This window comes from Sphingobium sp. SCG-1 (assembly GCF_002953135.1).
GTDB lineage: Bacteria > Pseudomonadota > Alphaproteobacteria > Sphingomonadales > Sphingomonadaceae > Sphingobium.
The window spans coordinates 3,798,867-3,856,537 of sequence record NZ_CP026372.1; the positions used below are offsets into that span (position 1 = coordinate 3,798,867).

At 60.4% G+C, this 57,671-nt stretch carries 49 protein-coding genes and 1 pseudogene (1 of these 50 only partly in view); 27 read left to right on the top strand and 23 right to left on the bottom strand.

Annotated elements, in window-relative coordinates; genetic code table 11:
* Positions 1-543, bottom strand: partial view of a TonB-dependent receptor plug domain-containing protein gene (locus C1T17_RS17595; RefSeq protein WP_223262671.1) — the 5' portion only. It extends 2,454 nt beyond the left edge of the window; 543 of the gene's 2,997 nt are visible here — the first part of the coding sequence; its start codon is at positions 541-543; the stop codon falls past the left edge of the window.
* Positions 544-682: 139 nt separating this feature from the next.
* On the bottom strand, positions 683-3,712 hold the full coding sequence (locus C1T17_RS17600) for a glycosyl hydrolase family 28-related protein (protein WP_104954555.1): 3,030 nt from the start codon (positions 3,710-3,712) through the stop codon (positions 683-685).
* A 219-nt stretch (positions 3,713-3,931) separates the two neighbouring features.
* On the opposite strand from C1T17_RS17600, the gene C1T17_RS17605 reads away from it, so the two are divergent.
* Entirely contained in the window at positions 3,932-4,432 is a 501-nt protein-coding gene (locus C1T17_RS17605) for a gluconokinase (RefSeq protein WP_189338604.1), read from the top strand.
* Positions 4,433-4,439: 7 nt separating this feature from the next.
* Here the strand turns inward: C1T17_RS17605 and C1T17_RS17610 are convergent, their stop codons facing one another.
* A complete protein-coding gene (locus tag C1T17_RS17610) occupies positions 4,440-5,117 on the bottom strand; it encodes a FadR/GntR family transcriptional regulator (protein ID WP_104954557.1) in 678 nt (225 codons plus the stop codon).
* Between the two features lie 17 nt (positions 5,118-5,134).
* Positions 5,135-6,481 (bottom strand): GntP family permease, encoded by a 1,347-nt coding sequence (locus tag C1T17_RS17615; protein WP_104955340.1) that lies wholly within the window; start codon positions 6,479-6,481, stop codon positions 5,135-5,137.
* A gap of 341 nt (positions 6,482-6,822) precedes the next feature.
* Here C1T17_RS17615 and C1T17_RS17620 point away from each other — a divergent pair, with 341 nt between their 5' ends.
* The 5 genes from C1T17_RS17620 (at position 6,823) to C1T17_RS17640 (ending at position 10,767) form a co-directional block, all read left to right on the top strand.
* Complete coding sequence (locus C1T17_RS17620) at positions 6,823-7,095, top strand: helix-turn-helix domain-containing protein (RefSeq protein WP_411269248.1); 273 nt, start codon at positions 6,823-6,825, stop codon at positions 7,093-7,095.
* 51 nt (positions 7,096-7,146) lie between these two features.
* The gene (locus C1T17_RS17625; protein WP_104954558.1) at positions 7,147-8,247 is read left to right on the top strand and encodes a Gfo/Idh/MocA family protein; all 1,101 of its coding nucleotides are present in this window, start codon (positions 7,147-7,149) and stop codon (positions 8,245-8,247) included.
* A complete protein-coding gene (locus tag C1T17_RS17630; RefSeq protein WP_104954559.1) occupies positions 8,244-9,239 on the top strand; it encodes an SMP-30/gluconolactonase/LRE family protein in 996 nt (331 codons plus the stop codon). The genes C1T17_RS17625 and C1T17_RS17630 overlap by 4 nt, the downstream gene beginning before the upstream one ends.
* A 48-nt stretch (positions 9,240-9,287) precedes the next feature.
* Positions 9,288-10,040 carry a DUF72 domain-containing protein gene (locus tag C1T17_RS17635; RefSeq protein WP_223262673.1) on the top strand — a complete coding sequence of 251 codons (753 nt, stop codon included), beginning with the start codon at positions 9,288-9,290 and terminating at the stop codon, positions 10,038-10,040.
* 409 nt (positions 10,041-10,449) lie between these two features.
* Positions 10,450-10,767 carry a hypothetical protein gene (locus tag C1T17_RS17640; protein WP_104954560.1) on the top strand — a complete coding sequence of 106 codons (318 nt, stop codon included), beginning with the start codon at positions 10,450-10,452 and terminating at the stop codon, positions 10,765-10,767.
* A 135-nt stretch (positions 10,768-10,902) separates the two neighbouring features.
* On the opposite strand, the gene C1T17_RS17645 is transcribed toward C1T17_RS17640, so the two are convergent.
* Complete coding sequence (locus C1T17_RS17645) at positions 10,903-11,514, bottom strand: TetR/AcrR family transcriptional regulator (protein WP_104954561.1); 612 nt, start codon at positions 11,512-11,514, stop codon at positions 10,903-10,905.
* A gap of 156 nt (positions 11,515-11,670) precedes the next feature.
* On the opposite strand from C1T17_RS17645, the gene C1T17_RS17650 reads away from it, so the two are divergent.
* Positions 11,671-13,977 (top strand): TonB-dependent receptor, encoded by a 2,307-nt coding sequence (locus C1T17_RS17650; RefSeq protein ID WP_104954562.1) that lies wholly within the window; start codon positions 11,671-11,673, stop codon positions 13,975-13,977.
* Positions 13,978-14,068: 91 nt separating this feature from the next.
* The gene (locus C1T17_RS17655) at positions 14,069-15,325 is read left to right on the top strand and encodes a spinster family MFS transporter (RefSeq protein WP_104954563.1); all 1,257 of its coding nucleotides are present in this window, start codon (positions 14,069-14,071) and stop codon (positions 15,323-15,325) included.
* Between the two features lie 69 nt (positions 15,326-15,394).
* Here C1T17_RS17655 and C1T17_RS17660 read toward each other — a convergent pair whose 3' ends face one another.
* Positions 15,395-17,191, bottom strand: coding sequence for an IlvD/Edd family dehydratase (locus C1T17_RS17660; RefSeq protein WP_104954564.1), 1,797 nt, complete (start codon positions 17,189-17,191; stop codon positions 15,395-15,397).
* 10 nt (positions 17,192-17,201) lie between these two features.
* The gene (locus C1T17_RS17665) at positions 17,202-18,350 is read right to left on the bottom strand and encodes an aldose epimerase family protein (protein ID WP_104954565.1); all 1,149 of its coding nucleotides are present in this window, start codon (positions 18,348-18,350) and stop codon (positions 17,202-17,204) included.
* A 139-nt stretch (positions 18,351-18,489) separates the two neighbouring features.
* Here C1T17_RS17665 and C1T17_RS17670 point away from each other — a divergent pair, with 139 nt between their 5' ends.
* A complete protein-coding gene (locus tag C1T17_RS17670) occupies positions 18,490-19,809 on the top strand; it encodes a sugar MFS transporter (protein WP_104954566.1) in 1,320 nt (439 codons plus the stop codon).
* Between the two features lie 3 nt (positions 19,810-19,812).
* On the opposite strand, the gene C1T17_RS17675 is transcribed toward C1T17_RS17670, so the two are convergent.
* The gene (locus C1T17_RS17675; RefSeq protein WP_104955343.1) at positions 19,813-20,583 is read right to left on the bottom strand and encodes a FadR/GntR family transcriptional regulator; all 771 of its coding nucleotides are present in this window, start codon (positions 20,581-20,583) and stop codon (positions 19,813-19,815) included.
* A 104-nt stretch (positions 20,584-20,687) separates the two neighbouring features.
* Between C1T17_RS17675 and C1T17_RS17680 the strand changes: the two genes are divergently transcribed.
* From C1T17_RS17680 to C1T17_RS17710, 7 genes and pseudogenes are all read left to right on the top strand, one after another.
* On the top strand, positions 20,688-22,256 hold the full coding sequence (locus C1T17_RS17680; protein WP_104954567.1) for an aldehyde dehydrogenase (NADP(+)): 1,569 nt from the start codon (positions 20,688-20,690) through the stop codon (positions 22,254-22,256).
* A gap of 45 nt (positions 22,257-22,301) precedes the next feature.
* On the top strand, positions 22,302-23,294 hold the full coding sequence (gene araD1 / locus C1T17_RS17685; RefSeq protein ID WP_104954568.1) for an AraD1 family protein: 993 nt from the start codon (positions 22,302-22,304) through the stop codon (positions 23,292-23,294).
* A 2-nt stretch (positions 23,295-23,296) separates the two neighbouring features.
* Positions 23,297-24,223 carry a Gfo/Idh/MocA family protein gene (locus C1T17_RS17690; RefSeq protein WP_104954569.1) on the top strand — a complete coding sequence of 309 codons (927 nt, stop codon included), beginning with the start codon at positions 23,297-23,299 and terminating at the stop codon, positions 24,221-24,223.
* 30 nt (positions 24,224-24,253) lie between these two features.
* Positions 24,254-25,813, top strand: a complete 1,560-nt coding sequence (locus C1T17_RS17695; RefSeq protein WP_104954570.1) for an alpha-N-arabinofuranosidase — start codon at positions 24,254-24,256, stop codon at positions 25,811-25,813.
* A gap of 65 nt (positions 25,814-25,878) precedes the next feature.
* Positions 25,879-26,898 carry an arabinan endo-1,5-alpha-L-arabinosidase gene (locus tag C1T17_RS17700; protein WP_223262958.1) on the top strand — a complete coding sequence of 340 codons (1,020 nt, stop codon included), beginning with the start codon at positions 25,879-25,881 and terminating at the stop codon, positions 26,896-26,898.
* Between the two features lie 4 nt (positions 26,899-26,902).
* Positions 26,903-27,934, top strand: a pseudogene (locus tag C1T17_RS17705) (family 43 glycosylhydrolase); the annotation flags it as partial.
* 353 nt (positions 27,935-28,287) lie between these two features.
* Positions 28,288-31,242, top strand: coding sequence for a TonB-dependent receptor (locus C1T17_RS17710; protein WP_104954573.1), 2,955 nt, complete (start codon positions 28,288-28,290; stop codon positions 31,240-31,242).
* Positions 31,243-31,524: 282 nt separating this feature from the next.
* On the opposite strand, the gene C1T17_RS17720 is transcribed toward C1T17_RS17710, so the two are convergent.
* The 3 genes from C1T17_RS17720 to ligK are packed head-to-tail and all read right to left on the bottom strand — an operon-like array spanning position 31,525 to position 34,137.
* Positions 31,525-32,418: an amidohydrolase family protein gene (locus C1T17_RS17720; RefSeq protein ID WP_104954574.1), complete on the bottom strand. Its 894-nt coding sequence runs from the start codon at positions 32,416-32,418 to the stop codon at positions 31,525-31,527.
* Positions 32,415-33,470 (bottom strand): 4-oxalomesaconate tautomerase, encoded by a 1,056-nt coding sequence (locus C1T17_RS17725; RefSeq protein ID WP_104954575.1) that lies wholly within the window; start codon positions 33,468-33,470, stop codon positions 32,415-32,417. The genes C1T17_RS17720 and C1T17_RS17725 overlap by 4 nt, the downstream gene beginning before the upstream one ends.
* Complete coding sequence (gene ligK / locus C1T17_RS17730; RefSeq protein ID WP_104955344.1) at positions 33,463-34,137, bottom strand: 4-carboxy-4-hydroxy-2-oxoadipate aldolase/oxaloacetate decarboxylase; 675 nt, start codon at positions 34,135-34,137, stop codon at positions 33,463-33,465. The genes C1T17_RS17725 and ligK overlap by 8 nt, the downstream gene beginning before the upstream one ends.
* Before the next feature lie 99 nt (positions 34,138-34,236).
* On the opposite strand from ligK, the gene C1T17_RS17735 reads away from it, so the two are divergent.
* The 6 genes from C1T17_RS17735 (at position 34,237) to C1T17_RS17760 (ending at position 39,605) form a co-directional block, all read left to right on the top strand.
* Positions 34,237-35,409, top strand: coding sequence for a LysR family transcriptional regulator (locus tag C1T17_RS17735; RefSeq protein WP_104954576.1), 1,173 nt, complete (start codon positions 34,237-34,239; stop codon positions 35,407-35,409).
* Positions 35,410-35,489: 80 nt separating this feature from the next.
* Entirely contained in the window at positions 35,490-36,368 is an 879-nt protein-coding gene (locus C1T17_RS17740) for an NAD(P)-dependent oxidoreductase (RefSeq protein WP_104954577.1), read from the top strand.
* Positions 36,365-37,390, top strand: coding sequence for an amidohydrolase family protein (locus C1T17_RS17745; RefSeq protein WP_104954578.1), 1,026 nt, complete (start codon positions 36,365-36,367; stop codon positions 37,388-37,390). Before C1T17_RS17740 ends, C1T17_RS17745 begins: the two co-directional genes overlap by 4 nt.
* A complete protein-coding gene (gene ligA, locus C1T17_RS17750; protein WP_104954579.1) occupies positions 37,387-37,809 on the top strand; it encodes a protocatechuate 4,5-dioxygenase subunit alpha in 423 nt (140 codons plus the stop codon). Before C1T17_RS17745 ends, ligA begins: the two co-directional genes overlap by 4 nt.
* Positions 37,809-38,651: a class III extradiol dioxygenase subunit beta gene (locus C1T17_RS17755; RefSeq protein ID WP_104954580.1), complete on the top strand. Its 843-nt coding sequence runs from the start codon at positions 37,809-37,811 to the stop codon at positions 38,649-38,651. The genes ligA and C1T17_RS17755 overlap by 1 nt, the downstream gene beginning before the upstream one ends.
* 15 nt (positions 38,652-38,666) lie before the next feature.
* On the top strand, positions 38,667-39,605 hold the full coding sequence (locus C1T17_RS17760; RefSeq protein ID WP_104954581.1) for a Gfo/Idh/MocA family oxidoreductase: 939 nt from the start codon (positions 38,667-38,669) through the stop codon (positions 39,603-39,605).
* A 151-nt stretch (positions 39,606-39,756) separates the two neighbouring features.
* Here the strand turns inward: C1T17_RS17760 and C1T17_RS17765 are convergent, their stop codons facing one another.
* The 10 genes from C1T17_RS17765 to C1T17_RS17810 form a co-directional block, all read right to left on the bottom strand.
* The gene (locus tag C1T17_RS17765; protein ID WP_104954582.1) at positions 39,757-40,986 is read right to left on the bottom strand and encodes an NAD(P)/FAD-dependent oxidoreductase; all 1,230 of its coding nucleotides are present in this window, start codon (positions 40,984-40,986) and stop codon (positions 39,757-39,759) included.
* A gap of 132 nt (positions 40,987-41,118) precedes the next feature.
* Positions 41,119-42,573, bottom strand: coding sequence for an NAD-dependent succinate-semialdehyde dehydrogenase (locus tag C1T17_RS17770; RefSeq protein WP_223262674.1), 1,455 nt, complete (start codon positions 42,571-42,573; stop codon positions 41,119-41,121).
* Entirely contained in the window at positions 42,570-43,325 is a 756-nt protein-coding gene (locus C1T17_RS17775; RefSeq protein ID WP_104954584.1) for an SDR family NAD(P)-dependent oxidoreductase, read from the bottom strand. The genes C1T17_RS17770 and C1T17_RS17775 overlap by 4 nt, the downstream gene beginning before the upstream one ends.
* 52 nt (positions 43,326-43,377) lie before the next feature.
* Positions 43,378-43,680, bottom strand: coding sequence for a 2Fe-2S iron-sulfur cluster-binding protein (locus C1T17_RS17780; RefSeq protein WP_223262675.1), 303 nt, complete (start codon positions 43,678-43,680; stop codon positions 43,378-43,380).
* A 30-nt stretch (positions 43,681-43,710) separates the two neighbouring features.
* Positions 43,711-44,958 (bottom strand): cytochrome P450, encoded by a 1,248-nt coding sequence (locus tag C1T17_RS17785; RefSeq protein WP_104954586.1) that lies wholly within the window; start codon positions 44,956-44,958, stop codon positions 43,711-43,713.
* Positions 44,959-44,968: 10 nt separating this feature from the next.
* Positions 44,969-46,009, bottom strand: a complete 1,041-nt coding sequence (locus C1T17_RS17790) for a 2Fe-2S iron-sulfur cluster-binding protein (RefSeq protein WP_104954587.1) — start codon at positions 46,007-46,009, stop codon at positions 44,969-44,971.
* Positions 46,006-46,959, bottom strand: a complete 954-nt coding sequence (locus C1T17_RS17795) for a PdxA family protein (RefSeq protein ID WP_223262676.1) — start codon at positions 46,957-46,959, stop codon at positions 46,006-46,008. Before C1T17_RS17795 ends, C1T17_RS17790 begins: the two co-directional genes overlap by 4 nt.
* Positions 46,960-46,979: 20 nt before the next feature.
* Positions 46,980-47,468 carry an aromatic-ring-hydroxylating dioxygenase subunit beta gene (locus C1T17_RS17800; RefSeq protein ID WP_223262677.1) on the bottom strand — a complete coding sequence of 163 codons (489 nt, stop codon included), beginning with the start codon at positions 47,466-47,468 and terminating at the stop codon, positions 46,980-46,982.
* Positions 47,465-48,745: an aromatic ring-hydroxylating dioxygenase subunit alpha gene (locus tag C1T17_RS17805; RefSeq protein ID WP_104954589.1), complete on the bottom strand. Its 1,281-nt coding sequence runs from the start codon at positions 48,743-48,745 to the stop codon at positions 47,465-47,467. Before C1T17_RS17805 ends, C1T17_RS17800 begins: the two co-directional genes overlap by 4 nt.
* A 34-nt stretch (positions 48,746-48,779) precedes the next feature.
* The gene (locus C1T17_RS17810; protein WP_104954590.1) at positions 48,780-49,862 is read right to left on the bottom strand and encodes an acyl-CoA dehydrogenase family protein; all 1,083 of its coding nucleotides are present in this window, start codon (positions 49,860-49,862) and stop codon (positions 48,780-48,782) included.
* A gap of 286 nt (positions 49,863-50,148) precedes the next feature.
* Between C1T17_RS17810 and C1T17_RS17815 the strand changes: the two genes are divergently transcribed.
* Positions 50,149-51,597: an aldehyde dehydrogenase family protein gene (locus C1T17_RS17815; RefSeq protein ID WP_104954591.1), complete on the top strand. Its 1,449-nt coding sequence runs from the start codon at positions 50,149-50,151 to the stop codon at positions 51,595-51,597.
* A 141-nt stretch (positions 51,598-51,738) separates the two neighbouring features.
* Here the strand turns inward: C1T17_RS17815 and C1T17_RS17820 are convergent, their stop codons facing one another.
* Both C1T17_RS17820 and C1T17_RS17825 read right to left on the bottom strand, forming a co-directional pair.
* Positions 51,739-53,166 (bottom strand): aldehyde dehydrogenase family protein, encoded by a 1,428-nt coding sequence (locus C1T17_RS17820; protein ID WP_104954592.1) that lies wholly within the window; start codon positions 53,164-53,166, stop codon positions 51,739-51,741.
* 45 nt (positions 53,167-53,211) lie between these two features.
* Positions 53,212-54,327: an NAD(P)-dependent alcohol dehydrogenase gene (locus tag C1T17_RS17825; protein WP_104954593.1), complete on the bottom strand. Its 1,116-nt coding sequence runs from the start codon at positions 54,325-54,327 to the stop codon at positions 53,212-53,214.
* Between the two features lie 214 nt (positions 54,328-54,541).
* On the opposite strand from C1T17_RS17825, the gene C1T17_RS17830 reads away from it, so the two are divergent.
* The 4 genes from C1T17_RS17830 to C1T17_RS17845 all read left to right on the top strand — a co-directional run bounded on the left by C1T17_RS17830 (position 54,542) and on the right by C1T17_RS17845 (position 57,636).
* The gene (locus C1T17_RS17830; RefSeq protein WP_104954594.1) at positions 54,542-55,819 is read left to right on the top strand and encodes a cytochrome P450; all 1,278 of its coding nucleotides are present in this window, start codon (positions 54,542-54,544) and stop codon (positions 55,817-55,819) included.
* Positions 55,820-55,861: 42 nt separating this feature from the next.
* On the top strand, positions 55,862-56,104 hold the full coding sequence (locus C1T17_RS17835; protein ID WP_104954595.1) for a hypothetical protein: 243 nt from the start codon (positions 55,862-55,864) through the stop codon (positions 56,102-56,104).
* Between the two features lie 419 nt (positions 56,105-56,523).
* Positions 56,524-57,411, top strand: coding sequence for a cytochrome P450 (locus C1T17_RS17840; RefSeq protein WP_189338400.1), 888 nt, complete (start codon positions 56,524-56,526; stop codon positions 57,409-57,411).
* Between the two features lie 21 nt (positions 57,412-57,432).
* Complete coding sequence (locus C1T17_RS17845) at positions 57,433-57,636, top strand: ferredoxin (protein ID WP_104954597.1); 204 nt, start codon at positions 57,433-57,435, stop codon at positions 57,634-57,636.
* The last annotated feature ends 35 nt before the right edge of the window (positions 57,637-57,671 follow it).

Consider the following 57,671-nt stretch of genomic DNA (forward strand, 5'->3'; position numbering starts at 1 on the left):
CGATGCGCCCCCGGTCACCACGTCGACGCGCTTCACCAGAAGCTGCGGGAACATGCTGATGTCCGGTACGCCGGTCACGTTTGCGCCGACAACGCGCTGGCCATCCAACAGTGTCAGGGTACGGATGGCGGTGAGGCCGCGTAGGGAGAAGGAACTAAGGCCCTGCGTGCCGCTCGACGTGCTGAAAGTACCCGTCGATGCCCCGGTCGACCCCTGGAGCGAGGGCAGTTGCGCGATCGTATTGAAGATGTTGGGCTGCGCATTGTTGGCGATCTGCGCTTCGCCGATGACGGTCGTTGGCGTGGGCGCGTTGAAACCGCTGGTCGTGATGCGGGAGCCAGTGACGATCAGATCTTCGTTCTGCGGCGCGGCCGTGTCGGTCGACCCTGTTTCCTGGGTGGCCGGTTGAGCTGGGCCCGGCGCGGTGTCAACACTGTTCCCCGCAACTGTCTGTGCACTGGCGGCATTGCTCAGGCTCATCGCGATCAACGCCAACGCGCTTGCCGTTCCAAGCCGCAACCGGATGTTCATCTTGCCATTCATGTCCGTCCCCTCATTTTTCTGTCAGCGCCATCTTCGACGTCCGTTGCGATCTTCACACGCAAGCTTTTCTGGAGAGTATCGTGCCATCGGCTCCACTGCACTTACGACCTAGGTCGTAAGTGCCTTCGCGCCCGCCGTTTCAGGGTTTTACGGCATAGAGCGCATGGTGCGTCAGGATGAATAAAGTTCGTCGGTCCTGTCCGCCGAACAGGATTTGCAAGGGCCGATCGGGCACATCGATCCGGCCGCTTTCTTTGCCGTCGGCTCTATAAATGAAGACCTGTCCGTTCGCGACATAGACACGGCCCTGATCGTCCACCGCGACGCTTTCCCCGCCACGGTTCGTGAAGGGCTTCAAGTCCGTGAGCGTGCCTCCTGCGCCGACCCTGCCGGTGTAGGTGATATTTTCCGATCCATTGGTTACGAACAGCCGTTCGCCTTGCTTGCCCGCGACGAGACCGTTTGCATTCAGGCTGTCAGACCAGCGCCAACCCACATGATCGGTCGGCCCTTGCTGCCAGGTGCGGAAGGCTGGGAGTGCGACACTGCCGTCGGGCGACACATATTCGTTCGATTTGGGTGTACCGACGTCGCGCGCGAACATTTCCGCCAGTGTCGTGAACTGGTAGGTCTTGTGATTGAGCTGGTCGCGAAATTCGCCATTGTTCCACCAGTTGACGGGCAATAAAGTAGTCGTTGCGGCGGATTTCCGAACCGGCGTCGGCTCGATACGCGTAAGTTGATCCGGGGGGCCGTTAGGATCGATGGAATATACCGCTGCCTTAGGTCCGAGCGAGGACAGCACGAGCAGATGACCTGACTTATCGACGGCCAGATTAACGGGGTCGAGGGCGTGATCGCGCACAATCTCCAGCCCCTTCTCCGGCGTCCAACGATGAATACGCTGGAAGCGACGGTCAATGAAATAGAGCGCGCCCTTCGCATCTACCGCTGCGCCGGAGATCGACCAGAAGCCGTCCGCCAACTTTTCAACATTCGAACCGGATGATGCAGGCAATACGCTGGGGCTGCCGGCCGGACCGATATCGAGTTTGGCGAACTCACGCTCGCGCACGACGCGCTTGCCCGTCATGTCCTCAATCGCATTATCGAAAGGGTATTTGCTTGCGCGCAGGAAGGTGCCGCAGCCCTCGTCATCGCAGGTTGCAAAGCCGCTTTCGGCATTCACATGCACGTTGCGGAAGCGGATGTCACTGGAGTTGAACAGCTTCGCCGCGCTACGGGCGGGATGGTAGCTGCGCGTCACGCGATAGGCATGATAGTTGGCGAACAGCAGGTTGCGCGAATTGCGGATTTCGAGTGACACAGCGTTAGGCCCGTCACCCACTTCCTGTTCGGTTTGTGGTGCGAGAAATTCCCAGTTCTGTACATTGTCCAGCACGAATTCATTGCGAGCATGGTGTTCGACCGACATCTCGTACACATGCCCAGGAGTGCTGGTATTAGTGACGTAGAAGCCGGCCTGCGCGAAGGTGTTTGGACTCCACACATTGGCGAATGTGCCGCCGCCATTATCTGTGACCCAGATGCTGGGATATTGTGCATCCCATCGGCCGTCGGCAACGGGATCGCCGCTACGCGCCTGAGCCACCCCAAGCGACTTACCATCGGCAGTGGGCGTGCCGCCGCCGCCCATGATCTTCACGTCCTCGACCAAGCTGTTTGCGCCGGATCGCCAGAGCAGCGCAGATGCGCGAGGGTTCACGCGGCCAGTGAACAAGCCGAGGCCCGACAGGATGTTGTCCCCGCCGCGTGGCGTTTCGAGGATCGGCAGCACAGGGCCAAGCCCAGCATGGCGCGGATTATCGTCGGGTATGTAAAGTTGCGTGATCGCCGGGTGCAGACCGATCAGTACGGTGTCAGGTCGTAGTTTTATCTTGTTGGTGACCTTGTAGAAGCCAGCCGGGAAATACAAGATGCGGTGGCTATCGACCGCGCGCTGAATCGCTGCGGTATCATCCGCCGTGCCGTCGCCAGCGACGCCCAACCCTTTCACGTTCACCCAATCGGTCATGGAGGGCAAGTCGCGGATGGCAGGCGTGAGCGGAGCCGGAAGGGACGGCAGCGCCTTGATGTCAGCTTCGGTCTTGTACTCGCCCATTGCTCCAAGTTCTGGAATCGCTAGGCCGTAGCTGAACGACGTCACCTGATAGGCTGGCCCCTTGCCTGCGATGCTCTTGCCGCTATCCCTGAACCGCGCGAAAGTGGGCGTATTCGCCGCCACCGCATTGTCGAAACCGACTTGTGTGAAGACGTTGTTCTCATTGGAGATAAGGACACCGGCTTTGCTGACATTCTCGAACCGGACGTTCTTGCCCCACAGGGAGTCGCTGTAGCCGCGATCGATCTCGATCCCGACGGGCGTGTTGCGAATGGCAACGTTGACCAGCGTCAAATCGACTTCATGCTCGCGAATGGCCGCGTCGCGTTGTCCCTCGAAAGTCGAATCCAGCAGCGTGAACTGCCATGCGGGCGATGTCTTTTCGGTTACAATGCCATAACGACCGCCATGGAAATGAACATTCTCCATGACGTTGCCCGCTTGATACACTCCGGCGAAGGCTGTTCCCAGCCGGAAATCCATGTGGCTAAGAAAGGCGTGCTGCGCCATGCGGAAGCGCACCCCGGCGGCAGCGGGATTGCCCTTGCCCACTTCTATGTCGACATTGCTCATCGACGAATAGAACGTACCCGAATTGGCGTCACGCACGACCTTGTCGCGCGGCACAACGGTGGGCACCGGAGCGGGAACTTGACCGACGCTGTACTGGTCGCCGCCAGCGAATACGATCATCGTCGAAACGCCCTTTTGGAAACCGGGCGTGTTGGGAGCCAGCAGGATAACCGGGCGCGTGGACCCTACGCCGAAGACGCGAACGCCTGCGGGTACGACCAGCGTGCGCGTGATCCTGTAATTACCCGAGGGCAGAAAAACGATGCCGTGGCCGGTCTGATCACGCGCCTTGTCCACCGCCTGTTGGATGGCGTCGGTGTCATCGCTCCGGCCATCGCCCTTTGCCGTGACGACGACCGCATGTGGTTCGTCGGGCATGACGGGAAAGACCGAGTTGCTCGCGGCGAGCAACTGCCCCGGCGCGATCAGGGCACTCGCCGCCAACAAACCCGCCAATACCTTGCCTTTGCTCATAATTGTCTCGCAATTATTCTCAGTCCGTTGCGGTGCAAGAATAGGCGGGAGGATGCCGGCTTGGCACCTGCGACCTAGGTCGTAGTTTTCAGGTGGCCGGGTGCGACGGTATATCGATCCGAAATCATCGCGCTGCGCCGAGCATCGCCGTCTGCGAGGACGCCCTTCTTGTCACCATCCCAAAATCCTGCCCCCGGCGCGCCGCTAGCCGTCATCATCATGGGAGTGAGCGGCTGCGGCAAATCAACACTGGGCGCGTTGCTGGCGGAAGCAATGGGGTGTCGGTTTCTGGAAGGGGACGCTTTTCATTCGCCCGACGCTGTCGAAAAGATGCGCAATGCGCAGCCGTTGACGGATGAAGATCGCTGGCCTTGGCTGGACCGTTTGGCGCAGGCCGCAGTCGCAACTGCGGCGTGCGAGGGAATGGTAGTCGCGGCCTGCTCCGCGCTACGCAAATCCTATCGGGACCGACTGCGCGCCACCATCGGTGAGTCCACCTATTTCCTCTTTCTGGAAAACGGTCGTGCGGATCTGCTGGCGCGGCTCGATAGCCGTCTCGACCACTACATGCCCGCCAGTCTGCTCGATAGCCAGCTTGCCACGCTGGAGCGACCTGAAGCGGCGGAACCGGCCAAGATATTACGGGGGGATATCCATCCGGCCATGCTGCGCGATGCTGCGCTCGCGTGGCTCCGCGACAGAACCGGCCGTCAACTTTAGATCTGCTTCAAGGCATCAGGCGTTTGCGGCCTTCCCACAAATGCCACCGCATAGCGAGCGCAGCGCCATCGCCATCTCCTGCGCGTATTGCATCTACAATGACTTCGTGTTCGCGCAGCATGGTCTCGATGACCTCGGGCGGACGCGAACGGGAAATGTCCACGCCTGCCCGCATCACGCGTTCGACATCGGGCCACAGCACGTCGAAGGCTGCGATGAAGGCAGGGTTGCCCGTCGCCTGGGCTATTCGGCGATGGAGTTCCATATCCTCCACATGGGCCAGCGCGTCGGACATGATTGCCCGCTTGAGCAACATGAAGCCCTCCTCGATATGGGCCATTTCCTGTGACGATCTTCGCGTCGCAGCCAAGCGCGCCGCTTCCGCCTCAAGCACGAAGCGCACTTCGTAGCTGCCGAGGGTTGCGGGCATTTCGGCCAGCGGCATGAAAGCGGTTAGGCGATCTGATGGCCTGCTCTTGACGAAAGAACCAGCGCCGCGCCGCGCCTCAGTAATGCCATCGGAACCCAGTCGAATGAGCGCCTCCCGCACGATCGCGCGTGACACGCTGAACATCTCCGCCAACCGCGCCTCGGATGGCAGGCGATCGCCGACCTCCAACTCTTCCGATTTGATGAGTTCCACGATGCCGGAATAGGCATGGTCGGAAAGCCGCATCTGGCTCATTGCGAAACCTTCCCGTTTTAAAAGACGCTGCTCGCCGCCAATACCAAAAGCAAACCGACGACGGCGACGACCGTTTCCATAATCGACCAAGTTTTGAACGTACCGGGCATGTCCGTGCCCAAATAGCTTTTTACCAGCCAGAAACCGGGATCGTTCACGTGCGAGAAGAAGAGCGATCCCGCGCCAATGGCCAACACCATCCATTCTGGCGAGACGCCCGATGTCGCGACCAGCCCCTGCATCACGCCTGCCGTGGTTATCGTCGCGACGGTGGCCGATCCCGTCGCCAGCCGGATGCAGACGGACACGCCCCACGCCAGCAACAGCGGAGATACAGCGCCGCCAGCCGCGAGGCGCACGAGCATATCGGAGAGGCCTGCCGTCACCAGAACCTGCTTGAGTGCGCCACCCGCGCCTATCGCAAGAATTATCGAGCCAGCCGGACCCATCGCCTCCTTCCAGATGGCGTTCTGGATCGTGCTGTCGGCGATGCGTCGACCGAACAGGAGCGGTAGGGCGACGAGCGTCGCCACCAGCAGCGCAACAACTGGATCGCTGATCCAGCCAATCCAGCCCAATTGCAACGCGACCGGCTTGGGAAGCAAAGTAACCGCCTGCCCCGCTGTGATGAGGACGACCGGAAGTAGCACGGCTACCAACGCGCGCCACACCGCGGGCGTTGCAACATCGACTTTGATCGGGTCCAGCAGCGGTGGGCTGAGCTTAACGCCGGGAGCGGTAAATCGCGCCAGCAAAGGCCCAGCGATAATCGCCGTGGGAATGCCCACCATCAGTCCGTAAAGCAGAGTGAGGCCAAGATTAGCGTTCAATGCATTGATCGCCAACAACGGGCCGGGATGCGGCGGCACGAGAGCGTGGACCACTGAAAGTCCCGCCAACGCAGGTAGCATTAGCCGCAACTTGGCGGCGTCCTCGTCGCCGCCCTTGGGCAGCGCCGCCGCCGCCGAAGCCACGATTGGCAGCAGCAGCACCAGCCCGGTTTCGAAGAAAAGCGGCAGCCCGATGACCAGTGCCGTTAACAGGCTGGCCCATGGCGCACCTCGGGCGCCAGACCAGCGAAGCGCTGCTCGGGCAAGCCCCCCTGCTCCATCCGACAATTGCAGCATTGCGCCAAGACCAAGCCCCAGGGCAACGACCAGTCCGGTGCCGCCCAGAATGGCCCCTGCGCCCTTCTCAACTGCCTGAGCGGTTTCCTTCATGGGCAATCCGCTGAGAAGTCCAACCGTAAAGGCGCCGCAAAGCAGGCCGACAAAGGGATGGAGTCTGCTCCGAATGATAAGGAATATGGATAGCGCAATGCCGCATACGGCGGAAAGGACGAGCCGGTAATCCTCCGGTGTCATCGGATGGCGGATTTGCGGAAAAGCGTGAAAGCGGAGAGCTTTAGCGTCATTCGCGCCAACGCCCATGGACCGAACATCGCTCGACAAGGTGCGGCTGCCATTCCCTCCCCTTCCTGCTCAGATTATTTTTGCTTTTCAGCCTATCGCCGAAATCTGTTGGACAGCTTATAGGAAGTAGACACTGAAAAGGTACAGGATTAATTTTGAAAGCGTAAAATTTCTCTTGAACCTGTCAGACCAATCCCCCTATGGTTGCGCTAACACGAGTCTTAGCTTGGGGCTGGTCCGCCCCTATAATATCCGCAAAAGCGGAGCACAGACGGGAGAGGAAGATGCGCATCGTGTCGAACCTGCATGACATTCTCGATCACCGCGATACCGGAAGTAGCCAACAGACCACTTCCGCCAAACTGACGCCCACACAAATGAAGGTGCTGCAGGGTGTTCATTCGGGCTTGCTGAACAAGCAAATAGCCTATGAACTTGGCATCGCCGAAGCCACGGTGAAGGTTCACATGACAGCCCTTATGCGCAAGCTGAACGTGCGCAATCGGACGCAAGCCGCTATCGCTGCGGATCGCCTCGTTCGCGGGATGCAAGGTATTGCCGCGTAATCTCCTGAACGGCAGTGCGCGTTGCCGGCTTTAAAATAGGAGGACTTTGCTATGCTTATCGGTTCTCGACGGGAAATCCTCGGCGGTATAGGCGCGTTGGCCATAGGAAGCGGCGTGCCGGGGCGTGCCGTAGCCGCTCCCCGTAAGATCGGGTACGCCATAGTGGGCCTAGGTTCTTATGCGACGCGCCAGATCATGCCGAATTTCGCGGGGTGCGAGCATGCGCGTCTCGTTGCGCTGGTCAGCGGCACGCCCGCCAAGCTCGAACAATATGGTGCGGAGTATGGCATCCCGGCCACACACCGATACAGCTATGCCAATTATGATCGTATTCGTGACAATTCGGATATCGACGTAGTTTATGTCGTTCTACCCAATAGCCTGCACGCGGAATACAGTATCCGGGCTGCTCGCGCAGGCAAGCACGTCATGTGCGAAAAGCCGATGGCTATATCGGTCGCCGAGTGCGAAGCAATGATCGCTGCGTGCCGCGAAGCAGGCACCAAGCTGATGATCGGCTATCGCTCCCGCTTCGAACCTTATAATCGCTTGGCTATCGATCTTGCCCGCCGCGCTCATGTCGGCCCCACCCGCTTCATCACGGCCGAACATGGCTTTCCGATCAAGCCGGGGCAGTGGCGGCTGGACCGGCCGCTGTCCGGCGGCGGATCGATGATGGATATCGGCATCTACAGCCTTAACGCCGCACGATATCTGGCTGGCGAGGAACCTGTGGAAGTAACGGCCGTAGAGACCACCGATCGTTCCGATCCCCGGTTCAAGACTGTCGAGGATCGCCTCAGCTTCGTCTTGCGTTTCCCGTCCGGTATTCAGGCGACTTGCCTGTCGAGCTACAGTTCGGCGCACAACAGCTATCGCGTGATTGGAACGCAAGGCTGGATCGATATGGAACCGGCGACACCCTATGAAGGTCAATCCATGCGAATCCGTAAAGACGGCGTAGTCGCACCGCGAACCCTACCTGCTTCCCCTAAGAACCAGTTTGCCGGGCAACTCGACCATCTTGCTGAATGCATCATCGGAAATACTACACCGATCGTGTCCGGTGCCGAAGGGTTGGCCGATCTGCGCGTGATAGAGGCGATTTATCGATCCGCATCCGAACATCGCGCTGTTACTATCAACGCATGATAACCCGCCGTGAAATGGTCGCCGGCATGGCAACATTGCCGCTGCTCCGGACCGGACCGGTCGATGCAGCAACGGCCACCCCTGCGATCAGCCGCCTGGACCCGGCGCTCGACAAATTGATTGCGCCTGATGCCAGCGTAACCGTGCTTGCGCGCGGCTTTCGCTGGGCCGAGGGTCCGGTTTGGTCGGCCAAGGGGAATTTCCTCCTTTTTTCCGATCCGCCTGCCAACATCATTCACCGATGGAGCAGAGCGCAGGGTATTAGCCAATTTCTCAAGCCGTCAGGGCTGCAAACGCCGGTGCCGCCGGAAATTCGCGAAGCCGGAGCGAACGGATTGGCCTTCGACGATCAGGATCGGCTCGTGGTGGCAGACAGCGGATCACGCGCAATAGTCCGCATCGATCTTAGTTCCGGCAAGCGGACAACTCTTGCCGACCGGTTCGAGGGAAAGCGCTTCAACAGCCCGAACGATCTCGTCATGGCGCGCTCTGGCGCGATCTATTTCACTGATCCGCCCTATGGCCTTGCCGATGGTGACACTTCGCCGCTGCGAGAGCTGGATTTTTGCGGCCTCTACCGGCTGGCTCCGGATGGCAGCGTCGCCCTGCTCGACAGGCATCATCGGCCTAATGGGGTGGCCCTTTCTGCGAATGAGAGCATATTATATTTGGCGCTATCGGACGAGAAGCAGCCGGAGGTACTGGCCTATGCGCTGGACCCAAAGGGTATGCCCACGTCGCGCTCGCTGTTCCGCGACATGCGGCCGCAAAAGGCGGCGGGAGGTTCAGGATTGCCGGACGGCATCAAGGCCGGACCGACCGGGCACATTTTCGCCACTGGACCCGGCGGAGTTCATATCTGCACTGCACAAGGCGAGCTTCTGGGGATCGTCAGCACGGGGAAAACCATTGCCAATTGCTGCCTCGGTGAGGATGGGAAAGCCCTGTTCATGACCTCCTCGGATATGCTGGCGGTCCTGCCGCTTTCCTGAAGGTCCGGAACCGTTTTCGGGAATAGCGGCTTATAGGCAGGTGCGCCTATGATCTCGATGCCATCTGCGATCCACATCGGTTGTTCGGGCTGGAACTACCGCCACTGGCGCGGTGCGTTCTATCCAGATCGCTTGCCGGTCAAGAAGTGGTTTTCGTTCTATGCGGAGCAATTTGACACCGTCGAGATCAACAATAGCTTCTATCGTCTGCCCAAAGCTGAAACCTTCGATTCCTGGCGTCAACAAGCGCCGCCGGATTTCCAGTTTTCCGTAAAGGCCAACAGGTTCATCACTCAGGCGAAGAAGCTTAAGGATTGCGACGAGCCGCTGGCGCGCATGATCGTGCCGACGCGACATCTGGGCCAGACGCTTGGCCCAATCCTGTATCAGTTGCCGCCCATGCTGGGCCTAAACCTTGACCGGCTCGAAGCCTTTCTAAAGCTGCTGCCGGGCGACCTGCTCCATGTCTTCGAATTCCGAAACAGGAGTTGGTACACCAACGCCACGCTCGCGCTCCTCGATCGCTTCGGTGCAGGTTTCGTAGTGCATGACTTTCCCGAGACAGTCTCACCGCGCTGGGTCGCCGGGAAGCTCGTCTATGTTCGTTTCCACGGCGGCGTAGGGAAATATCATGGCCGCTATTCCGATAAGGCATTGCTGGACTGGAGCGACTGGATGATCTGCCAGGTACGCGCCGGACGATCGGTCTGGGCGTACTTCAACAATGACGTAGAGGCGGCTGCAATCAACGATGCGCTGACCTTGAAGGCGATGGTGCGACAGTCCGTCCCGGCCGCTTAAGGGCAATGGCGTCCAAATCTGCCCAATGCGCGTGGGATTAGGCCATCGGTGAAGCGTGGCCGCGCAGCTTTGCGCAATATGGTCTCAGCCAGTCATTGCCCATCGGCAAGCACTGGACAGTCGATGCTACCTACGACGCCAGCACCACGGTGCCGGGAGAGGTCCCGACAGGTGGCGTGGTGAACCCGCTGCATCCGGTTGCATCGGGAGGTTCGCTTGGGCAAGGACAGTTAAACGGGGATTATCAGGCAGTAACCCTGGGCGGCACCTATCGCGCGGACAAATGGTCGTGGAACGGCCGGGCGGAATTGCGGCGGGGCAGCGCGTCGATTATTGGGGTGCCACCAGCAATGTGTTGCGGACGCTCGGGGAAGGCAAGACGATTGCCGCCGGGTTGCGCTAATCCGAATTGACGGATCAGAGCGGCGCGAAGGCGACCTTCGGTTCTGCCACCGCAGCAATCGCCTACCGCCCGCTCGACAGCCGCTGGTCGATGCTGGAACGCCTCGAAATACGCCATGATCGCGCGGACTCCGGCATTGCGGGCGACAACGTGCTGGGCGTTCCCACCTTTGCCGATGGAGGACAGCAGTCGACTCGCGCCGTGAACAACCTGGCGGTGAATTACCGGACCGGCAATGAAGGCGCGCGGCATGGGCTGGAAGCCAGCCTCTATTACGGTGCCAAATATGTGAGCGGCCGATTTGCGGATGAGCTCGGTATCTGACGATGCAACTGAAGTTCGACCAACTCTCCCTCGGACAGGCCGCCCGTGCTTTTGGAGGGAGGGCACGGTGAGGAACGCATCTGGGGGCGAGAAAACGGTGCAGTTTCATTTCCGTATCCGCGCCCTCTGGAACACTTATCTCCTGCCGAGGCCTTGCTCGATCAGCGCATTGGCGATGGCGGCGACTTCCGCCGGGTCGCGATCTTCGTCCCACACGCCGTAGCGCAGGCCCAGAAAGACGTTCATGCCCATGATGGCCCAGGCATGGACTTCATCGACTTCAACGCCGAGTTCTTCGCGCGCGAAAGCCTGACGCAGGCGCGTGGCCATGCGCGCCGCGGTGCTTTCATAGTGCAGGCGATAGGCGGCCTGATCGACGAATTCGGCCTCGTCAATGATGCGGTAGATTTCCTTGTGGGCGCGCGCGAATTCAAGGAAGCTCAGTAATCCCAGCCTTTCCGCGTCGATGCCGTTGCGTGCCGTCGCGACGCGGGGGGCAACATGATCGCGCACCTGATCGGACATGTCGGCTACCAGCGCGCGAAAGATCGCGTCCTTGGTATCGAAATAGGTATAGAAGCTGCCTAGCGCACAGCCCGCGCGCCGTGTGATCCCACTGATCGACCCTTCGTGGAAACCTTTTTCGGCGAATTCCTGCGTTGCGGCCTCCAACAAAGCGCGCCGCGTACGTTCGCCTCTGGCGGTGCGAGGGATCTTGTCATCCCGATCCGGTGCCGATCCTGTCATGGCATTTCCCCTCCGCCGCGCGTCTCTTAGCGCATTTCTTCGCTCTTGTCGTTCGGCTCATATTTCAAGTTGAAAGTTGGTTCAACTTTCATTATCGATTCTACAGAGCAATTCGGCAGCCCGGCTCACGGGTGCCTTTCAGGAGAGGAAATCACCATGACGGCCCGCCTCAGCTATCGCGCCATCGTTCTCGCTTCCGCTGCATGGAGCAGCTTTGCCGTCCTACCCGCTTATGCGCAGGATCAGGCGCCCGTCGCGGATGAAGGAGGTGACATTGTCGTCACCGCACGCCGCCGTGAGGAAAGCCTGCTCGACGTGCCGATCGCCGTCAGCGCGTTCTCTGGCGAGGCGCTGGAGCGTAGCGGCGCGATCGACATTACGGACATCTCCAATGTCACCCCCAACACGACGCTGGAAAATTCGCGCGGCACCAATTCCACGCTGACCGCCTTCATTCGCGGCGTGGGTCAGCAAGATCCTGTGCCCGGTTTCGAAGCTGGGATCGGCATCTATCTCGACGACGTTTATCTCAATCGTCCGCAGGCCGCCGTGCTGGACATCTACGAAGTGGAGCGGATCGAGGTGCTACGCGGGCCGCAGGGAACGCTTTACGGCCGCAACACGATCGGCGGCGCAGTGAAATACGTGACGAAAGCATTGCCCAATGAGTTTCAGCTTAAGCTGCGCGGCACCTATGGCAGCTATGACCAGGCCGATGGCGTTCTGACTGTCAGCACACCCATCAACGACATGATCCGGGTCGGCGGATCGGTGGCGCGACTGTCGCGCGGCGGCTTTGGCGACAACATCAATCTTGGCATCGAGAATTACAACAAGGATGTCTGGGCCGGGCGCGGCACCGTGGAGTTCGGCGGCAACGGCCAGCCGGTCCTGATCCGCATCTCCGGCGACTACAGCCGCGACAAGTCCAACGCCCGCAACGGCCACCGCCTGATCCCCGGCCTGATTTCCGGTGCGCCGGTGCTGGACGATGTTTACGACACGCGCGCTGGTCTCAACAACCCGAAGCAGGACATCGAGGCATACGGCCTTGCGATGAACATCTCGGCGCAACTGACGGACCGGTTCACGCTGCGTTCGATCAGCGCATGGCGGAAGGATACAAGCTTCACACCCATCGACTTCGACGCGCTGCCCGCCGTGGATGTCGACGTGCCCGCTGTCTATCGCAACGAGCAGATCAGCCAGGAATTCCAGCTTCTCTATGAGAGCGACAAGCTAAATGGCTTGCTCGGCTTTTATTATCTGGACGCGACCGCCTCAACTTCGTTCGACGTGCTGCTTGGCCTGACCGGCGCAACGATCGGCGTACCGGGTCTCAACGGCTATACCGCTGGCGACGTGCGCACCGACACATGGTCGGTATTCGGCGATTTTACCTTCGACTTCACCGACCAGTTCAGTTTGTCGGTGGGTGGTCGGTACACCAATGATAAGCGGAAGGCTTTCATCCTGAAGCAAAACCGGGCGACGGGCACCTCTCCGGAGTTTGGCGGCATCACACCCATCGTGCTCGCGACAGCCACCAATTTCGAAGGCGAGCGCACCTTCAAGGAATTCACGCCCCGCGCTTCGTTGAGCTTCAAGCCAGTCGATGACCAGTTGATCTATGCCTCCTATTCCAAAGGCTTCAAGGGCGGCGGTTTCGATCCGCGCGGCTCTGGCACGTCCGCGCCCGACAGCAATGGCGATGGCACGCGCAGCTATCAGGAAATATTCGACTTCCTGTCATTCGATCCCGAGAAGGTCGATAGCTACGAGCTTGGATATAAGGGCGCATTGTTCGACCGCCGCCTGAGCCTCAGCATCGCGGGCTTCTACGCGAACTACAAGGATGTGCAGATTCCCGGCTCGGTCGGTTGTACCGTGGGCGGCGTGCAAAGCTTCTGCGGCATCACCACCAATGCCGCGAAGGCCGATATCAAGGGTGTCGAGGTGGAAGCCAATGCCCTGCTGGCGCGCGACTTCGCAGGGGCCGGATCGTCGCTGCGCGTGCTTGGCGCGCTGGGCTATGTCGATGCGAAGTACAAGCGGTTCATCGGCCCCACCGGCACCGACGTTTCCGATGTGCGCACGTTCCAGAACACGCCCAAATGGACGGTCTCTGGCACGCTGAACGCGGGTATTCCGCTTGGCGATGGAGGGATCGATTTCTCCACTACTCTTTCCTACCGCAGCCTGACGCACCAGTTCGAGATTCCCATTCCGGCACTCGACCAGCCCGGCTATGCACTGTGGGACGCCAGCATCGTCTGGCATTCGGCCAATGACCGGTATTCCCTCGGCCTGCATGGCAAGAACCTGACCGACAAGCAGTACATCACGTCGGGGTACAATTATCAGTCCGCGACCGGGGTCTCGACGCTGGGCCGTGAGGGCGTGCTGACGGCGTTCTACGGTAATCCCCGGCAGGTGTTCGTGACGGCGGGCCTGAAGTTCTGATCCGTCATGCTCGCCAGACCGGAAACGTTGATCTACGGCTTCCGTTCGCTTTCGTGTTGCGCGAAGCCTCACCCAACCGGACGGATATGATATGACGACGGCATCTGCTCCCTACCCCGCCCGACGCGGCGTCGTGCTGGCGATGCTGTTGCTGGTGTACACGTTCAACTTCCTCGACCGGCAGATCCTTGGCATCCTTGCCGGGCCGATCAAGGCGGAGTTGGGGCTGAGCGATACGCAGCTCGGCGCGCTGGGTGGCATTGCTTTCGCGTTGCTCTACTCGACGCTGGCGATCCCGCTGGCGTTGCTGGCGGATCGCACCAGCCGGACGTGGGTCATCACCGTGTCGCTGGCGATATGGAGCGGCTTCACTGCGCTATGCGGCGTGGCGAGCAGCTTCTGGCAGATGTTCGCCTTCCGGGTGGGCGTCGGCATAGGCGAAGCGGGGGGCGTCGCGCCGTCCTACGCAGTGATTTCGGCCACGTTTCCGCAGGAACAGCGCGCTCGCGCCTTATCGATCTATTCTCTGGGTATTCCGTTGGGATCAGCGGGCGGCGTGTTACTGGGCGGGTATATTGCGCAGGCCGTGGAATGGCGGACGGCTTTCATCGTCGTGGGCGTGCTCGGCTTGCTGATCGCGCCGATCTTCCGGTTCGTAGTGCGCGAACCTGTGCGGCCAGCAGCGGAAGCGAATGCCGCGCCGGTGTCTGCGGTCTTCGGCATTTTAGCCGCGAAACGCAGCTTCTGGTTCCTGGCGCTCGGCGCGGCGTGCAGTTCGATGTGCGGCTATGGCGTCGCGTTCTGGCTTCCAAGCCTGCTGATGCGCAGCTTCGGCCTCAATATCCTTGGCGCGGGACAGTTCCTGGGCGCATTGCTGCTGCTCGGTGGAGTAGCGGGCGTTCTGCTGGGCGGTTGGTTAGGCGACAAGATGGGCGGACGCGACAAGGCTGCCTATGCATGGGTTCCGGCGGTTAGCTATGTCGTGGGTATGCCGTTGTTCGTCATCGGCGTCTTGTCTGGCAGCGCGACTTTCGCCTTCCTGCTCTTCCTGATCCCGCAGGCGCTCGTCTATGTCTGGCTGGGTCCGGTGCTGACTGCGGTACAGCATCTCGTCCCGGCGCATATGCGGGCGAGCGCGGCCGCCTGTTTCCTGCTCATCAACAATCTGGTGGGATTGGGATTGGGGTCGTGGAGCGTTGGCGCGCTTTCCGACGCATTGACGCCGTCTTTCGGCGTGGAAGCATTGCGCTATGCGATTGTGGCGGCGCTGGGCTTCTACCTGCTCGCGGGCTTTTTCATGGCCTTGGCGGGCAAGCATTTGCGCCGGGATTGGGTGGAGGCGGCTTAACCACCGAGCGGCGTCGGCTTGCCTAGGCGTACGTAAAAGGCCGCCCCCCCCCGATCATGCTTATGCCTTTTAGTGGTTGTCGCGTGGCAGGCCCATTGTCTGGGCGATGCGTTGATACTTCTCCGCACCTTCCAATATGGCTCCGGTGTCCATCTGACCCACCACGGCGCGCTGCATTTCCTGCCATGGCGTTTGCGAGGCGGGATAGCGGTAGCCGCCTTCAGCCATGAGTGCTTGCCGCCGCTCCGCCAGTTCCTCGTCTGAGATCAGGACATTCACCGTGCCGCGATTGAGATCGATCCTGACTCGATCCCCAGTGCGTAGGAGGGCAAGGCCACCCATTGCCGCCGCCTCCGGGCTGGCATTGAGGATCGATGGGCTGCCGCTGGTGCCGGACTGGCGACCATCGCCCACACACGGCAGCGCGCCAATGCCTTCGGTGATGAGATAGGCGGGCGGTCGCATGTTCACGACTTCCGCCGCGCCCGGATAGCCGATCGGCCCCGCACCCCGCATGAACATCAGCGTTGCGGGCGTTATGCCCAGCGACGGATCGTCGATGCGCTTGTGATAATCTTCCGGTCCGTCGAAGACTACGGCTGGACCTTCGAAGGCTTCCGGATCATCGGGATTTGAAAGATAGCGGGCGCGGAAGGCCGCGTCGATGACGCTTGTCTTCATGATCGCGGCGTCGAACAGGTTGCCGGACAGAACCAGGAAGCCTGCATCCTTCACCAAAGGTTGATCGAAGGAGCGGATGACTTTTTCGTCCTCAATCGTCGCGTCGCGGCAGTTCTCGCCAATGGTCTGGCCATTGACGGTCATCGCGTCCTCGCGGATCAGTCCCTGCCCCATGAGTTGCGCGACCACGGCAGGCACGCCGCCGGCACGGTAATAGTCCTCGCCCAGATATTCGCCTGCCGGTTGCAGATTGACCAACAGCGGCACCTTGTGGCCCTCAGTCTCCCAATCTTTGAGCGGGAGATCGACGCCCACATGACGCGACAGAGCCGCAAGATGGATCGGCGCGTTGGTCGATCCACCTATAGCGGAATTGACGACGATGGCGTTGTGAAAAGCATCGAGCGTCAGAATGTCCGATGGCTTCAGATCCTCCGCCACCATCCCGACGATGCGCTTGCCGGTGCGATAGGCGACTTCCTGCCGATCGCGATAAGGAGCGGGAATGGCGGCCGATCCGGGTAGCATCATGCCCAGCGCCTCGGCGAGGCTGTTCATCGTCGTCGCAGTGCCCATGGTGTTGCAATAGCCAGTCGAGGGAGCCGACGACGCCACCAGTTTTATGAATCCGAGATCGTCGATTTCACCAGTCGCCAGCATCTGCCGCGCCTTCCAGACGATAGTGCCCGAACCGGTGCGCTCCCCCTTGTGCCAGCCGTTGAGCATTGGGCCGACCGACAGCGCGATTGCCGGGATGTTGACTGTCGCGGCCGCCATCAGACAGGCAGGCGTTGTCTTGTCGCAACCCGTGGTGAGGACCACGCCGTCGAGCGGGTAACCATAGAGGGCTTCCACGAGACCCAGATAGGCAAGGTTGCGATCCAGCCCCGCAGTGGGGCGCTTCCCGGTCTCCTGGATAGGGTGGACCGGGAATTCCAGAGCGATGCCGCCCGCTTCCCTTATGCCTTCACGCACGCGTTCCGCCAGCACCAGATGATGCCGGTTGCACGGGGACAAGTCGCTGCCGGTCTGTGCGATGCCGATGATCGGTTTACCCGACCGAAGCTCTTCCAAACTGAGGCCGAAGTTGAGGTATCGCTCCAGATAGAGCGCAGTCATGTCGATATTCTCGGGATTGTCGAACCAGGCCCGCGAACGGAGCTTGGGAGGGGTAGCATCTGTCATAGGAAATCCGTCAGCGTGTCGTGGAAAGGCGGTAGATCATCACATGCCGATAAGGCTTGCCGGGATCGACCCGAGCGGAAACGAAGTCGGGTTGATTGGGTGCGTCCGGAAATTTTTGCGGCTCCAGAGCGATCCCATCACCCATACGATAGAGGTGCCCCTGCTTGCCGACGAAAGTGCCGTCCAGGAAGTTGCCCGTGTAGAATTGGATGCCAGGTTCGGTGGTGAGCACTTCCAGAACGCGGCCCGATTGGGGATCCTCCAGCCGCGCCGCCAGTTCAGGTGCCTTGGTCAACCCCTTGTCGAGTGCGAAATTGTGATCGTAGCCCTGGCCGAAGCAGATTTGCTCCTCGCGTCCGTCACGGATGCCATCGGCAACGCGGCGGGCTTTACGGAAGTCGAACACGCTGCCTTCCACCGAACGGCGCTCGCCGGTGGGGATAAGGTTAGTGTTGACCGGAGTGTAGGCGGAGGCCGGAACCGTCAGCATGTGGTTCGTCGCGCCATCAGGCGATCCTTCGCCGCCCAAATTGAAAATGGCATGATTGGTCATGTTCACGATGGTCGGCTTCGTCGTCTTTGCGTCGAACGCAATGGTGAGCGCGCCTGCCTCGTCGAGCGAATAGGTGACAGTCGTATCCAATTGGCCGGGGTAGCCAGCGTCACCATCGGGACTGCGATAGCTGAGGACCAGGCTGGCGGTCGGGCCGCTCTTCAGCGAGACGACCTTCCAGACCACCTTGTCGAACCCCTTGCCGCCGCCGTGAAGGGAATTGGTCTTGTCGTTGAGCGGCAGTTGGTAGCCTTTGCCGTCCAGCGTGAACCGTCCGCCCGCGATGCGGTTGGCATAGCGGCCGACCGTGACACCGAAATAATTGGGGTGATCGACATAGGAGGAGAGATCATCGTAGCCCAGCAGGACGTCTGCGGGCTTCCCATCCTTGTCGGGTGCGATCAGCGATTGAAGCGTCGCGCCGTAGGTAAGGATACGCGCCGAGATGCCGCGTCCATTCGACAGCGTAATCGTTTCAATGGCGGTGCCGTCCTTCAATGATCCGGCGGGCGAGCGGCTCGCCTCTGCCGCAGCGGCAGGATTGCCTGTCATCAGCGCGAGCGCCAGCCCCCCCAGCGTTGCACTAGCTTTGCCAATCTTCTCCATTCCTCGCCTCCACAGATTGCGCCATTGACGATGACGCATTGACGCTTTCCGCTTCCATATATAGTCGGACTAATTAGCGGAGCGCAAGCCATGCCGAGTCAGGTGTTGATGGCAGCGTTCAATAATGGAGAAGGATGACATGGCAGCGCCAATACCATCGTCAACGATCGGAACGATAGCATCAGGGAATGAAGGTGTCCGCTATGGACCGGCGCTGAGCCTGCTCGCCAGCCTGTTTTTCATGTGGGGCTTCATTACGGTCATCAACAACACGCTGCTGCCGCATCTGCGCAGTGTCTTCGATCTTACCTACACTCAGACGACGCTGATCGAATCGACCTGGTTCATCGCCTATTTCGTGGCGTCGATTCCTGCAGCGAAGTTGATAGAGCGGATCGGATATCAACGATCGCTGGTAGTTGGCCTGCTCATCATGGCAGTCGGAGCACTAGGCATGATACCCGCCGCCCGTATTCCGTCTTACGGCGTGACGCTGGCCATGCTGTTCGTGATTGCAAGCGGGATCACCCTGCTGCAAGTCGCGGCCAATCCCTACGTCGTGGTCGTCGGCAAACCGGAAACCGCGTCGTCCCGTCTCAATCTGGTGCAGGCGATGAACTCGGCCGGCACGATGCTCGCGCCGCTGTTTGGAGCCTACCTGATTTTAGGTCGTTCTAAGGGTGGCACGGCCGAAGCAGGCGTTGTTCTCACCCAAGCCGAAAGGCTAGCCGACGCGCAGTCGGTGGTGCTCCCTTATGCGCTCGTCGCAGTTGTGCTGGTCGTGCTCGCGATTATCATTGCCCGCTTCCCACTACCCGCCATGGGAAATGCCACGACGCGCCTGGCCCGTGAGGAGCGCAAGCGTCTTTCGCTCTGGAAGCATCGCAATCTCGTGTTCGGCATCCCGGCGATCTTCATCTATCTGATCGCGGAGATCGGCGTCGCCAATCTCTTCGTCAACTTCGTCAGCCAGCCTGAGATCGCCAATCTGACGCATGAGGAAGCCGGGCGATACCTGACCTTCCTGTGGGGCGGGATGATGGTCGGCCGGTTTGCCGGCTCGGCGATCATGCAGAAAATCCGCGCTGAAACCGTGCTCGCCGCCTTCTCCGTCGGCGCATTTGTGGTGATGCTGGTGACGGTCTTCACGACTGGGCCAATCGCGATGTGGTCGCTGATTTTGGTCGGCCTGTTCCACTCGATCATGTTCCCCACCATCTTCGCGCTCGGCATTCGTGGCTTGGGACCGCTGACGGAGGAAGGGTCGGGATTGCTCATCATGGCGATCGCGGGCGGCGCGCTGGTTATCGTCCAAGGGTGGATCGCGGACAATTACGGATTGCAGAGTTCGTTCCTGCTGACGGCGGCATGTGAAATTTATGTGCTGTTTTATGCTCTGTGGGGATCACGACCGACCCACGCTCTGCCCGATCAGCAAGTCGTTTCCGAAGCGACGTAAGGTTCAGGGTTGCATGGCGCTGCGCGTGTCTTCCAGGGCCAGGTCCACAAGGACGCGCATTGCTTCGCTGGCCGCTGAACCGTCGCTCGCGGCAATGGCATCATAAACGCGCACATGGTCGGGGATTGGATTGCGCGGCAGGGCGCGTGAGCGCTGCTTGAATTGCGTCGTCCAATTGACGGCCGCGCCGATGCTTGCCGTCAGCACAAGCAAGGCGTCGTTACGTGTTGCCTGTAGTATCGCATTATGAAAATCGCGATCCGCCGCACGCCCAGCCTCTGTGGCGAGCGTGTGGCGGCGCATTGCAGCCAGCGCGTCCTTCATGAGCTTCAGATCATTGCGATCGCGGCGTTCGGCGGCAAGCCGCGCCGCTGCCGGTTCGACAATGGCCCGAAGTTCAAACAGATTGCGCACGAACTCTAAATCCGGTTCGCCCGCAAATGCCCATGCGAGCACATCCGGGTCCAGCAGGTTCCAGCGGTTTCGCGGCAGGATGCGCGTGCCAGCTTTGGGACGGCTCTCGACCAGCCCCTTCGCAGTCAGCACCTGAACGGCCTCGCGGTAGGCACTACGCGAAACATCCAGCTCCTCGGCAAAAGCGACTTCGCCCGACAAGATATCGCCCGGCGCATATTGCCCCGACAAAATAGCCAGCCCCAGCTTGTGGACGAGAGCGCCGTGCAGCCGCCTCCCCGGTCCGCGCGGTTTGCGTCCGGCTGGGGTTTCGCCCTCCGCTCCAACCTGGATCAGTTTGACCGCCTTTGCATTCGTCATGAATCCCTCCTCGAACGACCAGTACCAGCGGATGCTCGAAGGTGGAACGACAAACATTGCCTTCTTGCGTTTGGTATAATATGTCGGAGTAATAAGGAGCCGAAATGACCGATCAAGCCTCTCTCGCCCCATCTCCCGCACGGAGCGATTTCTATTCGATTTCGGCAGCAACCGGCGAACCGGTCGGCGAAGCTTTTGCCATTCATGGCCCCGGCGACGTGGATGCCGTGTGTGCTGCTGCTGAAGCCGCGTTTGATACCTATCGTTCAACCGATCGGGAAACGCGTGGGCAGTTTCTTGAACGAATCGGCGACGAAATCATCGCGATTGGGGATGAGTTAATTGATACGGCCATGCGCGAGAGCGGCTTGCCCCGTGCGCGGCTGGAAGGTGAGCGCGGACGAACCGTGAGTCAGCTCCGGCTTTTCGCGACCGTGGTGCGTAGTGGCGGATGGCAGGGCCTGCGCATTGATCCCGCGTTGCCGGATCGGTCGCCGCTCCCTCGCCCCGATCTGCGTATGCGGATGGTGCCGCTGGGTCCGGTAGCGGTCTTTGGCGCGTCCAATTTCCCACTCGCTTTCTCAACGGCGGGCGGAGACACGGCGTCAGCCTTGGCCGCGGGGTGCCCCGTGGTGGTGAAGGGACATCCAGCCCATCCGGCGACGGGTGCGCTGGTTGCAGACGCGATTCGGCGGGCAATTGCGGCAAGCGGGTTGCCGGACGGCGTGTTCTCGCATCTGGTTGGACCGGGCAACGATCTTGGCTCCGCATTGGTCAAGGATGCCCGCATTGCTGCGGTCGGGTTCACCGGGTCACGCGCAGGCGGACTGGCCTTGCTCGCCCTCGCGCAGGCGCGTCCAGTACCGATCCCGGTTTACGCGGAGATGTCGAGCATCAACCCCGTATTGCTGATGCCCCACGCGCTCGCGGCCCGCGGTGCAACGCTCGGAACAGAATTCGTGGGATCGTTGACGATGGGTGCGGGGCAGTTCTGCACCAATCCCGGATTGCTTCTCGCGATCGAGGGCGATGGCCTTGACGACTTTATCAGCGCGGCTGGCGGAGCACTCACCGCTAACGTCGGGGGGACGATGCTGACGCCCGGTATCCAGGCTGCTTATAAAAAGGGCATTGAGACCCTGGCCAGTCATTCGGACGTGGAGACGATCGCGCGCGGGCAAGCCGGTGACGGCGTAACCTGTGGTCAGGCAGCGCTGTTCGTGACCACTGCCAGTGCTTTCCTGGCGGACGAAGCGCTGGGGCATGAAGTATTCGGCGCATCCTCTTTGCTCGTCCGTTGCCGGGACGAAGCGGAATTGCGCGACGTCCTCGCCAAGGCTGAGGGCCAACTAACTGCCACGCTGCATATGGATGCTGAGGACGAGACGCTGGCGGCGACGCTCATTCCGATCCTTGAGCGCAAGGCGGGGCGTATCCTGGTGAATGGCTGGCCGACCGGTGTCGAAGTCACGCATGCCATGGTGCATGGCGGGCCTTATCCCGCGACTTCGGACGGCCGTACGACATCAGTGGGGAGTATGGCGATCGATCGGTTCCTGCGCCCGGTGTCCTATCAAAACTTGGCTCAGAGCCTGTTGCCGCAAGAATTGCAGGACGCCGCCGCCAAGGATGGCGTTCCCCGCCTGATCGACGGCAAGCTTAGCATCAACTGACACGGACGACCGCATCGCGGCGTTTGGAATTTTGGGAGAGGTTCGATGACATTACGGTTGCTGCAGCATCGCGGCCCCGATGGCGCACGCGCGGTGATCGCCGCGACGGACGAGGGAGCAGCGTTTGTTCCAGGCGTGAAAAGCATCCGTATGCTCGCCACGCGCGCAATTGCCGACGGCATAGGTTTGGTGGAGGCAGTGAAGACATGCGGCAAGGGTGCTGACGTCGATCTGGCCGCTGAATTTGCGGCGGGGCGTCTGGTGACTCCCATCGATCATGAAGATCCCGCACATCTTGTGCTGGCGGGGACGGGCCTTACGCATCTTGGATCGGCAGAAGGCCGTGACAAGATGCACCGTGATGCGGCTACTGCGGCTACCCAGACCGACTCTATGCGCATGTTCCTTGAAGGCGTCGAAGGCGGAAAGCCAGCGTCAAGGCAGACAGGTCAGCAGCCGGAATGGTTCTACAAAGGTGACGGCTCGCAACTGGTCGGGCCGGGGGATGCCCTCTCCATGCCGCACTTTGCGAAGGACGGCGGCGAGGAGCCAGAGCTTGCGGGCATCTATCTGATCGGGCCTGATGGGACACCGTTCCGGCTTGGGCTGTGCCTTGCCAATGAGTTCAGCGATCATGTGACGGAGCGCCATAATTACCTCTGGCTTGCGCACTCCAAGCTGCGTCAGGCAGCGCTGGGTCCGGAACTGCTCGTCGGTACGCCGCCCGATCATGTCGAAGGCATGAGCCGGATTCTGCGCGATGGTGCGACGCTCTGGGAAAAGCCATTTCTGTCGGGCGAAGCCAATATGTCGCACACATTGGCGAACCTTGAAGCACATCATTTCAAATATGGGCTGTTCCGCCGTCCGGGTGACATTCACGTCCACTTCTTTGGTACCGCGACGCTCTCGTTCAGCGACAATGTCGAAACGCGCGTCGGGGATACTTTCGAGATTGAGGCCGCGCCGTTTACGCTGCCCTTGCGCAATCCGCTGGCGCGCGGTGCGGAGGAAGCCGTTGTCGTGCGGACGCTCTGACGATGGACCCCATTCGCATTGCTGTCGTCGGCATGGGCAAGATCGCGCGGGATCAGCACTTGCCGGCGATCTATGGCGACGCCGCCTTTAGTCTAGCCGCTACGGTTAGCCCGCACGATCGGGGCGTCGACGGCGTGGCGCATTTCGACAGTCTGGAGACATTGCTTCAGGAGGGTCCGGCCGTCGATGCCGTGGCACTCTGCACGCCGCCGCAGGTTCGCTATGACCTCGCGACGCTGGCGTTGAAGCGCGGTGCGCATGTTTTTCTGGAGAAGCCGCCGGGCGCGACATTGGCCGAGGTGGACGCCTTGGCCGCGCGCGCCACGAAGGTCGGCGCTTCGCTGTTCGCGGCGTGGCATTCGCGCTTTGCAGCCGGGGTAGCGCCTGCACGCGCGTGGCTCGCCGATCGCCGTATCGACAGCGTGAGCATCGTGTGGCGTGAAGATGTGCGCGTCTGGCATCCGGGGCAGGCATGGATATGGGAGCCGGGCGGGCTTGGCGTCTTCGATCCGGGCATCAACGCCTTGTCGATCGCAACGCATATCTTGCCTCGCCCATTCTTCCTGCGGTCGGGTGTATTGGAGCGGCCGGAAAACCGGGCCGCTCCGATCGCTGCGAACCTCATCTTTTGCGATACCGCTGGCGCGCCGATCTCGATGGATCTCGATTGGCGGCAAACCGGCCCGCAAAGCTGGGACATAACCGTCGAAACCGATGCCGGAACCTGCAAGCTATCCCGCGGCGGCGCGGTACTCAGCCTGCCGAGTGGGACCGATCATCGCGAGGATCAGGAATATTCGGGGCTTTATGCGCGTTTTGCGACTCTGATCCGGACCGGCCGATCGGATGTCGACACCAGTCCATTGAAGCTGGTGGCGGACGCTTTCCTGCGATCACGGCGGGAGATCGTCGAGCCATTCAATGAATGAACCAAAGATCGCATTAAAAGGGACGAGAGGATGAAATCCAGATTTCTGAATGCCGCAGCCGCCGTGCTGCTTCTCTGCACGACTGCTCCAGTGCTTAGCCAAACGGCTCCACAGGCCAATGTTACAGCCACGATTCGCGCTGACACGCCCGGCCCCGTCTATGACCGACGCATCTTCACGCAGTTCGCCGAGCATCTTGGCAACGGCATTTACGGCGGCCTGTGGGTCGGCAAGAATTCCCGTATCCCGAACACGCGCGGCTTCCGCAATGACGTGGTCGGTGCCCTGCGCAATCTGGCCGTGCCCGTGGTACGCTGGCCCGGCGGATGCTTTGCCGACGAATATCATTGGCGCGAAGGCATAGGTCCGCAGTCCAAGCGCCCGGTGAAGATCAACACGCATTGGGGCGGCGTGACCGAACCCAACGAGGTCGGCACGCACGAGTTCATGGACCTTGTCGGGCAAATCGGCGCGGAACCCTATATTGCAGGCAATGTCGGCAACGGCACCGCGCGGGAGATGGCGGAATGGATCGAGTATATGACTGCGCCCGCAGGCACCCTTGCCGAAGAACGCGCCAAGAACGGTCATAAGGCGCCATGGGCCGTGCCCTATTTTGGTGTCGGCAATGAACTGTGGGGCTGCGGTGGCAATATGCGGCCCGAGTTCGCAGCCGACGAAACGCGCCGCTATGCCACGTTCATCAAGGCTCCCGCAGGTACGAAGATCCTGAAGATCGCGTCCGGCGCGAATGTCGACGATTACAAGTGGACGGAGACCATGATCCGCGAAGCGGGCGAGCAAGTTGATGCGCTCTCGCTTCATTATTACACAATTCCCGGACGTTGGCCGCCCCGTGCTTCCGCATCGCAGTTCGATGAAGCGGGCTGGGCCGAGACGCTGTCCGAAGCGATGCGCATGGACGAGTTGATTACCAAGCACAGCGCGATCATGGACAAATATGATCCCAAGAAGCGCATTTTCCTGGCGGTCGACGAATGGGGCACCTGGTTCGCGGGCGATCCCGGCACTAACCCCGGCTTCCTGCGCCAGCAGAACACGCTACGCGATGCGCTGGTGGCGGCCGTTCATCTCAACATCTTCGCCAAACATACCGACCGACTGAAGATGACGGCCATCGCGCAGATGGTGAACGTGTTGCAGGCGATGATCCTGACTGACGGGCCGAAGATGGTGCTAACGCCTACCTACCATGTCTTTGCCATGTACAAGCCGTACATGGACGGAACCGTCCTGCCGATCGAGATCAAATCGCCATGGTACGGCAAGGATCAGTGGACGATGCCGGCGGTGAGTGCATCGGCTGTGCGCGACAAGGCGGGGCAGGTCCATGTCGCTCTCGCCAACCTTGATCCCAACAAGGAAATGACAGTCTCGACAACGCTGGCCGGTGTCACCGCTTCCGCCGTTTCTGGCAAGGTGCTGACTGCGCCTGCCGTCAACTCGCTCAACAGCTTCGATAAACCGGACACGGTGACGCCAGCGGATTTCAATGGCGCGCGATTGGACGGCGGCACGCTTACGGTGACGCTGCCGCCGAAATCGGTGGTGATGCTGGATCTGCGATAGGGGGCCCGCCGCTTCGCCATTTGGGCGGAGCGGCCCATTAGAATAGCGATGGGAGAGAGACATTGATGGGCGCGAGAATGCTGCGGCTGAGCGTGGGCGCAGCTTTGGCGGTTGCGAGTTCGGGCGGCGCGCAGAGCCGTGACGCCCCCACCCTTAACAGCCGCATTACCGGAGACATATCGCCTACGCATGATCCGGTGATCGCGCGGGAAGGCGACACTTATTATGTGTTCAGCACGGGTGGCCGCTACATCCTGTCTCGCACGTCCAAGGATCTCGTTCACTGGACGGCGGGCAAGCCGCTGATCGGCGAGCTTCCCGATTGGGTAGCGAAAGCAGTGCCCGGCGCTAAGGACATGTGGGCACCCGACATCTCCTATGTGAACGGTCGCTATCGCCTGTATTATGCGGTCTCCACCTTCGGCTCGAACCGATCGGCCATCGGCCTGTTCACCAGCCCGACACTTGACCCGAACGCGCCGAATTATGGATGGCGCGACGAGGGGCCGGTGCTGATGTCGACGAACGACAGCGACTTCAATGCAATCGACCCGAATTTCATCGTCGGCCGCGATGGCAAGCACTGGCTGTCGCTTGGCAGCTTCTGGAGCGGGTTGAAGCTGTTCCGGCTCGATCCGGAGACCGGCAAGCCCGCCGATCCCGCCGCCAAACCTTATTCGGTTGCCCGTCGCCCCGCCCCCGCTGGTGGCCCCGACGCCGTGGAAGCGCCTTTCATCATCGATCGTGGCGGCTATTATTGGCTGATCGCGTCCTACGACTATTGCTGCAAGGGTGCGCAGAGCACCTACTATACCGTCATCGGACGATCGAAGCAGATCACCGGACCCTATCTGGGCAAGGACGGCAGCAAGATGATGGAGGGCGGCGGCACCATCTTCATTCGTGCGGACCTTCCCGAGCAGGACCGCTTTCGCGGTCCCGGCCACGCGGGCGTCCTGCGCGACAAGGATGGGACCGATTACGTGGTCTACCACGCTTATGACAAGACGAATGCAGGCGCACCCACGTTGCGCATTGCGCCGATCCGCTGGGGCGCGGACGGCTGGCCGATTGCGGAGTATTAAAGCAATGACGATAATCACCCGACGTTCTTTCGTAGCGGGCGCAGCGGCGCTTGCGGCGGCACCAGCGGTGGCACGCAAAGCAGCGCGTCCATCTGGCATCGTGAACCCCGTTGTCCGCCAGCGTGCCGATGCGCAGGTGTTCCGTCACGACGACGGCTGGTATTACATGACCGGATCGGTGCCGGAATATGATCGGCTGGTACTGCGTCGGTCGCGCACGCTTAGCGGCCTGGCCGTCGCGCAGGAGCGCGTGCTGTGGCGTCATCTCGACACGGGGCCAATGTCGGGCTTCATCTGGGCGCCCGAGATGCACCTGATCGACGGGCGCTGGATCATGTACTTCGCCGCAGGCCCGAGTGGTGGTGGCGAAGACGTGTTCCGCATCCGCACCTATGCGCTGGCCTGCGATGGCGACGATCCGATGACGGGGAAATGGACGGTGCTCGGCCAGCTTCAGACGGCGTGGGACAGCTTCAATCTGGACAGCACGTCCTTCGTGCATCGCGGGACGCGCTATCTTGCATGGGCGCAGCGCGAGACGGGCTTCGATACGAACTCGAACCTTTATCTGGCACCGCTGGCTACACCAACGACGCTGGCTGCAAAGCCTACACGGCTTTCAGTGCCGACGCTTGACTGGGAAATACGAGGGTTCAAGGTCAATGAAGCCCCTGCCCTGCTCGCCCGGAACGGCCGCCTGTTCATGACCTACTCGGCGAGCGCCACGGACGCGCGTTACTGCATGGGTATGCTGACGGCGCGGGACGACGCGGACATCATGGACCCGGCCGCCTGGTCGAAGTCCCAGGCTCCGGTGTTCGTCTCTTCGCCTGTGCACAAGGTCTGGGGGCCGGGGCACAACAGCTTTACTATCGACGAGAAGGGCCGCGACATGCTCGTCTATCATGCGCGCGATTACGAGACGATCGTCGGCGATCCGCTGTTCGATCCGAACCGCCACACGCGCATCCAGCCGATACAGTACCGCGCCGATGGCACCCCCGACTTCGGTGAGCCGGTCGCGAACGGGCGGCTCTAGTGGATGCAAGCCGATGGACCTCAGCGGGAGCAGAACGGCGGCCATATCGACTGCTGAGGCTTAAGGGTCGCACTCAGGCATCAGGGGCTGGGCGGCTCCCTGACGGTGAAGTTGAGGCACATTTCTGCTGTGCGGGCCAAGGGCTTAGACTTCCTCGGGACCAAATCCGATAACATCGGTTAACTCCGACATTGATGACGTCCTCAAACGGCCAGTTTCCAACAGACGCCCGCCAATAGCTCCTGTCATGAACGTAATATGGCCTTGACGGCCATGTCTGATAGTGCCAGATCGCATTCTATTAGTAGGACTAATGGCTGCATCGAACGGTCACGTTGGGGAGGTTGAGAATGGCATTCAAGCCGATCATGTTGGGTTCCGCATCTGTGCTTTCGCTCGTAATGGGTGGAACCGCATGGGCACAGGCGACGCAGGATACAGGCGCGGTTCAGCAGGCGGCGCCTGCGCAAGGCACGCCCGCAGGCGGTGCTGCCGACGATGCATCCGCTGACGCCAATAACAACGATATCGTCGTAACAGGCGTGCGCGCATCGATCGTCGGCGCGCTCAACGTCCGCAAGCAATCCGTCCAGATCGTCGACTCTATCGTATCCGAAGATGTCGGCAAATTGCCGGACAATAACGTCGTCGAAGCACTTCAGCGCGTCACCGGGATTCAGGTCACGAACCGCGCTGGCGGTGAAGCGGCCGGCATTTCGATCCGCGGCCTCACCGATCCGCTGACGACCCTGAACGGCCGCAATATCTTCACGGCAGCCGGACAATCCTTCTCGTTGCAGGACATCTCCGCGAACCTCGTCAAGCAAGTCGACGTGTACAAGACGCGCGCCGCCGACCAGATCGAGACGGGTCTCGCCGGCCAGATCGATGTGGCGACCAGCCGTCCGTTCGACTTTGACGGCTTCGCTATCTCGGGTCTTGCCCGTGGCATCTACAATGAGCAGGCGGACAGCTACAATCCGAACGTCGCGCTGCTGGTGAGCAATCGTTGGGAAACCGGCATCGGCGACATCGGCATATTGGTGAACGGCAGCTATTCGCGCACCAAGTATCGCGACCAAACCGTGACGGCGGGTGCATTTGTGCCCTTCGCAACAGAGACAAATTTGCCGCGCGGCAGCGGCGCAGCCAATGTTTGCGCCCGGACGCCCGGTAGCCCTCTTGGCAATCCGAATGGCTGGACCGCTCTTGAGCGCATCTTCCCAACCGATTGCCGGGCGCCCAACTTGGCCACGGCAGATCCTACCGACCTCGCAAGCCTTTGGACGCCCGGATTGGATAAGGGACTTCCGACCGCGGCAGGCTCCACCCTCAACATAAACGGCGTCGACACGCCCTATTATCTCTCGCGTGACGCGGCGTTCAGCGCCGACCTGTATGGCAAGCGCGAGCGTCCTTCGTTCAACGTCGCGATGCAGTGGGCGCCCAACAGCAGCTCGGTCTATACTGCCGAAGTCTTCTACGCAGGGTTCCGGGGCGAGACGTTCAACAGCCTGCAATTCAGCTTCGTCGATTTTTGGGACAATCCCCAGCCGGTGACGCTCTACGAGGGCACCAATATCGTCAAGTCGCGCACTGCAAACAAGGTTTATGGCTTCAACAGCGGCGACTATACCAAGAACAAGACGGACAGCTTCGTCTATGCCCTCAACGGCAAGTGGGACTTGGGCGAACGCGGCAAGATCGTCGGCGACCTTGCGTACCAGACCAGCAAGTACAAGACATCGTTCATCGCCATGCGCAGCGATCGGGTCGCGAATTCGATCGACGTGGACTTCAATGCAGGCGGCGGCATCCCCTCCTATCATTTCGACGACGACTCGCTGCTGACCGACCCCAGCGCCTGGAACATCGCGCAATTCTATGACAATGCGCAACGCGATAAGGGCAGTTCGCTCACGGGAACGCTGGACGCCTACTATACGTGGGACGAAGGTTTCCTGCGGCAGATCAAGGGCGGCATCCGCATCGATGATCGCAAGGCTTCGACTGCCGTGCGCACGCAGGATGCCAATGGCCTGCCGGGTGGGACGCGGCCGCTTTCTTCGCTTGGCGAGGACGCCCTGTTCACCAACTCCGGCTTCTATGACGGTCGCGCCGACGTGCCGACGAGCTGGGTTTTGCCGAGCGGCTATTGGCTGAACGACAATGCCGACACGGCACGCGGCCTGTACGGTCTGGCGACGTCCGATCAGCTTTCGCTCCAGAAGGTGTTCGACATCCAGGAGAACACCATCGCCGCCTATGTTCAGGCTGATGGAGAACTCTCGATCTTCGGCCGCCCGTTGAAGCTGCAAGCCGGTGTGCGCTACGTCACGGTCGACACAAATTACAACTTCTTCGACCGCTACAATAATGGCGCAGAGACCCGCGTGTCGAGCAATTCGAGCAAGTGGTTGCCGAGCTTCACGGCACGGTACGAGTTGACTGACAAGCTGCGCCTGCGGTTCAACTATGGCGAAACGCTTCGCCGCCCGAACTTCACTGATATCAATCCGAACTACACGCTGACGGGCGATCTCACTAACCTGGGCTATGGCAGCGGATCGGCGGGTACGGCGACGCTCAAACCCACGCATTCGAAGAACTTCGACCTTGCACTCGAATGGTATTTCGATCGCGACAGCGCTATCTACGGAACGCTGTTCCGGCGTGAGATCGACGGACTCGTGGTGCCGCTCACTGTGCGCGAAGTCATCCCAAACAACGGCCTGGTGGCTGGCGCAACGGATGTCTTTGCGATCACGCGCCCGGTCAACGCTTCAAATGGCGTGCTCAAGGGCGTCGAGCTGGGCGCGACCTATTTTCCGCATTACCTGCCGGGTCCGCTCGACGGCCTGGGCCTGGTCGGCAGCGTCACGATCCTCGATTCCAAGCAGAACATCCCGGTTTCCGACGCGGCGGGGAACATCGTTGGTCAGTCAAGTTCGTCCTTCTTCGGTGTGTCTGACCTCTCGTACAATGTCACTCTCGCTTATGATAACGGCCCGATCGGCGCGCGACTCTCCTACATCTGGCGCAAGGAGTTTCTGGCCAATAATGAAGCCCGCCTCTTTGCGAACCCGATCGGCATATGGCGCAATCCGGAGAAGAGCCTCGATCTCCAGCTTACCTGGAACGTCAACGATCAGATCGGCCTCACTTTCGACGCAGTGAACCTCACCAAGTCGAAGCAGCAGACCTATTACAAGTTCGAGGACGTCGGCGGGCCGGACCAGTATAACCTCGGCACGACATTGCTCGCCCGCACTTTCGCGGTCGGCGCACGCTTCAGGTTCAAGTAATTCCTCCCGGCGCAGGTTAATCCTGCGCCACATGGCGGCTCTTCCTGGCTCCTGCCGGGACGGGCCGCAAGAGCAAGCGGCCGGACTCTCAGTTCGACACCGTCGCCCCCTGGGACATCGTTAATGGCAGTTGCCGTGTAGCTGGGATCACAGGGACCTGATGCTGCGGAACACCCGAATCCAACCGTAAGCGTTCCGTTGCGCTCGCTATGCGCAGCGACGAGCCAATCGCCAAATATGGTAGCGAGCGCCTGCGGGAAGGTGATCGTGATCCGGCGCCCTTCAGACTGCCTCCTTCGCCCAATACAACCGCATCGGATTTGTGACGAGCAGCTTGCGTTGAAGGCTCAGCGTAGGGGCGATGCTCGGGATCATATCGACCAGCGCGCCATCATCAGGAGTAGCATCCTGCATGTTCGGATGCGGCCAGTCAGTGCCCCACAGCGCGCGATCCGGATAATCTGCGATCAGCGGAGCTACGGCAGTGGCAAAATCGTCCCATGGCGGACCTTTGGCATCCAGCCGATCGGGGCAACTTGCCTTGAACCAGATATCATCGCGACTGTCGAGCAAGCTCCGAAAGGCGCGCATTTCGTCGCCGTCCGGTCCCTGGGCGACGTTCGGGCGGCCCATATGATCGACGACGATCAACGTCGGGATGGCATCTAGGAAAGGACGCAGTTCCATCAAGATGTCCGCCTCGAAATAGACGACGACATGCCAGCCAAGCTGCTGGATGCGGCGCGCGATTTCCAGGAACTTGTCCTTGGGCGCGTCATCGACCAGCCGCTTAAGGAAATTAAAGCGAACACCGCGGATCCCGCCTTCGTGCAGCCGTTCCAGTTCGGCGTCGGTAACGGACGGCTCGACCACGGCAACTCCCCTGGCCTTGCCGTTGGACTTCGCGATCGCGTGCAGCGTGGCGGCATTATCAGTGCCGTGACAACTCGCCTGTACGATCACGTTGCGCGTAAACCCCAGCCGGTCGCGTAGTGCGAAGAGCATGTCGGGGCCAGCATCCCCAGGGAGATATTTGGCCTTCGCGCTGAACGGGAACTGCGCCATAGGACCGAACACATGGCAGTGCGCATCCACAGCGCCTAGGGGGGGAACGAAGCGCGGTTTCGATGGATCGGCAACCCAGCTAATGATGCGGTCTTGCGTTTCAAAGTTCATACAAAAACCTTTCCATCCATCAATTTGCGGGCCGTGCGCAGCATCGCCGCACTGGTTACTGCGCCATCGCCGTCGACCTCCATGACGCACGTTGTCTCGCCCGACGGATGTTCGACCGAAAGCGTCTTGCGGCTACCCGCCGGAATCACTGCCGCCTCGGCCGCCGGCGAGCCCTCGATCAGACAAGCGGTCGCTACACTCACTGCCCCGAGAACCCCGATCGAGGCATGGGCACGATGCGGAATGAAGCTGCGCACAGTGACCGCGCCGCCATCACGGGGCGGGGCGACCAGCATCATCTTGGGCACAGACTTGTCAGTCACATCGCCAAGATTCATCATTGGTCCAGCGATCAGCCGGATCGCCTCGATCCTCGCCTTCAGATTGATAGCGGCGTCAAGCGCCTCACGACTCTCATAGCCGGTCGCGCCAACGTCAGCCGCCCTCATCACCACGCACGGCATGCCATTGTCGATGAGCGTAACGGCGACGCCGTTGATGATATCGCTGGCATGGCCGCTGGGGAGCAGAGCGCCGCACGACGATCCGGCTGTATCGCGAAACTCCAGCGGCACCGGTGCGGCGGTGCCTGGCACGCCATCGATCCGCGCCTCACCCGTATACGCGACGACGCAGCCGGGAGTACGCACCGTCGCTACAGCAATCTGGCCAGTGTTCTCCATGAAGATCGTGACGCGCGTTTCGCCGTCCTGCGCAGTCACAAGACCCCGCTCGATCGCGAAAGGACCTATGCCAGCAAGGATGTTCCCGCAATTCTGTTGATCGGACACCAGCGCCTTGTCGACGAAAACTTGCAGGAACAGATAGTCGACGTCGACATTCTCGCGCTCAGATTTCGACACCACAGCCACCTTGCTGGTCAATGGATCGGCGCCGCCCATGCCATCGATCTGGCGTGGATCAGGCGAACCCATGACCCGGAGCAGAAACTCGCTGCGGGCGCCGGTCTCGGCCGGCAGATCCTCCTTGAGGAAATAGCCGCCCTTTGACGTCCCGCCGCGCATCCACATTACGCGAACGCCGTCAGACATATCTTAAACCCATCTCCGCCAGCGTGCCACGCATGTCGTATATGTCGAGTCCGAGCTGCCCGGCTGCGAGGCGCTGGCGCTTTGCTTCCTCGTTCGCCTCGCGCGCTTGCGCCTTCTCCAGCACGACCTCGGCACTGGCGCGCGGCACCACGCACACCCCATCATCATCGGCCACGATCACGTCGCCTGCATTCACCAGCGCGCTGGCACAAACCACCGGAATATTGACCGACCCCAGTGTCGCCTTGATCGTGCCCTGCGCATGTACCGCCTTCGACCAGACCGGAAAATTCATTTCCTTCAGATCGCGAACATCGCGCACGCCTGCATCGATTATCAGGCCGCGGCAGCCCCGCGCCTGCGCCGACGTCGCCAGCAAATCACCAAAATAGCCATCGGTGCAGGGACTGGTGGGTGCAAGCACGATGATATCCCCCTCCTTCAACTGCTCGATCGCGACATGGACCATCCAGTTGTCGCCCGGCGGCGCGGAAATAGTCACGGCTGATCCGGCAATGCGGGCACCTGGATAAATCGGCCGCATATGCGGCGCCAACAGCCCGGTTCGCCCCTGCGCCTCATGCACGGTGGCAACACCGCATGTTGCAAGGCCGTCGATCACCGGCAGCGGCACCCGCTCGATATTCTGAACAACAACGCCCGCCATACGCACCTCTCCATTCTGGATGATAAGGGGTGGATCGAGCGCGCCCTCCATGCAAATTTGATCTATGCACCAGACATTAGATTTTGCTAAATATGAGGGATGGAACCGCACGCGCTCAATCTGCGCCACCTGCGCGCCGTCATCGCGATCACGGAAGGTGGAAGTATCGCTGCGGCGGTACGCGCCGTGAACCTCACCCAACCCGCAATCACGCAGGGCATCGCCAAGCTGGAAACGCAGACCGGCCTTCGCTTGTTCGATCGTCGGGCAAGCGGTATGGTACCAACTGCTGCCGCCGCGATCCTAACCCCACGCGCAGTTGCGGCACTAAGGCTTATCGGAAATCGCCACGCCACGTCCGCGCAAATCCGCGCATTCCTCGCGCTCGCGCAGGCTGGCAGCTACGCCGGCGCCGCGATTTTGACCGGGCTCAGCGAAGCATCGCTCCATCGCGCGGTCGGGGATCTTTCGCTCGGCACCGGACAGCGACTGGTCGAGCGGCGCGGCAAGAGCGTGTTGCTGACAGCTAGGGGCATCGCCATCGCCCGCAATCTCCGGCTGGCAACTGGCGAACTGCGATCAGCGCTGGAGGAACTGGAGGGATTGCGCGGGCGAGAGACCGGACGGCTGGTGATCGGCGCCATGCCGCTGTCGCGGGCGCGGTTGCTCCCTCACGCCGTCGTCGCCTTCCACGCCGCCAATCCTCATGTGGAGATCGCTATCGTCGAAGGATCGCACGCCGAACTGGTGAATCCGTTGCGCGACGGCGAGATCGACATGATGGTTGGCGCCCAGCGCTCTACGAAGACAAACGACGATCTCGTACAGCGGCCCCTGTTCACCGATCGGCCTGTGATATTGGGCCGGGCCGGCCATCCCCTCGCCAGCCGCGCCCTCGCCAGTATCGCAGACAAGATCGATCCATCGCGGCTGGCCGATTACCCTTGGGTCATTTCAGCCCCTGGCACACCGCTGCACAGCCAATGGCAAGCCATGTTCGAGCGAGCAGGCGTCGCCCCGCCGCGCGTCGGCGTCGCCTGCGGATCCGTGATGATGGCGCGGCAAATGCTGATCGAAAGCAACTTTCTTACCCTCCTCTCCCCCGATCAGGTCAGCGTAGAGATTGAGGCTGGCTGGCTGGTGCGGATCGCTGACACGCCCGGAGATATCAGTCGGACAATCGGTGTGATCACGCGCGCTGACTGGCGGCCTACGCCGCTGCAGGCGCGCTTTCTTGCGCAGCTTGATAGCAGCGCGAAGGAACTCCGCTAGTATAAGAATTTGTAAAAACTAATAGAGAGGGCAGAAATCCGATTACCGCCATCGCGCCCGCACGCACTACGTTGGCCAGCATGGAGAGCAGGATCGGCCTCATAGGTTTTGGCGAAGCGGGACGCACCTTTGCGGTGGCGGGTAGCTGGGCGTCAGCGGCCCATGTCTTCGACATTAAAACCGATAGCGCCTGCGACGGTCCGGTAATGCTGGCCCGCTATGCAGATGCGGGCGTAAGCGGCTGCGCCGACCTTGCCAGTACGGTGGGGCAGGCTGGCCTTATCCTCTCGCTGGTAACCGCCGATCAGGCGCTGGCCGTCGCAGAGGCCGTCGCCCACTGCATCGCGCCTAAAGCCCTTTATTGCGACATGAACAGCGTCGCCCCTCAAACCAAGCAGGCGGCGGCAACGCTGATCGAAGGCGCTGGCGCACATTACATCGACGTCGCCCTGATGGCGCCGGTCGATCCCGCGGGCCTGGCCATACCGCTGCTGCTCAGCGGCGGCGAAGCAGGGAACGCAGCGGAGCGGCTCGGCCAGCTCGGCTTTGCCAATCGTCGGACGGTAGGAACATCGGTCGGACGCGCCTCGTCGATCAAGATGATCCGCTCCGTGATGGTGAAGGGCATCGAGGCGCTGAGCGCCGAATGCGTATTTGCCGCCGACGCGGCGGGCGTGCTTGACGAGGTCTTGTCTTCGCTCGACGCAAGCGAGAAGGCCAAACCCTGGCCGGTCCGTGCCGACTACAATCTCGATCGCATGATGATCCACGGCCTGCGTCGGGCCGCCGAGATGGAAGAGGTGGTGAAAACGCTTGAGGGCCTCGGCACCGGCAGCGCGATGACGCGCGGCACGGTCGAGCGCCAACGCGCGATCGGCGAGCTTCGCATCGGCGATCCTGCCCCTGGGCTACACGACAAGCTTCTGCAATTGAATGACGGGAAGGCGCAAGCCGCATGACATTGGTGATCGACTGCCACGGCCATTATACGGTGCTCCCCAAAGGGCATGACCGCTGGCGCGAGGCGCAGAAGGCCGCGTTCAAGGCAGGCGAACCCGCCCCGCCCTATCCCGAGATCGGCGACGACGAAATCCGCGAGACGATCGAGAGCAACCAACTGCGCCTGATCCAGGAACGCGGTGCCGACATGACGGTCTTTTCACCCCGCGCGTCGGCGATGGCGCCCCACGTGGGCAACGCCGCCGTGGCCCAGGCGTGGGCGACCCGCTGCAATGACTTGATTGCGCGGGTGGTAGGGCTATTCCCGGAGACTTTCGCCGGCGTGTGCATGCTGCCGCAGTCGCCAGACGCGGACATGGGCAGTTCCATCGCCGAGTTGGACCGCTGCGTGACGCGGCTCGGCTTCATCGGCTGCAACCTCAATCCAGATCCGGGCGGCGGCCATTTCACCCATCCGCCGCTGACCGACCGCTATTGGTACCCCTTCTACGAAAAGATGGTGGAGTTGGACGTGCCGGCCATGATCCACGTCTCGGGCAGTTGCAATTCCGCCATGCATGCGACCGGCGGCTATTATATTGCCGCCGACACCATCGCCTTCATGCAGCTGTTGGAAGGCGATCTGTTCGCCGATTTCCCGACGCTGCGCTTCATCATTCCGCATGGCGGCGGTGCGGTTCCGTATCATTGGGGGCGCTATCGCGGCCTTGCCGACATGCTCAAGAAACCCGACCTGTCGACGCACCTCATGAACAACATTTTCTTCGATACCTGCGTCTATCATCAGCCCGGCATCGACCTGCTGGCGGATGTGATCGAGAACAAGAATATCCTGTTCGGTTCCGAAATGATCGGCGCGGTACGTGGAATCGACCCCACCACCGGTCATTATTTTGATGACACCAAACGCTATGTCGATGCGCTGGAGATCAGCGAGCAGGAACGGGAGGCGATTTTCGCCGGCAATGCCCGCAAGGTTTTCCCGCGCCTCGATGCCCTGTTGAAGGCGCAAGGCCGATGACCGAAGCCACACCGACGCGGCAGAATATTCACGACTACCTCGCCGAGCTTGAAGACATCCCCGGCACCCGCGTCTTTACCACTGCGCGGGCACGCAAGGGCTATTGGCTCAATCAGTTCTGCATGACGCTGATGAAGTCCGACAACCGTGCGCGTTTCAAGGCCAACGAGCGCGCCTATCTCGACGAATGGCCGATGACCGAAGCGCAGAAACAGGCAGTGCTGAACCGCGACTATAACAGGGCGCTGGATGAAGGTGGCAACATCTATTTCCTAGCCAAGGTCTTCTTCACTGACGAGATTAGCTTTCTCCAGGCGGTCGGCACGATGACGGGGATGGACGCGGCGGGCTATCAGGCGATGATGATCGCCGGCGGCCGATCGCCGGTCGGCCTTCGTTCCAAGAAGGACCCCTACTGATGGCGCGCATCACCGCCGGCGTCGCGTCGAGCCATATACCCGCGCTCGGGGCGACGATAGACCATGGCAAGACGCAAGAGCCGTACTGGCAGGCCTGTTTCGCCGGTTTCGAATGGACCCGCGCATGGGAAGCGGCGCAGAAACCCGATGTCGTTATCCTGGTGTATAACGACCATGCCACCGCCTTTGACATGGACTTCATTCCGACTTTCGCGGTCGGCTGCGCGGAGCGGTACAGGAGTGCGGACGAAGGCTGGGGGCCGCGCCCGGTGCCGGACGTGATAGGCGACCCAGACCTTGCCTGGCACATCGCCCAGTCCTGCATCCTCGATGAATTCGACATGACGATGGTCAGCAAGATGGACGTCGACCATGGCTTGACGGTGCCATTAAGCCTGATGTTCGACCAACCGGAGGCATGGCCGTGCAAGGTCGTGCCGCTGGCGGTCAACGTCGTCACCTATCCGCCGCCCTCGGGCAATCGTTGTTATGCGCTGGGCGAGGCGATTGCGCGGGCTGTCGAGAGCTATCCGCAGGATATCAATGTTCAGATCTGGGGCACGGGCGGCATGAGCCATCAGTTGCAGGGCCCCCGCGCCGGCCTGATCAACGCCGAGTGGGACAATCGCTTTCTCGACGATCTGGTCAACGATCCCCAGCGCCTGCGGCATATCCCGCATATTGAATATCTGCGCGAAACCGGTTCTGAAGGCATTGAAATGGTGATGTGGCTCATCATGCGCGGCGCGCTTGGGCCGAATGTCCGTGCGTTGCATCGTCATTATCACGTTCCCGCATCCAACACGGCGGTCGGGCACATCGTGCTTGAACCCGTCGCCTGATAGAAGGAAGAAAACATGCGTATAGCCCTGGCCGGTGCCGGCGCGTTCGGCGAAAAGCATCTTGATGGCCTCAAGCTTATCGACGGGGTAGAAATCGTCTCGATCATCAGCCGCACCAGCGAACAGGCCGAAGCGGTAGCCGCCAAATATGGTGCCAAGCACAGCTCCACCAACCTCGATGATGCGCTGGCCCGTGACGATGTGGACGCCGTCATCCTCTGCACGCCGACCCAGATGCACGCGTCTCAGGCAATCGCCTGCATGGAGGCAGGCAAGCATGTCCAGGTCGAGATTCCCCTTGCGGACAGTTGGGCTGATGCGGAGGCAGTGGTCGCCAAGCAGAAGGAAACAGGGCTCGTCTGCATGGTCGGCCATACCCGCCGCTTCAATCCGAGCCATCAATATGTCCGTAACCGGATTGTCGCTGGCGACTTCAACATCCAGCAGATGGACGTACAGACCTATTTCTTCCGCCGCAAAAATATGAATGCAAAGGGCCAGCTGCGAAGCTGGACCGACCATCTGCTCTGGCATCACGCCGCGCATACGGTCGATCTGTTCGCCTATCAGGCGGGCAAGATCGTGAAGGCCAATGCGATCGAAGGGCCCATTCATCCCGAGCTTGGCATCGCCATGGACATGTCGATCCAGCTCAAAAGCGAGAGCGGCGCAATCTGTACCCTGTCGCTGAGCTTCAATAATGATGGACCGCTCGGCACCTTCTTCCGCTATATAGGCGATACCGCGACCTACATCGCCCGCTACGACGATTTGGTGAACGGTAAGGAAGAGCCGATCGACGTTAGCCATGTCGATGTGTCGATGAACGGCATCGAACTGCAGGACCGTGAATTCATCGCCGCGATACGTGAAGGTCGTGAGCCGAACAGTTCGGTGGCCCAGGTACTGGATTGCTACCGGGTGTTAGACTCATTGGCGACACAACTCGACTGAACCGCAACAGCAAGTCATTTGCGCTCCTTCAAGTTGTAGAGCTGCCAATCAGCGGATTGGCGAATCGGCACATTTTGTAGGAAAATTGGTGCCGATGTTCCATCAGAACGGTCGGATGGCAAATAGCGCGTCCGACCGAATATAATGTGATCTATAGCGCGCCAACGACTTCCTTAAGAGGAACGTTGTTGTCGGCAAGTTGTGTTTGGTCAAGGATGGCGCCCGTCAGCAAGCAAGCACGTCCCTGTACATAGTCCTTGACGGCGTTGACTGCGTCTATAGCGATGAGCCTCCCGGCACGCAGGTAAAGAACAGAGAAGCTGCGATTGCGCGGATCGCCGCGGAGGATGGTCTGGTCATAGCCAGCCGATAAACCGACTGTCTGGAGCTTGAGGTCATACTGGTTCGACCAGAACCACGGCACGACGTGATAGGGTTCCTCCCCGCCCATGATATGGCTGACTGCCGTCTTAGCTTGATCATTGGCATTCTGCACTGATTCCAGGCGGATGCGAGCGCCGCGCGCAAAGCCATTCTGATGGGCGGCACAATCTCCGATGGCATAGATGTCAGGAAGGCTGGTACGGCAATACTCGTCAACATCCACGCCGTTAGTGCCTGCTGCGCCTGCCGCGATCAGAGGCGCGGTCTCGGGGATGATGCCGATCCCGGCAATAATCATGTCCGTCTTGATCCGCTCGCCATTCTGCATCAATACGGCGATTGCGCGGCGGTCCTTCACTTCTATGCAGTCCATTTTCGCGCCGGTGCGAAGATCAACGCCATGAGCGCGATGCTCATTTTCATAAAAATGCGACAGTTCCTCACCGGCGACGCGCGCCAGTACCCGGTCGAGTGCTTCCAGCAACACGACCTTTTTTCCGAATTTACGAAGTACCGCCGCAGCTTCCAAACCGATGTAGCCGCCGCCGATAACCGTCACATGATTGACACTGTCGAGTTGCGCCATCATCGCATCAACATCGTCACGGCGGCGGACGCCATGCACATTCACAGCATCCGCACCGTTGCAGGTGAGCATGCGCGGCGAGCCACCGGCGCACCAGATGAGCCTGCCATAACCGACCTCTTCACCGGCGCAGGCGACGCGCTTCGCTTGCGGATCGACGTGCGTCACCCGGTTGCCAAGCAGCATGTCGATGTCGCGTTCCTCCCAGAAAGAGGCCGGCCGAATCAAAATTCGATCAAAATTTTTATCGCCCGCGAGATACTCCTTGGAGAGCGGGGGTCGCTCATAGGGTGGATAGTTCTCGTCGCCAATCATGGCGACCGCGCCTTCAAAACCTGCTTGCCGCAACGATATAGCCGCCTGGGCACCCGCATGGCCCGCGCCGACGATCAATATGTCGTAGTATTTCATCCTGCCACATCCCCAACGGCCGGTTCCTCCAGCCTGTTTCCACCGATCTCAGCTACCCATTTCATAAACCCTGACTTCACGATCCGCCCGCGTGGTCAGGCGAATATGACCTAAGCTTCAAATATTCTATCTTTAGCCAGTCGCCTCGGAGATGAACTTCGTCGTTAGATAAGCATCGAACGTCTCGCTCCCCCCTTCACTGCCCATTCCGCTGTCCTTGACACCACCGAGAGGCGTTTCGGGGAGGGCGCTCCCGAAATGATTGATGTTCACCATTCCTGCCTCAAGCCGCGCCGACAGATGATGTGAAAGGCGCAGGGACCTTGTAAAAACATAGGAGGCAAGACCAAAGGGCAGAGCGTTTGCTCGGCCAAGCACCTCATCGACATCATCGAAAATAGAAATCGGCGCTACAGGACCAAATGGCTCCTCCAGCATGATACGTGATTCATCCGGCGTATTGAACAACACCGTAGGTTCGAAGAAATGACCGTCCCCCTTCAGCGCGGCGCCACCGACGACGACTTCCGCTCCCCGGCTCACCGCATCTGCAACGAAGCCCTCCATTGCCCGGACGCGGCGGTCATGTGCCAACGGTCCCATTGTCGTTCCGGCATCAAGGCCATCCCCCAAGACGCGGGAAGATAAAGCCTTGGCGAATTTGTCCGTGAACTCTGCTGCAACGCCTTTCTGGACGTAAAAGCGGCTCGGTGCCATGCAAACCTGCCCCGCGTTCAATCCCTTGTAGGCGGCAAGCAGCGTTGCTGCCTGATCGATATCTGCATCGTCGCAAACCAGCACGGGCGAATGCCCGCCTAGTTCCATGGTTGCGCGCTTCATATGCGCTCCCGCGAGCGCAGCGAGCTGTTTCCCGACTGGTATCGATCCGGTGAAAGAAATCTTTCGCACCACCGGCGAGCGGATGAGATAGTCCGAAATTTCTGCGGGTTTACCCCAGACCATGTTGAGGCATCCTGGCGGCAGCCCAGCTTCGTGAAACAAGCGTGCCAGAGCGACGGCAGCGCTAGGCGCATCTTCCGCAGGTTTGATCACCAGCGTGCAGCCCGATCCCAGCGCCGCGCAGATCTTTCGAAGCGTCTGGTTGAACGGAAAATTCCAAGGCGAAAAGGATGCACATACGCCGATCGGTTGCCGGATCACAGTCTGGCGTACGTTCGCGTTACGCGGCGGTATGAGACGCCCATAGATGCGGCGGCACTCCTCAGCATGCCAGTCGGCATGATCGGCGGACGTAATTACCTCAAGCCGCGCCTCGCCAAGAGGCTTGCCCTGATCGCGTGTCAGGTCGCGCGCGATCTCGTCCGCGCGCTCCCGTGCCAATTCCGCCACCCGCCGCAATATCCGGCCCCGATCAAGCGGTGAACTCCACCGCCAGCTCTCGAAAGCGCGCGAGGCCGAGGCGACGGCAGTCTCAAGGTCGGCCAGCGTAGCATGGGGCAGTTGTCCCAACACACGGCCTGTCGCCGGATTGATTACATCCTCGCTCCCACGGACGTCCGCACCTATGAACTGTCCGTCGATATAAAGCGCCAGAGGTGCATAATCAGGCAACGCTGTCTCCGTCACAGGCAAACCCCACCACCGTCAACCGCAATGGTCTGGCCCGTGATGAAGGCCGCCCCATCGCTCGCCAGGAAGACGAGCGCGCCGACCAGGTCAGAGGGCACCTGATCGCGTTGAATGGAACGACTGGTCCTGCGAGCGGATTCGCCCATTCGCTCCTCCATGCCTGCCGACAAAACGCCTTCGCTCAATGTGAAGCCCGGTGCGATCGCGTTCACCGTGATGTTCTCATTGCCCAACTCGCGCGCCAGCGAACGGGTGAAGCCGATCACCGCTCCCTTGCTTGCGGTATAATGCTGCATGAAGGGCGTCCCCTTGATGGGCGAGGTCGAGGCGACGTTTACGATGCGGCCGCCGCCGCTGGCGCGAAGCGCTGGTAATGCCGCCTTTATGCAAAGGAAGGGACCCAGCGTATTCACCTCCATCACCTTCATCCATTCGGCCGCACTGATCTGATCGACTGGCTTTAGCGTCAGGGTGGTGAACAAGCCTGCATTGTTCACCAGCACGTTCAATCCGCCGAACGCCTTTGTCGCCTCATCGACCATTCGCGTGGTATCCACTTCACTGGTAACGTCGACGGTCACGCCCAGCGCGTCATAACCTGCCTCCACGATCTTCGCCGCAGCCTCCTGCGCACCGCGGAGATCGGCGATCACGACGGCATAGCCAGATTCCGCCAGCTTGCTGGAGAAAGCGAAGCCGATGCCGCTGGCTCCCCCTGTAACGATTGCAACCCGCTTTTCACTGGCCATCAACATACTCCTCTGGTCTTAATATCCGTAATGGCCATGTGCGGCCTGACAGTCAGGTCTGCGCGTCGGGAACGCGAACAACGACGGTCGCGACGCCTTCGGGCACCACCAGCTGGCAACTGAGGCGACTGACCGGCAGCCGTTCGGCGACGGTGCATTCCAGCATCTCTTCCTCGACCTCCCCCACAGGGGGAAATGCCTGGACGCTGTCCTGATCGACATAGACATGACAGGTCGCACACATGCACGCTCCGCCACATTCAGCAAAAATGCCCGGAAGCCCTGCATCGACAGCCGTGCGCATCACATTGGCACCCGGTTCGACCTCGATCTCGCTCTGGGAGCCATCTTTCATAAAGTAGATAATCTTGGGCATTGGCAGACCTCAGCTTGCTGCGACGCGCGGGGTGATGCGCATCGGCATGCGCGAATAGCCGCGCACGGTATTATTGAAATGCACTTCGGGTTCTCCGAGCAGTTCCAGGCTATCGACACGCGTAGCGAGCACGCGCAACAGTATCTCGCCTTCAAGCCGGGCGATCATTTGACCTGCGCACCCATGTATGCCGGTGCCGAACGCGACGTTTCCGGTCGCCTGACGACGCACGTCAAAAGTATCCGGATTGGCCCAGTGGCGCGGATCGCGATTGCCCGCGGCGATGAACACGAGGATTTTCTGTTCCGCCCCGATCGGCACGCCCGCAAGTTCTACAGCACGCGTTGTGGTGCGATAGAAAGACTGGAAGGTCGGGTCGTAACGAAGCACTTCCTCCAGTACGGCACGGGAACGCGACGGTTCGTCCCGCAGGATCGCCCACTGGTCAGGATGACGTCCCAGGCTCGCCATGGCATTGCTGAGCGTGAAGATCGTCGTGTCGAGACCGGCGGAGAGCATAGTGCGCACCAGCATACCAGCCTCTTCCTCCGTGATTTCACCTGCGTCGGCCGCAGCATAGAGTTGCGCTCCAAAGCCGTCCTTCGTCAGCACATCGCGGCGACAGGCGTGGGCGATCCATTCGCTCGACGGACCCAGCTTCGTCAGACATTCGCGAAAGCGATCATTGACCGGTCCGAAGGCGTTGAACACCATGTCGCCATAGGGGAGCAGATGCTCACGTCCTTCTGCGGGAACGCCCACAGCGTCCGCAAAGACTTTGATCGGGAACGCATGGGCGAAGTCTGCGACGGCATCACACTCCCCTTTTTCTATCAGGGCCGTTACCAGCTTTTCCGCCTCCCGCTCGAACCTTTCGCGCAGGGCGTTGAGCGCTTTAGGCGAGAGGATACGCGTGAAAACCTTGCGAGTACGCGTATGGTCAGGGACATCCACTTCCAGGATGATACTTGGCTTGCGCCAGGGCTCCTCGGTGTGAAAGTTAGTCAGACCAATTCCCGCACTGGAACCGAATTTGTCGGCTTCGGAAAGCACCTGCTTGACCTGATCATAACGCGCGACGGCATAGACGCCATATTTCTCAAGCCAAACCACCGGACCCAGCTCGCGCAGCATTTCATAATATGGATAGGGGTCGATCAGCACGTCGGCGCTGTAAGGATCGAGATCCGACACCGGCACGCCAGGGGCAGGCAAGCCGCCTTCCCTCGCCTGCTGGGTCGATTCCAAAACGCTCATGCTTGTCCTCCTATGCGGGCTGTCTAGCGGCAGCAGGGGTGGGCCCGCCGTCCAGCGCCAAGTCTCCGCTCGGCACGAAGGCGTCGCTGAAAAAGGCGTGGGCAGGCAGCCTTGCCTGCTCGATGAAATCCGCGCGCGCAGCCTCAATCATCGGTGGCGCGCCGCACGCATAGACTTCGACCGATGCCATGTCCGGATGATCCGTCATGACCGCCCGATGTACAAAGCCGACCCGCCCGGCCCACTCGCTGTCGGGACTGGACACGACCGGTGTAAAGGCGAACCAGTCATGCGCCGCCGCCCAGCCTTCGGCGAGGTCCCGCATATACAGATCGGCAGCGGTGTTCGCCCCCCAATAAAGGTGCAGCGGGCGTGTGCCGCGCTGCTGTATCTGATGCTCAACAATCGATTTGATGGGCGCGAAGCCAGTCCCAGTGGCGATCAATATCGCAAGGCCAGCCTGATCGCTGAGATTGAACTCGCCATAAGGCAGTTCCAACGTCAACACTGCCCCTTTCGCAAGGCCGCTCAGTACATTTTCGGAGAAGCGACCGCCCGGCACGTGGCGGATGTGCAGTTCAACGCTGTCATTGCGGTGCGGCCCGTTAGCCATCGAATAATTACGGCTGTCGCCATCAGGCATCATGACGCGCAGATATTGGCCAGCGCGGAACTGCGCACGCATCCCGATGGGCAGGCGCAGCTCAATCACGGCAACGTCGGGTGCCGGCCGGTCGATCCGCCGTACCTTGGCATCCAAGACCCTGCGCTCAATCACATCGGCAAGCCGAATACGCGTCGGCGCGAATTGCAGGTCAGTGCGTGGCCGCGCCTGGCACAATAGAACGCTCTCGGCCGGGCCGGCCTTCAGCCCCTGCCCGCGCACCATCGCCTCGCCCGACAGGAGCGCGCCCTCGCACGATGAGCACACACCCTTCCGACACGAATAGGGAATAGCATAGCCGGCACGCTCGACCGCATCGAGGATGGTTTCGCCCTCTTCGCAGTCGAACGACAGGCCTTCGCCGGGAACGGAAATCCGGTAACTCACGCAACACCCCCTACCAGCCGGATGGCGCGGATCGTCGCGGCGGGGTCCGCCACACCCTTGCCCGCGATATCGAAGGCCGCGCCGTGACCCACGCTGGAGAACAACAGACCGCCTCCAATCGACAGACCCGCGGCCTGACGTCCGGCCATCAGTTTGACCGGAATATGCCCCTGATCGTGATACATGGCGACAAAGGCGTCATAGCCCTCGCGCACGAGAATGATGTCCGCACCCTCGGGTCCATCCACGTCGATACCGCTGGCGCGTAGCCGTTCCAGAGCAGGAACAACGATTCGCTCATCCTCATCGCCGAACAGGCCGTGTTCGCCGGCATGGGGATTGATACCAAACACGCCAATACGCGGCCGCACGATACCGAGCAAACGTAGCGATGCGTCGGCTGCGCGTACTGTACGTTCTATGAGGTCAGGCGTAAGTCGCCCCAGCGCGGTGCCTATACCTTCGTGCAACGTGACATGGACTATACGCAGCCCCCCGCCCACCAGCATCAGGAACACGCTATCGGCGCCAGTGCCAAGCAGCTCGGCAAGCAGATTGGGATAACCCGAAAAAGAACGGCCTGAACTGTTTACTGCCGTTTCCGAATGGGGACAGGCGACCAGAGCTCGCCCGCATCCTTCCCGGATCAGTCCGAGTGACGCCTCGACATATGCAATTGTCGCCCTGCCCGCTGCAGCGCTAACCGATCCAGGCTGATAGTCGTCCGGGCCAATGCACGCCACATCCAGCAAATCGAGCGCGCCCGCCTGGCGACCCCAGCGGTCAGACTCCAGTTCGATTTCAAAGCCGGCATCCCGCGCGAGCGGCTCAACAATATGACGCTCGCCCACGATCACGGGCCTCAGGTCAGCATCATCCCGCAGCGAAACCGCCGCTTTCACCGCTACTTCAGGCCCAATACCGTTGGGGTCGCCAATCGCCACCAGCACAGGGGGGCGTCGCGGATGATTCACAGGGGCAGCCCGAGCAAGGTGTCGATGTAGCTGCTGTCGAGCACGACCACGCGCTTCACAAGCTTCACATCATCATCTCCCGCCATGCGATAGCGGTCAATATAACGGCCAGTCGCGAACAGCTCGGTCGGCCCCTCACGTGTTATCCGCACGACGAGGAAGGATGTTTCGGAAGTAAATTCATCGCCATCCACGGCGGAAACATGCGGCATACCCAGCAGGTGACGGTAGCTGTGCCGCTCATAAATGTTCGCTTCGAGCAGCGAGAGGATGCGGTCACGCAGCATCGCCTTGCCTTCGAGCCAGATCACGCCAGCCTCCAGTCCCTGCCGATAATTATCTGCGCTGGTCACCTGATAGAAGCAGTCGTCGGTAAAGAAGTCCGGCCACAGATTGCAATCGCCGTCATCGATCACATGGACGTAGCGCGCCTGTGCTCCGGCGGCAGCCGTTGTCAGTCTGTTAAGTGTCGCCCGGTCGTTCAAAGACCCATCCTCTCGCGATATTCGGTCCAGAAACCGCGGATCGCGGCCTCGGTGATGCGGTCATCGCCGGATTCGATCGAATAGCCGCCCATGGCCAGCACCGCACTTTTGTCCGGCGCGCCCGCCGTGCCACGTCGCACGAACCCGCCGATGCAGCCATCCTCCATGGATACATACCCCGCCGGGCCGATCAGGTTGGAGAGCTTCAGCCGGGTTCGGCGTTGTTCAGGCGTGTCATCCTCAAAACCGATATAGGTCCATTTGAGGTGCATGGAATCGGTACCACGCGGCAACACAGTTCGCACCGCGATCGAATTCTGGATCTGCTGGAGCACAAAGTTTGGAAATACGGAAAGGATTTGGAGCGTGATGTCGTCGTCGAACTCCTTGAAGCTGGCCAACAGCGAAGTGTCCGAGAGGCTGATATCGCTTTCTGAACGAATGTCGCTATAGGCCGCTTGCTTCTCAGCATCCTTCTCGCCGGCATGATCGACCGATGAATAGCTGACATGGCTGCCGCCGCTTTCGCTGACTATTATGCCGCCTTTCTGTGACAGACGGTTTAACTCGAATGTCGTGAAGAACGTATGCAGGATGCTGGCATGATAGCTGTCTTTGGTGTTCTCCACATACAGCTTCCAATTGTTCGGCAGAATCTGGGTAAAGCGGCCCAGCACGACAGGCTTGCGGCCCGCCAGCACGCGCGCGATCCGGCTGAGCACGGCTTCGCCCAGATAATCCTCGATATCGTCCACATCTTCGTCGAAACTCCCGAAGATCAGGCCATGAAGTATCGAGACGCGCATCTTGCGAGGACCACGCCCTTCCATCCGGAAGTCCTCGGCGATGCCGCCGCATCCTTTTATCCCGTCCTTGAAAGCGACGCCGACCAGGTCCCCCTGCAGGCTGTGAGTCCACGCATGGTAGACGCAGGTGAAATCCTTGACGTTGCCCCGATCCTCCAGCGCCAGCAACGATCCCCGGTGGGCGCAGCGGTTTTCGAAGGCATACACCTCCCCGTTGACGTCGCGCGTGACTATCACAGGGGTTTCGCCCGCATAGACAGCTACGAAATCCCCTGCTTGCTCCAGTTCCGCCTCAAGACACAGGAAGTTCCAGATCGGACCATGAAATAGTTTTTCCCGCTCGCGCTCCAGAACGTCATCGCGCTGAAAAATCCAGTATGGCACTTGACTCGCGCCGTCCTCGGCAGGCCAAGTTGGCCGATCTTTGACGTACGGAGCCGGACTGGGCTGCGTCAGTTCAGGGACGGTCATAACCGCTTCCTCCTTCCGAAATAATTCGGCGCAATCAAACGCCTGCGATGCCTTCCAGCACGGAGAGGGCGCGAGCGTTGCGATACCAGAGCTCGATCGGATGCTCCTTGGTATAACCATGGCCGCCCAGCGCCTGCAGGCCATTGTCAGTGATGATGACAGCCTGCTGGCCTGCATAAGTATAGGCAAGCTGGGCCGACTGAACTGAAGGCCGTCGGTGTTCGAGGTCCGACGCCGCCTTCCACGTCATCCACCGCATGGCCTCGATGTCCATGTGCATGTCGGCGATGTTAAACGCGATCGTCTGCTTCCTCGCGAGCGCTGTGCCATGCACGATCCGCTCCTTGGTATAGGGAATAACATATTCGATGACGCCACGGCACAGCCCGGTCAGGATTGCCGCCACGCCTGTGCGGGCTCCGTCGATAATACGCTGAACGTCGGCGCCGTTGCCACCCGATAGCCGCGCCGCCGCCGGCACCCTTACATTTTCGAACGTCACCTCAGCCAGTTCTAGGGCGCGCAGGCCCATAGTGCCTTTGGTTTCCGCCACTGACACCCCCGCCGCCTCGCGCGGCACGATCAGCGCATCGAGCGCTCCATCGCACTGTGCAATCACAAGGAAGTGACTGCACTTCCCGGCGAGCGGCACCATCGCCTTCTTCCCATTGAGGGTGTAGTCATCACCCGAGCGCGCAGCCTTCGCCTCAATCCGCTCAACGTCGAAGCCAAAGCTTGGCTCCATAATCGCAACGGCAGCGGGCTGGAACGAACCACCGGTAAAATGCGGCAAGAGTGTCTCGCGCTGTTCCTGCGTCCCCTGATCGGCCACAGCTCCGACAAAAGCCATGGTCGACGCCATAGCCAAAGCAAGGCCGGCGTCCGCCGCACCAAGTTCCTCCAGCACGATCGCACTTGTCACTGCCGAACGCTCTTCTTCATCCACAGTAGCGTGAAGCTGGATAAATTCAGTGGCCCACAGCTTACCAAGAACGCCGGCGTCAATGACAGCAGCATCATCCAGCCGCCTCGCTTCGGACGAAAGCTCCTCCCTCGCGAACTCAGCTATAGTGGACTGAATTATCTTCTGCTCTTCCGTCAGCTCAAAAGAGATCATGAACTCTGCTCTTCCTGTATGTCATGCCGAAAGCGCTTGCTTTCGCCTGTGTGAGGCGACGCCTTGCCGCCGTGGGAAGCGCGTTGCGTACTCCACGCGGCCAGAAGCCTTGCTTCGATGACATGCGAAGTGGCCATTTCCCCCACTCCCCAACCTCTCAACGTTGGACATGGGTGTGCGTTGGCGGAACAGCCTCGCTCATCGGTCATCCTACGGTGGAGCGTCGTTCATTGAAGCAATCTTCGTCGACGGGCCCGGTTGGACATGCGTCATTGAAAGAACAGCGATGAACTCTCCCTACGGCAATTATATCGGTGGAAACTGGCGCAGCCCGACCGAAGCGCGCCCAAACATCAATCCCTCGAATCTGACGGACACCGTAGGCGAATTCGCTCAGGGATCGACAGCTGATGTGGATGAAGCAGTCGCCGCGGCGCAGGTGGCGTTCCCCGCCTGGTCACGCGCCATTCCCTACACGCGAAGCCAGATCCTGGCCAAGGCGGCAGCCGAGCTTGCCTCACGCGCGCAGGAGCTTGGCATCATGCTGGCTCGCGAAGAGGGCAAAACGCTCGCCGAGGCGGTCGGAGAGGTCAATCGCGCAGCCCAGATTTTCGACTTCTTCGCCGGGGAAGCGATCCGAATCAGCGGAGAGACGATCGCCTCGCTCCGCCCCGACGTCACGGTGGAAATCACGCGCGAGCCGATCGGGATCGTCGGGATCATAACCCCGTGGAATTTTCCGATGGGGATTCCAGCGTGGAAGATCGCTGCGGCGTTGGCATATGGCAATTGCGTGGTGTTCAAGCCAGCGGACCTGGTACCGGCATCAGGCCATGCACTGACGGACATCCTTATCCGAGCCGGCATCCCAGCGGGCGTCCTGAACCTCGTCATGGGCCGGGGCCGCGTGATCGGCCAGCGGATAATCGAACACCGCGACATTCACGCGATCAGCTTCACCGGCTCGTCCTCGACTGGCCGTATGATCGCGGCCGGCGCAGTCGGTGGCGAGACAATGAAGAAGATCCAACTGGAAATGGGTGGCAAAAGCCCGCTTGTGGTGCTGGACGATGCAGACATCGAGAATGCGGTTGAATGCGCGCTTGACGGCGCCTTTCTCGGCACTGGCCAGCGTTGCACGGCCTCTTCGCGGCTTGTCGTGACGGATGGCATTCACGACCGCTTCGTGGCAGCTCTCAAGGATCGGCTCGCTGGCATAGTCGTGGACGATGCGCTCAAACCCGGTACCCATATCGGCCCGGTGGTGGATCAAGGTCAGTTCGAACAGGATTTATCCTACATTGAATCCGCTCGCAGCGATGGCGCGCGCCTCGTCAGCGGCGGAGAGGCGCTAAAGCGAGACCATGACGGCTATTATCTCTCCCCCGCCCTGTTCGTGGACGCATCACCAGACATGCGCTTCTGCCGCGAGGAGATATTCGGCCCGGTCGCCGGGGTCATCCGCGTGAAAGATTATGACGAGGCGTTGGCGATCGCCAACGATACGGCTTTCGGCCTATCATCCGGCATTTGTACGACCAGCCTCAAATATGCCAACGATTTCAAGCGAAACAGCGATGCGGGAATGGTGAAGGTCAATCTGTCGACCTCTGGTGTCGACTTCCATGTGCCCTTCGGCGGCCGCAAGGCATCATCTTATGGCCCCCGCGAACAGGGCCGCTATGCGCTCGAGTTCTTCACCCAGGTCAAGACAAGCTATCAGTTGCCGCTATGATGCCAGGGGCGGGGGTCGGTCATCACCGTCCGCCTTCGTTCCACATCAAGCGGCAGATGATTGTCGTAATGCGCAAGTGGGACGCCACCCGATCATTCGCATGATCATCTGACGCCCCTAGGAGGTGAGCAGTGCCGCCCGTCAGGCGACGTTCGCCTGTTTCGCCGTTACGATGGTATGAATGCTCGTATATTCGAGCAGACCAGCCATGCCATTCTCAACACCGAAGCCGGATTGCTTGCGTCCGCCAAATGGCTGGCTGGGCGCCATGGAGCCAAATTCGTTGACCCACACCATTCCGGTATCCATGCGAAGGGCTATCTCTTCCGCCAACTCCGGCGGTCCCCACACTGAACCACCCAGACCATAATCGCAGTCGTTAGCCTGCTCCAGCGCCGCCTCGATATCGTCGAAGCGGATCAGCGGCAGAACGGGTCCAAACTGCTCCTCGCGCACGATGCGAGCATCTGCCGGCGGGTTGTCGATGATAGTTAAGGGTACAAAATACCCCTTGTCCGGCACATTGTCCTGCCCGGCAAGGAAGCCGTAGCCATTCGTCCGGCAATCAGCAATGAGGTCCTGCACTCGTTCATATTGCGGCCGATTCTGGATCGGGCCGAAAGAGGTTCCCTGCTCTGCTCCGTCACCCACCTTAGCCTGTTTCGCTAGTTCCGCGAGCGACGCGGCAAAGTCTTCATAGACGGCGCTGTGCACATAGACCCGCTTCGGCGCAAAGCAAACTTGACCGGAATTAGCGAAAGCGGCCTGGAAAAGCTGGCTCGCCGCCGACTGCACATCTACACCCGGCAGAACTATCGCTGCATCGTTTCCACCCAGTTCCAGCGTCAGCCGCTTAAGCGTGGGCGCAGCGCTCTCCATCACTCGGCGGCCGGTCGCTGTCGATCCGGTGAAGCTGATCTTGTCAAAACCGGGATGACCGGTCATCCACGGCCCCAATCGGTCACTGCCAGATAGAACGTTGAACACGCCGGACGGGAGGATGTCCCGGGCCAGTTCCGCGATCCGCAGCGTGGTAAGTGGCGTGAAAGGGGAGGGTTTGAGCACGACCGTGTTGCCCGCGACGAGCGCCGGCGCAACCTTCCAGAAGGCGATTGCGATCGGGAAATTCCAGGGCGCGATCGCACATACAACACCCAAAGGCACGCGATAGGTCGCGCTGCGACGCACGTCGCTGTCCTCGTGCACCTCGACGGGGGGCGTCAGTTCGGCGGACTGGGCGCAGAAATAGGCCCCGCCGCCGATGTCCTGCTCGGCGTCGCCGAGCGGCTTGCCCTGCTCCGCAGTCAGCAGCCGCTTGAGCTCTTCTATATTCTCATTAATTACACGGCCGAGCGCCGCAACCATAGCTTGGCGCTCGGCGATTGGCGTCTCCTTCCATTTTGGATAGGCGCGGCGTGCTGATGCGACAGCCTGATCGAGCTGTTGGCGCGTGGCGTCAGGCGCTCTGCCCACGACTTCCTCCGTTGCGGGATTGATGACGTCGAAAAGCGACTCGCCATCGACGGAAGCGCCGTCAATAAGAAGCTTGAAGGTCCTTGCTGTACTCATGGCAATCCTCTCTTATCCCGGTGGCCACCGGCATTGAATGCGGCGTCAGACTAGCGCCGCATCGGTCAGCAATACGGCTTTGACGACCTTTCCGTCGTGCTGGTCCTTGATGGCCTGGTTGATGTCGTCCAGCCGATAGGTCGTCATCAACCGGTCAATAGGCATGCGCCCCTGCCGGTAGAGGTCGATCAGTTCCGGAATGAAAACGTCCGGGTCGCTATCTCCCTCGATAATGCCTCGAATAGTCAGACCCAGCCCCAGAAATTGCAGCATGTTGAACGTTACCGTCGCATCGAGCGCGCTGGGGATCCCCACCAAACCGAGCGTACCACGCGTGGCCAGCACATTGAGTGCGGTCTGGATTACCTCGTCCCGCGCTGTGGTATCAAAGGCGTAATCAAGCCCGGCCGGGCAGATTTCCCGCAGAGTCTGGGCAAGATCATCCTCCCGGGGGTCGATGGCGTGCGTTGCGCCGAGTTCCAGTGCAAGGCTACGGCGTTCAGCCATTGGCTCACATACAATCACGGTCGTGCAGCCGCGCACCAACGCGCCCAGCATCGCACTTAGCCCTACCGACCCCCCGCCAAAGATAACGATCGAGGAGCCTTCGCGGCAGGCGAGCGCCCGCATCGTGGCCCCAGCCCCGGTCTGTAGGCCGCAGCCAAGCGGTCCCATGAGATGCAACGGCACATCGTCCGGCACCTTCACGACGTTCTGCTCATAGGCCAGCGAGTAATGAGCGAAAGACGATTGGGCGAAGAAGTTGCTCGTAAGCGGCTCCCCATTATGGTGCATGGCGCAGGAACCGTCGGTCCGGCGCCCGGCGAGGTTCAGAGCGCCGAAATTCAAGCAATAGGCAGGTTCGCCGCGCGCGCACATGGTGCAGGAGCCGCAGGTACGGAACGTAAGAACGACCCGGTCCCCAATCTTGACCTTTGTGACATTCGAGCCGACAGCCTCGACCACGCCCGCGCCTTCATGGCCCAGCACCGCAGGAAGTTCCGTCGGCATGTGCTGGTCGCGCGCCGCGAGGTCTGTATGACACAAGCCTACGCCATGGATACGCACCAGTATCTCATCGGCCAGCGGAGCATCCAGATCGACCTGAGCTACCTCAAAATCGGCTCCCGCCTTGCGAGCAATCAGGGCTGTGATCGACATTTTCTCTCCTGGTCAAACCTGATGTTGCGTTAATCTTATCCACAGACAACCGCGTCGCGCCGAAGTGTACCTGCTCGACAATAAATGACAGCCCACCTGTGCAAGTCCCCCATCGGATGAGAATTGTGAGGGACGGACAAGGATGATGGGGGTTTAACACTGCCGATATGTCTTCCCATACTAGTGTAGATGAGTAACATCCCGGGAGCTTTACATGTCGCAGACGGTCGTTGACCGGATACCAGATCACATCGCGCGCGCGGTTGTTGATCCTCACGCCTTCGCGGAATGGGATGGCATTCACACGATGCTGGCCGAGCTGAGGCGCGACCATCCTTTCGCGCGTGCGGATCTGGATGGATACGAGACGTTCTGGATAGCATCCAGATATGAGGATATTCAGGCGATCGCCAAACGTAACGACCTGTTCCTGAGCGGTGTCGCCCAGATAATGCCGTTAGCCGACGTCGTACTGGAACACTCGATCGGCTTCCAGGCGCTGAGCCGCGGCGTGGTGACGATGAATGCACCGGAACATATGAAATATCGGCTACTGACCCAAAACTGGTTTCAGCCAAAGTCGATCCGCGGGTTTGAGACACGTTTCCGTCAGATTGCCCGACGCTATGTCGATCATATGGCAAGCCTAGGCGGCGAATGCGATTTCTTCAAGGAAATCGCTGTCCATTACCCGTTGATGGTCATCAATTCCATCCTGGGAATTCCGGATGAGGCGGAACCGCTGATGATGCGCCTCACACAGAATCTCGTGAACATCGACGATCCCGAGTTGACCGGGGAGCCGGTTCCCAAGACCCCAGAGGAACGCGCGGCACGGACCCGCGCTGTAGCCGAGGAAGCTTGGGACTATTTTAAGCAGGTTGCGGCGGAGCGACGGGCCAATCCCACCGACGACGTTGCGTCAGTCATTGCCAACGCGCGCATCGGCGGCCAGCCGATTTCCGATATTGACACACTGGGCTACTATGTCACCGTCGCGACGGCAGGACACGATACGACCGCCGCTTCTGTCGCAGCCGCGATCTGGGCACTTGCCGAACGACCGGAGCAGCTCGCGAAGGTGCAGGCCGACCCATCGCTGATCCCGAACTTGGTCGACGAAGCCGTGCGCTGGACTACCCCGATATATCATTTTGTGCGAACGGCGGCGGAAGACACTGAATTCGGCGGCCAGCATATCGCAAAGGGGGACCGTATCGTCCTCATGTATTTGTCGGGCAACCGCGACGAGGATGTGTTTGACGATCCGTTCGAATTCCGGGTCGACCGCCCGGTCAACCGGCAGATCGGCTTCGGCTATGGTGTCCATCTGTGCCTCGGTCAACATCTGGCGCGGATGGAAATGGGCATTTTGTTCGAGGAGTTGCTGCCTCGCCTCAAATCGCTGGAATTAGCCGGCACGCCCACCCGCAAGATCACCAATTTCCTGGGTGGACCCAAGTCGGTCCCCATCCGCTATGAAATGGCATGAGAATTATCCGACGCAGGCTTGGCATCACGGAGGGCGCTCAATATGCAGGGCATAGAAGGCGAGAATTGTCCATTCGAATTCAATTTCGATGAAGCGACGTTCAAGGTTGGAGACACGGTGAGCTATCGCGTCACGGGTAGCCTCGCCGGTTTTCCGTTCGTCGGCGTGCTGCTCGAAGTACATGACGATCATGTCGTGCTGACTTCAGACGTGAATGATCCCGACAGCCGTATGCGGGGAACGCGGGAGAGTCGGCCGATAGTTGCTGAAGCAGACGTCTGCTGAATGGGAGCCGGCGCCGTTGAGAAGGCCCGGCATGAGTGGGCGAACCAATCAAAGCGCTATGGTGACAGATCTTCATACAGATCGGGGAAGATCATGGAATGAGTAATATGGCCGCGTTCATACCGGATCATGTGCCCCACCCCTTGGTCTATGATTTTGACATGTATTCCGGGCCTGAAGTCACGCGTCAGCCAGTCGACGCGGCGCCGGCGTTGATGAAACGGCCCGACATCTATTTCACACCGCTAAATGGCGGACACTGGGTCGTGACGCGTCAGAAGATAGCCGTGGATCTTCTCCAGCTGCCGGAGATATTCTCCAGCGACCCGACCAAAGCGGACAAGGCTCTTGTGACCACCGGAATCCGGCGTATCCCTCTGGACGTCGATCCGCCAGCGCACGCCAGCTACCGCAAGATATTGAACGGCCTGTTCTCGCCCAAGGCTGTTGCCAAAATGCAGGATATGGTTCGTCAGCAGGCTCAAATGCTGATCGACAATGTGTTGTCGGAGGGACGATGCGATTTTGTAGCCGATGTCGCGCAATATTATCCGTCTGAAATTTTTCTTAAGCTTCTCGGAATTCCACTGGATCAGTGCGGCACCTTCATGGACTGGGTCGACAGCGCCATCCGGTCGGCAGATCCCGCGATTGCCCGGGAAGCGTCGGTGCGGGTCGCCGACTTCATTGCTCAAACGCTTGCCGAACGCAAAAAGGCGCCTGGAGACGACATTCTCAGCCATCTACTCCTGCAGAACTATGACGGTCGGCCGTTAGAGCAGGAAGAGCTTGTCGGCATATCCGTGCTTCTGTTTATCGGCGGACTGGACACGGTCGTCGCCCTGTTGTCCTTCGTAATGCTTTATCTTGCGGAGCATCCTGGTCATCAGCGGGAACTTGTCGACAATCCCGAACTAATACCTGACGCGCTGGAAGAGATGATCCGCCGTTTCTCGATCTCCGCGATTTTCCGTTATGTAGCAGAGGATACCTGCTTTTCTAATATCGAGTTCAAGAAAGGCGACCGGGTTCTTATCCAACATTTCCTATATGGCATTGACGATAGGGAGATCGACAACCCGTTAGAAGTCGATTTCCATCGCCCTGTAAGCCGCCACACCGCGTTTGGCGCCGGTCCCCACCGTTGCCTTGGATCTCATCTCGCTCGCTTGGAACTACGGGTGTTTCTGGCCGAGTGGCTGCAACGAATTCCGGAGTTCTCTCTCGCGACCGGGACCAATCTCTCTTTTCGTGGCGGAAAAGTCATTCAGCCAGTGACGCTGCCTCTTACATGGGCCTGCTCCTGATCGTTTTTCAAAGGTTATATCATGATAATCAAGGTCGATCAGTCTGTTTGTGTCGGTCATGGAGTGTGTGCCATCAAGGCTCCAAAGCTATATGAGCTTGATGACGAAGGTTTCTCCATTGCCAACGGCACCGTTGTTCCGGCAGGCCAGGACGAGAACGCAAGGCGCGGCGCGGCGGTGTGCCCTGAGCGCGCCATCGCCCTCGTTGACAATGGCAACGGCTAGTCAGGTTTTCCTGACGCTTCACCAGTACAGAGTCT

Bases quoted from the DNA above. Each gene is read 5' to 3' on its own strand.
- C1T17_RS17600 (WP_104954555.1), bottom strand. From the start codon at position 3,712: ATGAGCAAAGGCAAGGTATTGGCGGGTTTGTTGGCGGCGAGTGCCCTG.
- C1T17_RS17605 (WP_189338604.1), top strand. From the start codon at position 3,932: ATGGGAGTGAGCGGCTGCGGCAAATCAACACTGGGCGCGTTGCTGGCG.
- C1T17_RS17610 (WP_104954557.1), bottom strand. From the start codon at position 5,117: ATGAGCCAGATGCGGCTTTCCGACCATGCCTATTCCGGCATCGTGGAA.
- C1T17_RS17615 (WP_104955340.1), bottom strand. From the start codon at position 6,481: ATGACACCGGAGGATTACCGGCTCGTCCTTTCCGCCGTATGCGGCATT.
- C1T17_RS17625 (WP_104954558.1), top strand. From the start codon at position 7,147: ATGCTTATCGGTTCTCGACGGGAAATCCTCGGCGGTATAGGCGCGTTG.
- C1T17_RS17630 (WP_104954559.1), top strand. From the start codon at position 8,244: ATGATAACCCGCCGTGAAATGGTCGCCGGCATGGCAACATTGCCGCTG.
- C1T17_RS17635 (WP_223262673.1), top strand. From the start codon at position 9,288: ATGATCTCGATGCCATCTGCGATCCACATCGGTTGTTCGGGCTGGAAC.
- C1T17_RS17645 (WP_104954561.1), bottom strand. From the start codon at position 11,514: ATGACAGGATCGGCACCGGATCGGGATGACAAGATCCCTCGCACCGCC.
- C1T17_RS17650 (WP_104954562.1), top strand. From the start codon at position 11,671: ATGACGGCCCGCCTCAGCTATCGCGCCATCGTTCTCGCTTCCGCTGCA.
- C1T17_RS17655 (WP_104954563.1), top strand. From the start codon at position 14,069: ATGACGACGGCATCTGCTCCCTACCCCGCCCGACGCGGCGTCGTGCTG.
- C1T17_RS17660 (WP_104954564.1), bottom strand. From the start codon at position 17,191: ATGACAGATGCTACCCCTCCCAAGCTCCGTTCGCGGGCCTGGTTCGAC.
- C1T17_RS17665 (WP_104954565.1), bottom strand. From the start codon at position 18,350: ATGGAGAAGATTGGCAAAGCTAGTGCAACGCTGGGGGGGCTGGCGCTC.
- C1T17_RS17670 (WP_104954566.1), top strand. From the start codon at position 18,490: ATGGCAGCGCCAATACCATCGTCAACGATCGGAACGATAGCATCAGGG.
- C1T17_RS17675 (WP_104955343.1), bottom strand. From the start codon at position 20,583: ATGACGAATGCAAAGGCGGTCAAACTGATCCAGGTTGGAGCGGAGGGC.
- C1T17_RS17680 (WP_104954567.1), top strand. From the start codon at position 20,688: ATGACCGATCAAGCCTCTCTCGCCCCATCTCCCGCACGGAGCGATTTC.
- araD1 (WP_104954568.1), top strand. From the start codon at position 22,302: ATGACATTACGGTTGCTGCAGCATCGCGGCCCCGATGGCGCACGCGCG.
- C1T17_RS17690 (WP_104954569.1), top strand. From the start codon at position 23,297: ATGGACCCCATTCGCATTGCTGTCGTCGGCATGGGCAAGATCGCGCGG.
- C1T17_RS17695 (WP_104954570.1), top strand. From the start codon at position 24,254: ATGAAATCCAGATTTCTGAATGCCGCAGCCGCCGTGCTGCTTCTCTGC.
- C1T17_RS17700 (WP_223262958.1), top strand. From the start codon at position 25,879: ATGGGCGCGAGAATGCTGCGGCTGAGCGTGGGCGCAGCTTTGGCGGTT.
- C1T17_RS17710 (WP_104954573.1), top strand. From the start codon at position 28,288: ATGGCATTCAAGCCGATCATGTTGGGTTCCGCATCTGTGCTTTCGCTC.
- C1T17_RS17720 (WP_104954574.1), bottom strand. From the start codon at position 32,418: ATGAACTTTGAAACGCAAGACCGCATCATTAGCTGGGTTGCCGATCCA.
- C1T17_RS17725 (WP_104954575.1), bottom strand. From the start codon at position 33,470: ATGTCTGACGGCGTTCGCGTAATGTGGATGCGCGGCGGGACGTCAAAG.
- ligK (WP_104955344.1), bottom strand. From the start codon at position 34,137: ATGGCGGGCGTTGTTGTTCAGAATATCGAGCGGGTGCCGCTGCCGGTG.
- C1T17_RS17735 (WP_104954576.1), top strand. From the start codon at position 34,237: ATGGAACCGCACGCGCTCAATCTGCGCCACCTGCGCGCCGTCATCGCG.
- C1T17_RS17740 (WP_104954577.1), top strand. From the start codon at position 35,490: ATGGAGAGCAGGATCGGCCTCATAGGTTTTGGCGAAGCGGGACGCACC.
- C1T17_RS17745 (WP_104954578.1), top strand. From the start codon at position 36,365: ATGACATTGGTGATCGACTGCCACGGCCATTATACGGTGCTCCCCAAA.
- ligA (WP_104954579.1), top strand. From the start codon at position 37,387: ATGACCGAAGCCACACCGACGCGGCAGAATATTCACGACTACCTCGCC.
- C1T17_RS17755 (WP_104954580.1), top strand. From the start codon at position 37,809: ATGGCGCGCATCACCGCCGGCGTCGCGTCGAGCCATATACCCGCGCTC.
- C1T17_RS17760 (WP_104954581.1), top strand. From the start codon at position 38,667: ATGCGTATAGCCCTGGCCGGTGCCGGCGCGTTCGGCGAAAAGCATCTT.
- C1T17_RS17765 (WP_104954582.1), bottom strand. From the start codon at position 40,986: ATGAAATACTACGACATATTGATCGTCGGCGCGGGCCATGCGGGTGCC.
- C1T17_RS17775 (WP_104954584.1), bottom strand. From the start codon at position 43,325: ATGGCCAGTGAAAAGCGGGTTGCAATCGTTACAGGGGGAGCCAGCGGC.
- C1T17_RS17780 (WP_223262675.1), bottom strand. From the start codon at position 43,680: ATGAAAGATGGCTCCCAGAGCGAGATCGAGGTCGAACCGGGTGCCAAT.
- C1T17_RS17785 (WP_104954586.1), bottom strand. From the start codon at position 44,958: ATGAGCGTTTTGGAATCGACCCAGCAGGCGAGGGAAGGCGGCTTGCCT.
- C1T17_RS17805 (WP_104954589.1), bottom strand. From the start codon at position 48,745: ATGACCGTCCCTGAACTGACGCAGCCCAGTCCGGCTCCGTACGTCAAA.
- C1T17_RS17810 (WP_104954590.1), bottom strand. From the start codon at position 49,862: ATGATCTCTTTTGAGCTGACGGAAGAGCAGAAGATAATTCAGTCCACT.
- C1T17_RS17815 (WP_104954591.1), top strand. From the start codon at position 50,149: ATGAACTCTCCCTACGGCAATTATATCGGTGGAAACTGGCGCAGCCCG.
- C1T17_RS17820 (WP_104954592.1), bottom strand. From the start codon at position 53,166: ATGAGTACAGCAAGGACCTTCAAGCTTCTTATTGACGGCGCTTCCGTC.
- C1T17_RS17825 (WP_104954593.1), bottom strand. From the start codon at position 54,327: ATGTCGATCACAGCCCTGATTGCTCGCAAGGCGGGAGCCGATTTTGAG.
- C1T17_RS17830 (WP_104954594.1), top strand. From the start codon at position 54,542: ATGTCGCAGACGGTCGTTGACCGGATACCAGATCACATCGCGCGCGCG.
- C1T17_RS17835 (WP_104954595.1), top strand. From the start codon at position 55,862: ATGCAGGGCATAGAAGGCGAGAATTGTCCATTCGAATTCAATTTCGAT.
- C1T17_RS17845 (WP_104954597.1), top strand. From the start codon at position 57,433: ATGATAATCAAGGTCGATCAGTCTGTTTGTGTCGGTCATGGAGTGTGT.